Source organism: bacterium (genome assembly GCA_030697645.1).
Taxonomy (GTDB): Bacteria; Patescibacteriota; Minisyncoccia; order Phycocordibacterales; family VMGT01; genus JAUYPI01.
Window position 1 is genome coordinate 57,672 of the sequence record JAUYPI010000006.1, and the last position, 57,671, is coordinate 115,342.

A 57,671-nucleotide genomic window follows, 5' to 3' on the forward strand; every position below is an offset into this window, starting at 1 on the left:
TCGTGCGACAGCAATATGAATTCGCGCAGCGCGGATTGTTGCGGGATTCCTACGCCATCGTCGCTGACGAACAAGGGCGGAAGAAGGCAGTCCACCAAGGCGGTCGGCCGGTCGCACAGTTTGAGCCGGTCGACTATTTTTTCTCCGGCGGGATCGAGATGATTAATTTCAGTGGCGGCGCGTATATTGAAGCAGGGGTTGCGGCATCGACGGCGGGTTACCAACAGTACCGCTTCGATTTTTATTCAACGCTCGAGCTGGTACGCGCGAGCGACGGCGCTCCCGTTGGATTTATCCCGCAGATTAAGGAGGTAGTTGCTGAGGAGGTTCGTGCCGGATTTGCGCGATTTTTCGGCATTTGGCTGCCCATCGTGAGCGCGGGCTATAAGCGCCACGAGAGTCTCGTTGAGGTGCAGCGCGTGGTCTTCTACTACGGCGTCTATGTGTTGCTCTCGCGCGGTTATTCCATTACGGGCTGTGACCAGTTGCTTGACCCACATGTCGTCGCGTTGCTTGGGCCGACGGATCGTGTCACGATTGCACCGATTCGGTTGGATGATGGTTCGCCCGGACCCGGTAGTATCCAGGTTTCGAAGCGAATCAACAAAGCGGATGCCGTCGTCACCACACCTGCCGTCGCTACAAAATCCGTACCACCTGATCAAAATGCTGTTCTCGTCCGATACGGGGCCGAGATTGCGGCGCTTGATCTTCGCGTCGCGAGCCTCGAGCACACGCGCGCGCCGATCGTCACCTCCGCGGAGGAAGCCGCCGCGACCCTTGCGGTTCGCGGCGCACGGACGATCGACATCCCCGTGCCGTTTCTTGAGGGGAAGGGAGACTGTTGCGGCGCGATCCAGCTCAAACAGGTGCTGATCGCACGAGTCTTAGTCCAGGGCGGTCTCTACGAGGTGACGGGGGCGACGAGTTTTGTCTGTCCAAAGAAGGCCTCGGAGGGGTTGCGCGGGCGGTTGCTCAAAGGTCGTCTCGACGTCGTTGTTGCGGCGCTTGCGAGCGACAAGATTCCGAGTAAGCCAGTTGTCGTCCTTGAGTCAGGCGGCGGCGTGGACTCTCTACGGAATGGCCGCAGGTTAGGTACCCCCGCCCAGCATGACGCGCTCTACCAGAGCGCCGAGTGGCACGATAAAGGGGTGACATTTATCCACCTCAAACGAAAGGAGGCCGTGGCGAAACAATAAGTCGGAGCAATACGCAAGGTAATTGGTTGGTAGGGAGTTAGATCAGGAAAACAGTTTTCATGGCAAGGAGTTGGTTATGTTTAGGAAGATGTTTGTTGCGGTGGCAGTTGTGACGCTGGTGTTTGGTGTATTCGGGACGAGTGTGATCGTGTTTGCGGACGACGATTGGGACGGCCTCAACTTGTCGGACATCGTTGAGACCATCGTCGACGGGGCTGGGGGCCCAACCAGCGTTGTCATAAACACTCACTCAGAGCAGCTCGGCGAGATTTATATCCGCGAAGGCGATTTTGAGGACATCACGACCTCCAATGTCGTTTTCGGAGCCTTGCTGCTGCAGGCTCTTGATTGTGACGGTTGTCCGGAGGCCGGCTCGAGCCTAGTTTTTAACGGCTGGAGCAAGCAGAGCGCGCTCACCGTGATTGAGCACGCATCGACCGGGGCGATCGACGTCAGCAGTGTCGTGGCAGGGGCGGCAAAAATTGTTACCGTCCCAACTCCATCACCGTAACGATGGTCAAGGGCTAAGCGCGATCCTAGCGCATATGAGGCCAACCCTGCAGGGGTTGGCCTCGTTTTTTTGCCCGCGCTGTATGTGAAAAAGTTTATAAAGACACCCCGAGAACGAAACAAGTAGCGAGTCCGGTTCTTAATTGCTCGAGGTCTTTTGGGTAAGTCGGCTGCAGGTACGGGCACCCTTTGGTGGAATCAAATTTTAATGATCTGCAGCCGATGATAGAAAGACGGCGGGGAAGGCTGAGATGGTCTTTAGTAGAAAAGAGATTTAGTGTTGCATCCCCCGCCGCCGTATTTTGAAGGCCATTTTGGTGTATTCATCCTCTAGTAAAGTAGTAGGCTAGTTTCCAAAATGGCCTAAAGCGGAAAGAACTGGGCTATGGGCTAGAAGACAGCAGCAATGGATCGAGAAAAGAGGACTAGTGGACCAGTGCCCTAGAAATCATGGCTGCTGTCTCTTGTAGACATACTTGAACATATTTTTTCTTTTGTCAATTGACAAAATTCTCACTAGATGATAATAAAATCCAGCCAGGTTGTCTCGAACCTTTACAGGCCTCAACCTGCTCCCTGGCGGCAGGAAGGCACCTTTCACTATTTTGGAGGAACCGCAATGGGTGACCGAAAGATTTGGGCGCTTGGGTACGCGACAAGCCACGGGATGCGGATCATCTCAAACCAGGGAGACAAGCTCTCCCTCAAGGTCGCGCGGTACGGCAATATGTATATGCCGGACGACGATGAGTTCGAGGAGAAGTTTTTACCGCTTCTCGGCAGGGACGATATCGTACTCTCTTCGTGCAGCTCGAACACTGACTACCACTCGAGTATCTTCGCGCGGTGCCGCCTCGACTGGGTTCCGGGGAACGCGCTCACGCATGCATTCGGCACCAAGGTAGTCAGGCCGGAGCAGCTCTTAGAGCTCCATGCGAAAGATCCCGGGTGTTTCTATGAGTACTTACCGACGGATCAAGGGATAGGGGAGCTTCGCTACCTTGTTTTTGACTGGCTCAATATCGGGAAGCAAGTGGTGCGGGATGGCAATTCACTTTCGCATTCACTCCGCCGGCTCGCTCGACTCCGTCACTACTTCCGGCCGGATATTTCCGACTGGGCGAAGCGCTTCGCGAAGCTCGTGGTTCGCCGTTTCAAGCAGCGCCTCAAGACGTGGGGCGGTATTGAAATCGGACGTGAGGAAGGCAGGGTGGTGGAAGATCGTGTGATCGCAAAATCTACAGAGCTCTATGAGCGTTACTTCGGCGCTCAAGGCAAAGAGGCCAATGCCGCGCGACTCGAGTTCATCAAGGACCGTTTTGACTATTTCGGCATCCAGGATCTTTCCGACCACACCGAAGCAGAAGTTGAGCGACGCCTAAAGACGCTTCCTGAATATAAACTCTTTGACGGGCTTATCGGGGAAGCGCCGCGGACACGCGCGCTCGTGCTCACCTACTTGCGGAATCCTTTGCTGTACCCGAATGCCGCAGCGCTCGTGGGATATTCAGGGCTGGTGACTAAGAACGGGCAGGCGGTCCAACGTCGCCGTGGGGAACTCTCGCGCGGTAATCCATCCTTCCGTCAGGCGCTCGTGTTTGATTTCGCTGATAAGTACGCGAACATTGACCCTATTGGGGTATTTAAGGGGGTCTACTACGCATACAAGGCCCATCAATACAGCGCGTATTGGCCGCTCATCACCCTTACCCAGGATATATTTGCCCATTTTAATCTGGGCGGAAACTCCGATGAGGATGAGGTTGACGAGAGGGAGCAGGAGGCGGCTCTTGAAGAAGCGCTCACGGGGAGCCGTCCGAATGTGATCCGCGAGTTCAGTAACCGCCTGTGGATGATGGCGGACGACCTCCTGATGGTGCAGAAGAACCCGGCGATCCAGGACGCGCTGCTTGCGCTCATGGAAGATCCGGAGAATCCGAAACGCCTCTGGCATATTCTGGCTCGCGGAAATGTCAAGGGGTATGGGTTAGGGCTTAACCTCCAGATGCCGCGCTTGCGCGTGGAAAACCAGGCAAAGCGTATGATGGGCACCGTGCTCGTCGTAGCAGTGTACTATCGGTGGCTTAAACTCCTTGGTGCGCCATTGCCCCTGTGCAATGACCGCATCTATATGGGGCAGTATCGGTATGCGACTGGGGATCCGAAGGCGAAGCCCTCTGACTATGACCCCACGATCGTCACGCGTTTCTACAAGATGCGCGCAGAGGAAATCCGTGCTGCAAATGGTGTGGTATTTCCCCCGGACGTCGCGCTCAAGCTCGTGTTGCCGGAAGAGCGGCCCGTGTATCTTATGAAAGCGGATGATGAATTCTTCTGCGCGAGCCTCGCCGGCATTACGCCTCCGGAGCGGGGGAAAGAGTTTGACCGCCTGCTTGGAACTCATGCCAGCGTTGAGCATCTTTCTACCCGCATGGCGCGCCTTGAGGAGCGGCACGTCGAACGGCTCTTGAAAGGCGTTCCGGCAGAAACGAGAAAGGTTATGCAGGAATTACTTTTGCCCGCAGCGCGCGGTGCGCTCGCGGCGAGGTAGGTGTGAGGTGCAGGTCTGTTCTTATTAACTTCACCGTTCACTAGATCGGGGCTTCTACAGACCTGTACCTTCCCGATAGAGTGCGAAGGCGGCGCGGATACTCCTGACTATGGCATTGATTCACTACCAGCAGTTTTCTCAAACCAGAATTGGTTTTCACTAAACAGGGCGTCCGAGAAAACTGCGCGTCCGCGCGATGTGACCGAAACTACCTCGTCGATCCACTATCAGGTGACTCATGGGCACATCGCGTAGATTAAAAGACGTCCGACGTCTAAGTGGCTTAGACGTCGGACGTCTAAAACATCGCGCATACTGTTCTTTCCACATTTTTATAGTGTCGTGCGGATTGATTACTTGGTTAATTCACTAATACCCTTTTTATCCGCACGGCGCTTACCATAAGGCGGCAGCAGCTGACTAGTCATCAAATTTACTACTGTTCCAATAGCTTCTGCCGCTCTCTATAAAAGGCTTCGAGCTTACCAAGTGAGGGTTTCGCTATGGACCCACTACGCTCGAGGCCTTTTTTCTATGCCAAAAAATTTGACGCCAAGCATTTTTTGTTATAGCTTCCAAGCAGAATTCTAGGCATCTTTGACAACACAATACGTAAAGTTATTACTGAAAAACAATACAGAAAAGAGGGGATAGACCAATGTACAAAGCCACGCACCGCGATGCGCTTGAGATGGTTGCTGATTTTCCGGAAGGGCAGGAGAAGCGACGCCTTGTGCGGTACTTTGTCGAAACCGGACAGCTTACCGACGATGATCTTGCGTTCATGATGCGCCACGAGATGGAAAAACGCGTGGCCGAGTGCGCGGAAACCTTGAGCAACAATCACCTCGCGTACTTCCTGTGGGAGCGACTGCAAGCATATCCTGAACGGCTTGCCCGCGCGCTTGCGCAGTTGTTTCCGGACGTATTCTACACGTACGGGTATGCGTACCGGATGATTTTCAAGCTCCGTGCGAACCTCGGACCGGTCGTCATACCGCCGATACAGCCGAACGCCGATTACAATCCGTCGGTGTTTATGGCAGAGCTGCCGGAATCAGTGAAAGCTGATCTCCTTGAGCTCCACTGGGAATGTGTTTTCCGCGACTATCTCTACTGTATGAGCAGGGAAGAAGCAGTCGGGTTTGCGCTCCTTGATGAAGCGATCCTCTCTGCCGAAACGGACTACGATCGCGCACTCTATGAGCGTGTCAGAGACTACTGCAAAACGTTGCGCGACATGACCTTCCCTCAATGCATGAGCGAACTGAACGGCTCGCCGTTCCCGTCATTCCACGTGCGGTGGTGGATTGATTATGTAAAGGACAAACCGCGCGTGCTCAATATGAGCGACACCGGGACGCAGAAAACCGCGTTCGCCACGGTTGCGATGGATTTTTATGGCGCGCGCAAAGTGTTGGTGGTCTGCACCGCAAACGGCCGCAGGCATTGGGGCGATGAAATCGAAGGGTATTTTCGCGTTTCTAAAGATCGGGTGTTTGTGATAGAAAGCGCCCGAGACGCAGCGGATGCTCGAACAGCTGATGCGCAGTTTATAGTGGTGGCATATTCGACGCTCATCCACGAAGGCGTGGTTGCTGCGCTCACGGATATTCCGTTCGATTCGTTTATCTGGGATGAATGGACCTACGGGAAGCGCTTGACAGGCACCGCACGGGCCGAGCGCGCGCTTGCCTGCTCGCGGCTTCTCGAAGAGATTCCTCTCAAGCGCGTGATGGCGCTCTCGGCCACGCCGTTTGAGAACCATCCCCGCGAACTTGCCGTGGTCGCGTCCATGCTCCACGGTGAGACCTTCAAAACACCGGAGGAGTTTCTTGCGGCGCGTCCGGAAGATCCGCGGTTTCTCCGCGAGCTCATGGGCGATCTCGTCTTTGGCATTGAGCTCCGCGAAGTGAAAGACTTGCCGGATATCACCCCGGAGCCGTGGAAAGATCTCTTCGGCGCTACTCTGATCCCGCTCTCCCCACCGCACCGCGAGCTCTATGAATTTGTGCGCGAGGACGATACCGCGCGCCTGCGGTCCGGAAACAAAGCTGATCGGCTGCTCCAGGCAGCAGTGCATCCGCACACGCTTCGTGAGCACTATTCCTGGCCAGAGCACTTCGACGGATATTTCGAAAATCCGGAGCTTTCCACAAAGCTTCTCTGGCTTAAAGAGCGGCTAACGCGAGAGCTCGCCCTAGGCGCGAAAATCGTCGTCGGTACGGGCATTCATGTCGCGGGAATTACGAGGGAGCTTCCACTCGAGGATAGCGATATCCTGTGGGTCGGCGGCATTCTCCGCGAATGGTTTGGCGAGCGTTGTGTGCTTTGTCTTGACGGTTCTGTGCCGCTCACCGGTGCGCGTGGCAGGCAAAGCGCGCGCACCGCACTCATCGAACGCTGGCGGAGCGACCCGGACGCACGGATTCTTCTCATATCCATGCGCGCGTGCCCGGATACGATCAATCTGACCGTCCCCGCGCTTCCCGGCATCCGGAAGCTTTTTATCACCGCGCTCTCTTTCGGCTGGAAGCCGTGGAAGCAATTTCTCGGCAGATTCTTCCGGGAAGGGCAGGGTGTTCCGGTTTCCTACGAAGTACCGGTACTCGATGGTACGATTGATATGAGTCTGCTGCGGCTCCTCCGCGAAAAATGGGAAGCGCTTGAGCTTTTCCTTGCGCATGTGCCGCTCACCGAGGAGGAGCGTACGCTTTTCAGTAAAAAGGAGAGTCTGCACCGGCTGATTGAAGAAAACCGATCATCGCTTGAATATGTGAACGTGATCGGCGCGATGATGCTCGGCCGTGGTGAGACAGGAGCGCGAGCGCGGCTCACCGAGGAGTTTTTTCCCGGTATGACGAATGCCGCTCTCTATGCGCGGTCGTTTGAGGCGTCGCGCGAGTATAACACGTCCGGCCACATCACCCGATTTATCGTTGAGGTGGTCCGGAAGCTTGAAGCGGATGGTCTTGTTGAACTAGAGCGGATTCTCGATGCCGGGTGCGGGCCGCTCACCCTTGAACGCTCACTCGCCGCTCCGGTGTACGGCGTTGATCTGAACGCTGCGATGATCGAGACAGGACGGAGTGCGTCTCTTCATGCGGGGGAAAATGCCCGCGTGGGAGCGCTCTCGGAGATGCCTGCAGAGTGGACGCACCTCTTTGAGCTCACGGTTTGTTCGCTTGTGCTTGATTGGAGCAGCGTCGCAGAGCGGACGAAGATTCTCGGCGAGCTCGTGCGGGTAACGCATCCGCACGGGAGGATACTGCTCACCCTGACGCGCACTCAACTGACCGAGGCACTTCTCCATGCGTGGACCGAGGCGCTTCAGGAAATGGACTGTGTGGTTATAGAAGAGCTCACCGGTCTGGTGCGCGCTCTCGATGGCTCAAACGCCGCGAAGGAGCGGTTCCAGTTTTGGTCCATCTGCTTTTCGCCGAATGGCAGGCCATTTAGAGCGCAAAACCCCGACGCGTTCCGCCTTGCTTTTGAGGTAGAGCGGTCGAAAATACGACGTGGGGATGAGAATGGAAATAGTGGGCACCACGAAAAGGAGGTTTTAGAACATCGGGGTGTCGTGTATCGGGAGTTTGAAGTGGTGCAGCGCTCCGGCGTGGCGCTCCAAGCTGAGCGCGCAGGAGAGCTCGCGGCGGCGCATGAGGTAGGGCGCGCGATAGCAGCGCCTGATCTCGGTGGATGGAAATTCCACCGCACTCCGGCGAATCTCCACTGGCGCGTACTGCAAGAGCTTGTTGCGCGCGGCCTTGTGGACGTCGGCGGGGTGTGATACGGTGGGTGCGGATTTGCCACTGCGTGTAAAATTACTAACTATTCTGTTCACTAACCGGCGAGTGTTTTTTTCACGCAGTGGTTTGGGATTGGCCACCACATACAAAATTACTATGGGCTTGTTCCACTAAGGATGCCAGCTAATTTGCATGTGGTGGTCTTTGAGTGGTGCGCGGGTTGGACATTATTATAGTTGCGATTCGCTAGGCACGATTTGAGTCCCACATGCGCACAAGAAGAAGAGAAGAAGAGGAGTTGCGCGGAGCGGCTGACTAACCTGGCAGTCCATTATACCATGGCTTATGCCGTCTTCGCGCACCGTTCTGGAACAGCGGGTGGCTTCTATAATCATGATTCACTAAATTGCCGTTTTGCCGCCCAGTTTCGAGAACGTCACATGGGGAGCAGGAGGCAGCTGCTTAATCCAGGTCTTCACTATGTCCCCGATTTGCTGCCTCTTACTCCTTTCCCATACCGGCTGCGGGTGAATGCTACGGGTTTATTTTACTAAGTTGGGTCTCTCGCCCGCAGCCGGATTCGTTCCTTAATATTCCGGCGCTGTAAACACTTAACCAGAGTCCGAGTCCACTAATCGGCAGCTTTTGTGTTTGCAGCGTCGGATTCACTTTGAAGGGATGTCGGGATCTATGCTATTGCTCTTTTTCGCTAATGGAGAGCTTAAGCATTTCGGCATCTCTTGAAATGGCACTGCGGCGGAATTACTATAAGCTGGTTTCTCTAGATATGGCTTTTCCTCGCCGCAGTGCCTGTAAATAAAGTTTCTGTCCCAGCTCGAGGTGCGGTCAGTGGTGCTATAGGTGGAGTCCACTACTAAACGAATACTCACTGGCCGCATTTTTTGTGTTTTGTTGCAGAGGTGTGGCGGGCAATAAAATAGAGCAGATGTTCACTACATTATCGTTCTGCTGCTCGTCACACTTCTTGCGTTGGAGTGTTTTCCTGAAGGGAGGAAAGAATGTCTGAAAAGAGGATTTATTCAGTAAGTATCTTCGCACATAATACCGGTGAGGTTGCAAAAAATCTTATCGGTATGACCATGGTGGTGGGGAAGCTCGATGCCGTGATACTCGAAGCAAAGGGGTACTCGCGGAGTGATAACGAAAAGGACGGCCTGTACCGCCCGCTCCTTGACATGAATCCCGGCGAGGTTTTTATACCACCACGTCGGCGCGGTGTGAGCTTGATCCTCATTGCGACGCATGACCGCGGCAGGCCCGGCGGGTGTGTGCTCATCCGTGCAGGAGAGATTAACGGCGCGGTGTTTGACGGCCCGGGGAAGCTCTCTCGTGCGCTTGGGATTAACATGCCTGCAGAGGGAACGACTGAGTGGCTCGATGAAGACCGTTTCCGTCTTGTGCTGCGCGGCGTGACGCTTGTGCCGGAGCTCAAACCAGCGCGACACAAGAAGCGCGAACTCTCTGAGGCAAATGGCAATGGTATCGGCAAGGAAACGATCCGTAAGCATATCCAGCAAATCGCTCGGCGCTACCTCAAAGAGCGGCCCGCGGGTGTCGACTTCGCAGATTATATCAATGCGCTCTCGGCCCAGTGCATGAGCGCAAAAGAGTTCGCGTCAATGCTGCGACGGTAGGGGGGCAGACGCATGGATGCATCGGTTACCAGCCACGTTCACTAACCATTGCTTAGGGTGCATCCATGCGCTCGGACATAACGCGAAAGCATGCCCTTACTAAAAAACGGCTCCACTAAAAAGGGCATCTCGGTATGCTTTCGCTAAAGTGATGAGATGCGGCTTTACAACTACATTCGGCGTTCGCTATAAGCCTGATTTCCAAAGCCGCATCTCTTGGTTCAATACTGATTTGCGGGGGTAGCGTCACTATCGCGTCGTTTCGTTACGCTGTCGTTTAGCTCTACCCATCGCATTCGTCTCGTGGGAAGGCGGAATACTACAAGACCACTCCACTACCCTGCACGTTATCCGCTTTCCCACTGTTACTTTAGGAGGTCTCAACATGTCGGACATGTTGACGAATCAACTGTTTGAGTTGTATGGGGCATGGAAGCAACAACAGAAAACATCCAAGACGACATCCCCGCAGAGCTTCCGGTGGTATGTCATGACACACGCGCAACTGCTGTACCGACAGCTCCAGCTTGATCCACCCATTCTTGCCTCACTTCCGAAGCAAATCCAGCGCGACTGGCGCGGCGAAAGAAGGCAGACGATTGGCCCAAAAGTGCTCAAAGAGTACGGATCTCTTATTCTCCATCTCTATCTCGCGGAGAGCGAGAAGGGCACTTGCCAGGGCACGCTTGAGGACTTCGTTAACACGGTGGTCCTCGGAGAATGCGAAACGAAGGAGGACTTACAAGCCTTCCTCAAAAAGTTCTTTCTAGACAAATTTTCACCCTAACGCCGCTGTCTCTTTTCTGAGACAGCGGCGGGTTTGTATCTAAAATTGGAGTGTGTGCCATTTGCGACGACGATCTCCAGTGTAAGTAGGATTTATGCGTGTGCATATTTTTTGCCTTACCCCCAAACGTATAAGTCCTGGCCCTTACTTCCGTCATAATAACTATGCGGCCGCATGGTTATTATGACGGAGTGACGGAGGACGTTGGTTATGCCGTTAGTTTTTTAGTTTTCGTAACGTGGCACAGTACCGTGTGGTACAGTACTGTAATGGGCACAGTTACCACGCACACGACTAGGAATAATCCGTTTACTATATTACTCCACGAGGCAGGGAGGGACGATGTCGCGCTCGTCGGGGGGAAGAATGCCGCGCTCGGGGAAATGCTCAGGGCGCTTGTGCCGCACGGGATACGCGTGCCGGGCGGGTTCGTGGTCACTGTCGCTGCATACCAGCATTTTGTCGAGAGCGCGAACCTCTCGAGGGTGATCGCGCATGAGCTCGAGGGTCTTAATACGCAGAACGTTGCCGATCTCGCGGAGCGCGGAGCGAGGATCCGCGAGGCGATCCAAGGGGCGGCATTTCCGGCTGAGCTCGAGCAGGAGATTTGCGATCGCTACCGAGAGATGAAGGGCGAGTACGGAAGAGTTGTAGACGTTGCTGTACGTTCTTCCGCGACGACGGAAGACCTCCCGGGCGCATCATTCGCAGGGCAGATGGAGACTTTTCTCCACGTGGTCGGGGAGAGCGCACTGCTCTCTGCGATTAAGAACTGCTTTGCATCGCTTTTCACTGACCGCGCCATTTCATACCGCTCTGACAGAGGATTTAGACATACGGATGCTGCGCTGTCGGTCGGCGTGCAAAGAATGGTGCGCAGTGATTTGGCGACGAGCGGTGTGATGTTTACCATTGACACCGAGTCCGGCTTTGACAAGGTCGTTCTGATCAACGGGTCATACGGCCTGGGAGAGTTTATTGTGCAGGGTTCTGTTATCCCCGACGAATGGATCGTGTTTAAGCCAGCGCTTGAGAAAGGCGTATCGGGAATCATCGGCCGCAGAGTGGGCGAAAAGGCCACTAAGATGGTGTATGCGGGGGCTACGACAGAGAGCGTACCGGTAGCGGAGAGCGATCGACGCCGATTTTGTATGACGGACGAAGAGATTAGAGAGCTTGCGCTCTGGGGCGTTGCCATCGAGAAGCATTTTTCGGAGCGAGCAGGAGAGTACCAACCGATGGATATCGAGTGGGCGAAAGACGGGGAGACAGGCGAGCTCTTTATTGTGCAGGCGCGGCCGGAGACAGTGCATGCAACAAAAGAGGGAAATGTGTACGTGGAGTTTCGTTTGCTTGAGAAGAGGGGGGAGCCTGTTGTGCACGGCATTGCCGTTGGTACGCGTATTGCTACTGGTCCAGCGAGGGTAATTCCTGACGCCAAAGACATACATATGTTCAAGCGGGGCGAGGTGCTGGTGACAGGCACAACGGACCCGGACTGGGAGCCGGTGATGAAGATCGCTGCGGCTATCGTCACCGATAAGGGTGGGCGTACCAGCCATGCCGCGATTGTCTCCCGCGAGCTCAGTATACCCTGCATCGTGGGAGCGAGGGACGCGACGACGTTCCTCAAAAACGGGGAGCAGGTGACGGTTGATTGCTCTGAAGGGGACGACGGGTTTGTCTATCGTGGCGCTCTCCAGTTTGAGGAAGTCGTGCATCGTCTCGAGAGCGTGCCCGAGACGCGTACGAAGGTGATGCTTAACATTGGCTCGCCGGATGAGGCTCTTCGTCATCACCGGCTTCCGGTAAAGGGCGTCGGGCTTGGCCGTATAGAATTTATCATTGCCGGGCATATCAAGATACACCCGAATGCGTTGATTAATTACGCTCGACTTGTCGCCGATACTTCTGATACGCGCACACGTGAGATTGTACGCATGATAGACGAGCTTACCGCGAGGTATGCCGATAAAAAACAGTATTATGTCGACAAGCTTGCAGAGGGCATCGCGAAGATCGGCGCGGCATTCTGGCCGCATGAGGTTATTATTCGCTTTTCTGATTTCAAGACCAATGAATACCGCACTCTGATCGGCGGCGAGCTTTTTGAACCGCAGGAATCGAATCCAATGCTCGGCTGGCGTGGTGCCTCGCGTTACTACCATGAGAATTTTAGAGACGCGTTTGGGCTTGAGTGCGCGGCTTTGCTCAAGGTACGTTCGGAGATGGGGCTTCAGAATATAGTGCCGATGGTGCCGTTTTGCCGGACGCCGGAGGAGGGGAGGAAGGTCGTCTCTCTCATGGAGGAGTTTGGGTTGAGCAGAACGAGCGACCCGTCTCTGAAGATATATGTGATGTGTGAAATCCCCTCAAACGTGATCCAGGCGGATGCGTTTCTTGATATCTTCGACGGCATGTCTATCGGCTCCAATGATCTCACGCAGCTCACGCTCGGTCTTGACCGCGATGCGGGAGGACTCGCCTATATTGGGAACGAGAATAATGAGGCGGTGCGACAGCTCATAGAGCAGGCGATTGGGGCATGTCGTCGGCGCAACAAGTACGTTGGCATCTGCGGGCAAGCGCCGTCTGATTATCCAGACTTCGCCGCTTTTTTGGTGCGGCTCGGCATAGAGAGCATATCTTTGAATCCCGATACCGTTATTAAAACGCTTTCCGTGATCGCTCGAGCGGAGCGGGGTCGTGGGGGCAAAACGAACTCTATCTTATATCGTATGTGGAACAATCAATAAGTCAATGGGTTGCGAGAATGGTTGTGAGAAGACTCTCGATGGGGTGCGCACAACATTTCTGTTTTGAATGCCGAGGGTTCTCTGTAACATCCACATGAGGTGGCCATAAAACCTCTGGCTATCCCCTTGTCACTGCTGGTGTATTCTTTCTTGAATTAGTGCCCCTCAAAAAGATGATTGACACTACCCTCCCTGAGGTGTACCGTGCGGCCCTCTCTAACGAATCGCCGCACCGTGCATGCCTGGTAGTACACTGACACGCTGAAACGCTATTGCAGAGCGCACCTCGATGATTTCTAAAAGGGACGGGTGCGCTTTTGTGTTGGGTGGTTCTGTTCTATAATGAAGTACAACCGTTTGTTTTTATGAGCTTTAGACAAGAACTATACATTATGCGGCACAAGGTTATTATCACCACCATCAGCTTTCTGATCCTTGTTGTGGTAGTAGGACTGATTTTTGTTCTTGTTAAATCATATGCAAACCCTGTCCGGCCAGTAGAACAAACTCCTATGACTGATGGATTTGGCAAACCACAGCCTCAAACTGACGATGAGTCCAATCAACAAACGGCGCTTAATGTAGGAGCAGATGGTACTGCTAGAGTCATCGGCACCGTATTGAAAAATAATCACGCTTGTACACGTGATGGAAGTTGTTATCTACAACTACGAGTGCGTGATCAGGAAGTTTTGGTTGAGTATAGCCCAGGTAGAGGCTCTCTCTGCCCAAACATTAAAGCAAGAAGGCAAGGATTCGGTATTAAGGAAGGTCAAAAAGCTGAGGTTCATGGAGCTTACAGCGGGGGGAAGGGCAATCAACATTTTATTTCCACCTGTTCCTCTGAAGCTTTTTATATCCTTCCTCTTCCTTAATTGCTGTTATTCGCCAAAGATTGACCGTTGGCTACAGGGGTTGTGATATACTACCTCTAGGAGCGGAGAGGTATTTTTTGGCGCCGACTACCTTTAAATATGGAGGCCACACAAAGTTCAAACCTCGGTACCGTACAGTCGCACCACTATCATTTAAGTGGGAGGCAGGTCGCTATAGTTGTGGGGATTGCGGTGCTGATCGCGACAGCGGGAATTGGTGGATATGTTTTTTTAAAAAATTCATTACCGCAGCCACCCCAATTACCGATTATTCGTCTGTGGCATAACGGGGTTGTTTATGATGGCGTTGAGGGTTCCTATTGCTGGCCAACTCAAGAATCTTCCGCGGACGGGGAGTTTTTGAACCTCTGTGTTGACCGAGTATTTGGAGGCCCGGAAACGAGTATTCGTGTTCCTTCAGGAGACACTATGTCGATTGATGTTCAGGCATACGCGCCAGCCGAAAAGGTATGGGTGACTTTGTTTCAGGAGTCTGGTGAGCGGCTGAGCGATATACCTGTTACTGTCGGAGAAACAGTATCGACCTTCGTCCTTGATACATCACCAGGCACATACGTTGTTCTCGTTAGTGGCGCATGGTCTGATGACAAATTCGCCGGAGATATTAATTATTCCTTTACTGTCCAAGTTGTTGGTGGCACTAACAACGAGATCAATGTTGACACATCAGGCTGGCAAACCTACCGCAATGAGGAGTTTGAATTTGAGGTGAAGTATCCTGGAGGGTGGTTTAACACGCGCAACCTCATTGAGGATATTAGGGAAGAAAAACTTTTTGAATTTTCGAGTGAGAAAAATTTTACCGTAGACGCCATTACGTTACAGATAGTTCGTTCAGAAAGCATACAGAGTAAGAATTTATTCGTGGATCTTCAAAATTTAAAACCTGGAGAAACTTTTGAACAGGACCTTGTCGTATACACCAAAATTGAGGACCTCAATATCGGAGGATTTTTAGCCATTCGCCATACCGCAGACAGAAGTTCAATACCATACATAGCACTGCCTATACGGAGCGAAATCCTTTTGAAAAGAGACGGGACCACTTTTCTCTTTGTGTTTGTTGGTTCGCCAGAAATTTTTGAACATCAGAAAATCGTTTTCGATCAAATTCTCTCAACCTTCCGATTTCTTGAGCCGAGCAGGAAGGCTTTTCCGTTGGAGTAAGCATGACACTTATGAAAATCTACTTTGGTTCCGACCACGCCGGGTTTGAGCTCAAAAACAAGCTCGTTGTTTTTGTGCGCGACGAGCTCGGCTACAAAGTCGAGGACTGCGGCGCGCACGAGTTCAATCCCGATGATGATTATCCGGATTTTATCGCTCCGGTAGCGGAGCGTGTGAGTACCGAGCCGGAGACGACGCGCGGCATCGTGCTCGGTGGCTCGGGGCAGGGGGAGGCGATGGTAGCCAATAAGTTCCGCGGCGTGCGGGCGGTGGTGTATTACGGCGAGCCGTGCGCGGCTGCCATGAGTAAAAAAAGTATTTCTCCAGAGCATTCGATCATCACGCTCTCACGTACGCACAACGATGCGAACGTCCTCGCGCTCGGCGCGCGGTTTTTAGACGAAGCGACGACACTGGAAGCTGTGAAGGCGTGGCTCGAGACGCCGTTTGGCGGCGAGGAAAGGCACACGAGGCGGTTACTGAAAATGTCAATGATTGGAACAGAAAACACACCGACCGCCAAATAGGCGGTCGGTGTGGTGTGGTCATTATACCAAAAAGTTCGGACTTACTTCTATTGTTTCCAATTTGTCAAAAAGATTTTCGTTTCCTGTCAAAAACCCATCCGCCGGATGGGTCAAAAATCTTTTTGCTCCCGAAACCAAAGAAATCAAGGCGGTTGACGATATTTCATTTTCTGTAAACGGCCTAAAACGGTGGAAAAACGCGACAATTTGGCCATTGGGAAGGCGACAACGTCGTGTATAACCGACATCGCCGTGCGCTCTCTACCACCGCTGAGAGAAAGACGCGGAAGGTGATGATTTTCAGGCCGCGCGATCTCACGGCACAGGCGAAGGCGCGGGCAACGATTCGTCGGTACCGCGCGCTTCCTTTCGCAGCGCGACGAACGATGACCTACGACAATGGACTCGAAGCCGCCGCTCACGAGACCGTTACTGCCGCCATTGGCATGAAATTCTACTTTTACCAAAACCTACTCGTCTTGGCAGAGAGGCACCAATGAAAACAGAAACGGACTCGTGAGATTCTATCTGCCGCGCACCGTGGACCTCGATACCATATCAGGCAGGCAGATTAAACATGTCGAGAATCTGATCAATAGCCGTCCGATGAGGTGTTTGAGGTACCGGACACCGAATGAAGCGTATGAGTATGAAATGAACAAATTACGTCAACGGTCGTTGCGTCAAAACAGTAAAAATTTTTATCCACAGGTTGCACTTGTAAATTGAATACGGGATAAACTAAAATAAATCGTATGTCCTTAAAAAACGGCTTCGCACAACTTCCGATCATTATTATCATCGGCATCGTAATTCTTGGTGCGGGATTTGTGGTGGTACGCAAAAATTTTCGCATGCCTCGGCTGATACTTCCCGTAGAGAAGCCAGGCCTTCCGATTCCGCAGCCAGCTCCGCTACCTTCTCCATCTCCTTCGCCGTCGCCGACGCCCTCTCCGTCACCCAGCCCTGCACCCACCCCATCTCCGCCGCCTCCCGGTTCCCAACCACCTTCGCCATCGCCGACACCTAACCCCGTTCCCGCCGGGAGCCTTAATGCGCAAAGCGCGAAAGGAATTTTTGCGCTCGACAGCGTCAAGGGGACGTACCGCGATAATGGTATTCGAAGCTATGATTTTGTAGCCGGATATGCCTGGCGTATGGGCTGGTATAATTTTGAGTCCTCAAAGGGCGTGTACGATTTCGCAGCGCTGGATCACATTTTGGGGAAGCTTAACCCTCTCGGGAAAAAGCTTTCTCTGAATATGCTCTCTTCAAACAAAACCGAGCCGGCCTATATCACGGCAGAATCCGGGGTAACCACATGGACATTCACGGATCAAAATACCCGTCATGAGGATTATGGCAAACCCCAGGTAAAGCCGGTCCCATGGGATTCATATCTGCAATCGCGATTCAGCATATTCGCCGAAAAACTTGCGAATTACCAGTCGCCGAATCCAGCAGGAGGCACAATCGCACTTCGTGATAACCCGGCATTAGCTCAAATCATTGTAACCATTCCCGGTCTTGGCTCCATCCGCGAAGGACCGGGGGGCGCAGCAACGCCAGAACTCTCAACGATGCCTGGGTATAGCCGTCAAGTTTTCATTGACGCTATCCTTGCCGCCCTCCGGGCGATTGCTCGAAATTTCCCTCAAAAACCGATTTCAGTTCCTTTTTTTCATGTGACCGACACTACGACATCGCCGTCGCTGGATCAGACGATCCACGATGCTATTCAAGCGGAATTTGATGGAGTAAAAAATCCGAAAGTCGGATATTTCCAAGAAAACCTGTCGGCCCTAAATACGACCGGAAGCATTCTTTGTTCGCCCGACGGGTCTCGCGATCCTTTGAAGCTTGCAACAGGGAAAACGTGGCTCGCATTCCAAATGTTGCAATCGTGGGTAACTCCGTTTGCCAATCCGTCAAAAAACGCGGGTACAATACCCACAGATGCCATCAGCTGTGGAAACAGTCTCATGGGGATCACGTACTTTGAAGTGTATGTGCCGGATCTCGATAACGCCGCGTGGCACGCATCGTTTCGTGATTGGGCCGCGAAGTTAAAGTAGTTACGAATTGTTCAGTAATGGGATTTCCACGCAATCTAACATCGTTGATTTTCCACACAAGAATTGCGAGCATTTCCGTTACAGTTCCACAGAGTGCAATTGTTGCAGCATAGTCGCCCAAGCAATAATACTTCTTTGCGCTTCGCAAAGGTTTAGTAATTCTTTCAAAAATTTCTTTGGTATGCGGAACAATCGCCGCGTGCGATTCTTCAGTTGTCGCCTCCATATATCTTTCCAAAATTTGCTCGGAAAGTGCGCTTAGCGGAAGTTCAAAGAACCAATTGAATAAATCTCTATTATCGGGGCAGTAATGAAAGTTGATATGGGAATTGGCCTATTGAGTTTTCCTTCGCGCGCTAATTTTTTAGCGCGCGACCAATCCGTTGGCTTCCGAAAACTTGCAAAATTTCTCTTGGTGGAGCCAAGGTGAATCGAACCCCTCTACCCGAGAGACAGCCACGGGCTCCTCACCTTAATGTCAAGTAACATTATCCACAGGCAGACCGAGATCATTCCTGCAGTAATGCCCGTGTCGCTCGCTGACCTTGAGACAAGAGCGTCACGGGTGGTCGGGCTTGTTCACGCTGTTCAGATTGACGTGATGGACGGGTACGGTTTCGTCGTTCAAATATTTTGAACCCTTTAAAAAACGTGGTAGGTTATAGCAAGTAGCACACTCGTTACGTTCTTTGTCTTCGAATCCTGTAACCGTAAGGAGTACAGAATGGATCGGAAGTTTAAGCTCGGCTCAAACGAAGTTTTGCGCGAGCACGTACGTACTCTCCTTACGGAGAAGGGCGAGATGCGTATTGGAAGTCTCGTGGGGGGTGTCATGTCGCGAGAAGGCCACCCGATGCCCTACGAAGGGCAGCCGCGTCTCCTGCATATCATCGCTGGGATGGTTGAGAAAGGAGAAATAGCGGAGCGCTACGTCTCTAGCGAAACAAGGGGAAACAATGGGGATGAGTTTAGGCGCAGGCAACACTTGGTTCGCCTCGGCAATACCGAGATAACGGCGATCGAGCCGGCGGCGGAAACGCCCTCATCCAGTGTCGGGAAAGAAAAGAAGCAAGAGTATATCCTCCGCGCGGCTCTCGCGCGGGAAGAAATGCTCGACCCGCCTGCCGGAAAAAATCGAATCCTCACCGAGGCGATTCGGCTTGCGGGCTTGAGCATCACTCCGGGCGGCGCGTGGTACCGAGCGTTCGACGGCCTTGTTTCCGCAGGCGTATTTCACCGAGAGGCAGATAAAGAAAACGCGGATGTGGTTCGTTATTCTCTCACTGACGCTGGCCGCATAGAAGCGCGGCGTAGTGCTCCCGCGCGAGGGATCGGGCGTGGCGGTGCAGAGTCGTGTCCACCGCTCTCCCTTCCCACAACCGAAACGCCGTCGGTGTCTCCATCGGAAGTACCGACGTCAACACCGAGAGCGGCACCCGAGCAGGCCGTGACGTATCTGTCTCGTCGCGCCGAGGAGCCAGTCGCGGTCTCCGAGCTCACGGCGCTCCTCAGCCGCGTATTCGTATTTGCCGATCACCTAGGGAGCATCAGTACTGCTCTGCTTCGCGAGCACGATGAACTTCGCGCTCTTGGCGCGCATGTTAGAGAGGGTCTCAGCGCTCTCGAGGAGAAAGTGAGCGGCTGTGTCCACGCACTTGAGCGCATTGAGAAGGTCGAGGAGGCGACGGGGAGGCGCGCGACGGACGACGCGAATGCACTCGCGACTCAGCTCGACGAGCTCCGCATGAGCTTCAGTGCCGCGCGGGATACGCATCCTCGCGATCTCGAGCTCGCCCGTGTGGTGCGCGAGTTCAAAGAAGAACTTTCTCGCCGCAGCGAGATGTTTGCGAACCTCGACGCAATGCACGCACGGCTTCAAGCGTGGGTTCTGGACGGGGACGCGCCTCACGCCACGTAACTCGCCCCCATAGTACTCCACGCTTTACAATGAGGAGAGCACCATGTCTGACTTCGATATCGTGATCGAAGGGGGACAGGTCGCTGTCCCCCAATCAACCAAATCGTCCTGCGCCGAGAGTACCGCTTTGAACGCGGGCAACCCCCTCGAGCGTTTACTGCAACGATCAGAGATACGCTCTCTTATAGCGCGTATACTCCGCGGCGAGCCGGTGACGAGCGTCGAAAAGCGCGCGGCGCTCTCCGAGGGGCAGTGCGAGGATGCGCAAGCGCGCGTGGCGCTCGCTGATCTTATCTTTATCGCTCTGCGGGGCCCCGACCGACGTCCTGATACGGATCACTCCATCCGAGAGCAGCAACCCGAGCAAGTGGCGAAGCCCTTGGCAGCGCAACCTCGACGTGGTCGTGGACGGCCGCGAGCGGAGCCACTGTTGTCTTTTGATGAGGCAGTGCGTGCCCTACCGCTCTTGACCCGTCGCGAGGCACAGGTTTTCAAACTTCGCTATGGCATTGGTGGTAAGGGCCAGAAGTCTGTCTCAGAGACTGCGTCCTACTTGGGGGTTTCGACCGCGAATGTATATACAACCGAGCGCAGCGCTTATGTGAGGCTCAAACGCTCCTCTGTCGTGCCGCAACCGGGACAACAAAGCGGTACAGAATCGGCGGATCAACGCACGCCACACACGATAGAAAGGACGTTGCCAAAGAAGCCAGAACAGAACCGCGAGCGGCATTTTCCCAGGTCCGAAAGGCGGCGTGGCCCGAGGCCAAAGGCAGACAAGCCCGTCGATGATGCACTGCGTGAGTTTGAGCAGGAGCGGCTGCGTGCGCTCGTCCTTGAAGACGCTCGCGAAATGCATGGCGAGCGCGAGAGCGCGGCGAGAGCTTTGTTCACCGAAGCCCCGGAAGCCCGGTACGAGCCGGAGGCGTGGATTGGCACGATCAGCGCGTACTTTGCTGCCGCAGTGCGCCGTCCTCTTTTGTCGGCAGAGGAGACGTTGCAACTTTTCAAGAAGATTGATGCCGAGCGCAGCGAGATCGAGGCGCTCCTCAGCGCTCACCCTGCCGGCGCTCTCTCGCTTGAGGCTGCTCGACGGGAGCGCCCACCGTGGCACAACCTCGTTCGCTGGATGACGCTAAGGGAGAGAGAGAATGAACCGCACACGTCTGAGGAGAAGGACAGAGACGCTCGAGATCGAGAGTTGCTCGATATGTCGGAGACGACCACTGAAGATGAGGAGACAGACGATCCAGAAGTTGCTCCAGGTCGGGTGCTCTCGCGCGCACTCGAGATACTCGAGGGACGACTTCTGAAGGATGGGTCTACGCTCGCATGCGCGGCGCTCTCCGTGCTTCTTTCTGAAGCTACGCCACGCCTCTCTCGGCTCATGGCGCTTGAGACAGAAGCCTTCGAGCACAACATGCGTCTGGTCACCTCGATTGCCTCACGGTTTCAGGGATTAGGGCTTGAGTACCTTGATCTTGTACAGGAGGGTAATATCGGCCTCATGCGGGCGATTGAGAAGTACGACTGGCGGCGAGGAATCCACCTCTCGACGTACGCAGTGTGGTGGATTCGACAGGCGATTTTCCGAGCGGTTTGGGACAAGGGCAGCACGATCAGAATTCCGGTGCATATACGCGAGGCGACAATGAAACTACGTGCGGCTCATGCGCGCATCATGGCGCGGTCGGCAGGCGGTCGCGAACCTACGGACGAGGATCTTGCGCTCGAGCTCGATTGGGAGGTTAGCGAGGTATCCAAGGTGCGCGATACTCTCCGGCTAGACTCTACGCGCTCGCTCGATCAGCCGGTTTCGAGCCATTCGTCCGGATCCGACTCGGATGGGACGGCGCTCCTCGCGTTCATTCCTGATGCGAATGCGTCTGATGCCGGAGACCCTGTTACTGACATCGAGCGTCGAGAGGACGTAGCGCAGCTCCTTAAGACGCTCTCGCCGAGAGAGGAGAGGGTGCTGCGCCTGCATTATGGTATTGTCGAGGAGAAACCGCAGACACTCGAGCAGATTGGACGGGTTTTTGGCGTCTCGCGCGAGCGGATCCGGCAGATTGAGGTGAAAGCGTTTTCTAAATTACGACGGCGCATGCAGGCGCTCGACATCTCCTCGGAAGAGGAAATGGGAGAGAAGTTGCAATCGTTCTTTTCTCATCCGCGCGAGGACTCGCGCGAAGCACAGAGGAGAGCGTGAAGCCCCGCGACCACATGTCGCGGGGCTTAATTTTTTATAGGACTTACGCGTTTGGCGCATTTCTTTGTTGCCTTCGTCGCTCAAACCTGTCGCTCGTAGCTTCAAGTACGTCTCGCGTTTTCGCTCCTCGGCGTCTCGATACTCTGCTCAAACGCGTAAGTCCTATGTTCAATGAAGTCTGTTAAAAATGGCTCTTCGGCTGTAAGATAGATATATGCCTGCAACTCATAGTGGCGTTGAAATTATTCCCGCCATCATGCCGGACTCGCTCGCGGACCTCCTCGAGAAGGCAGGGCGCGCTGCGGGAATCGTGCCGTTTGTACAAATTGACGTGATGGACGGCAGGTTTGTGCCGAGCGTTGATTGGCCGTACACTGGCGAGAGCGCACAAAAAGAATTTGAAGAACTCGTGCGGGGCAGTAAGACCTTGCCATTCGCCGAAAAGCTCAACTACGAAGTTGACCTCATGGTCGCGGAGCCGGAGCGCTCTGTTGCGGATTGGGTGCGCGCGGGTGTGAAGCGCGTCATTGTGCATATTGAGAGCAGTACGTATATCACGGCCGCGCTGATCAGCGGTCGCGCCGCCGCAGAGGTGCGCGGTGGCGGAGTTGAATTCGCAATCGCGCTCAATACAACGACAGAGAACACCGTGCTCGGCCCTTACCTCGACCATATAGATTTCGTGCAGTTCATGGGGATTGAAAAAATCGGCTACCAAGGCCGAGCCTTTGACGAGCGCGTGCTGGGGAAAATCCGCGATTTACGAGAGAGGCGCTCGGGTGTTATCATAAGTGTTGACGGCGGCGTCAATTTCGACACCGCGCCGCGGCTCATTGAGTCGGGCGCGAATCGGCTCGTCTCCGGATCAGCCATTTTCGGAAGTGACGATATCCGAGCCGCAATTGAGAAACTACAAACTTCGGCAAAGTAAACCATGTCGGCACAATTATGAACAAGGAGCTAAAACAAGAATTTGCGCGGCTGCACATCCGTCTCGATGCCATCGAGATGGACGTTCGATCTGTTAAGTCAGACGTGTCAAACATTAAGTCCGACGTGTCTACTCTGAAGTCGGATGTATCTACACTCAAGTCCGATGTTGCTGGGTTGCAGTACAATACTGCGGTACAGTTTCGTGAAGTGCGAAATGATCTCGCGATGCTCATGAAGAACCTCGATCCGCTTGGCGATCCAAATGAAGCGGCGGATCTTTATGGTCGCGTCAAGTATCTCGAATTGAAGCTCGGCATAGAGAGTGGTAAATAAATCCATGCTGTCTTTGCTTTTTCTTATACTTATGGGTTTGACTGTTTGGTTTGGATTTCAAAAAAAGTTTGTTGCACTCGCCATAACCTCTACGCTGCTCGTTCTTCTAATCGGGTTTTGGATTTGGCTCGGAACTCAAGTGATAATCAATTAGAGAAGATGCCCCACCTCCACGAAGACAAAATAAAATTTCTAGAGAGTAAAGCGAATGAGATTCGCATTTCGCTCATTGAGTCACTTATCGCAGCTGGCTCTGGCCACACGGCAGGCCCCTTGGGCATGGCGGATATTTTCACCGCGTTTTATTTTCACATCCTTAATCACGATCCGAAAAATCCGCTCTGGGAAGAACGGGATAGACTCATCCTTTCAAATGGTCACATCACGCCGATCCGTTATGCTACCATGGCGCACGCGGGGTATTTTCCGATTGAGGATTTGAAAACATTGCGGAAATTCGGCTCGCCCCTTCAAGGGCACCCCGAGCGCGAGCGTTTGCCCGCGGTCGAGACCACGTCCGGGCCGCTCGGTTCCGGACTCGGCCAGGCGGCGGGGTACGCCTACGGCGCGCGCATGGACGGCAAGAAATTTCGCGTCTATTGCCTCATGTCCGACGGCGAGCAGCAGGCGGGGAATACCTGGGAGGCGGCGATGTTTGCGGGGAATAACAGGCTCGCGAACCTCACGGCGGTGATGGACAGAAACAATATACAAATAAACGGTCCCACAGAGGACATTATGCCCCTCGAGCCTTTGCGCGCGAAGTACGAGGCGTTCAACTGGCATGTGATCGAAGTCGGCGGTCACGATTTTGAGGAGTTCGTCGCGGCGGTCGAGGAAGCAAAAGCAGTACTTGAAAAACCGACGCTTATCCTCGCGCACGTGATCCCGGGCAAAGGCATCAAAGAGATCGAAGGCGACTACCGCTGGCACGGCTGTACCCCGGGAGGCGGGCCCGAGGACGTGTTTAAGAAAGCGGAGCAGGGGGCGAAGTTTTTGGAGGAACTGCGGGCGCTTGGAGAAATGATTAAAAACGCACACGTGTAGCTCAACGTTCCAAGTGAGAGATTTAAGGGTATGGAGCCGAAACTGATACGTGAAAAAGTCAAGCCGGACGAATTGGTAAGACTGATACGCGATGGACTTTACGATACGATGGCGAAACTTGCAGTAGATGTTGAGCGCGGGATTCTTGCAATAGGCGGCGAGTGGCATTCCGACGCAGAGGAAGTGTTGACCGCGGATGGTTCTCAAGCGAATAATGTGTGGGGCGTAAATTTTTATCCTTGGAAAGAGTCGCGGGAGCGCATTGTCTATACATCGCTCATTAACCTCAAGCCGCTCGTTCCGCATCGAAAGATGGAGATTACGGATCTGGGCATGCGAACGAAGATACATGATCTTGTCACGCGGTTATTGCTCTATGACGACGAAACCTTACCAGCCGAATAGCGAGAAGTGGCAGTCGTTTCCACGTGATGTCCAAATGCGGCATATCGCCGCAGAGCTCACGCGTGCAACGAGCGCCGGAGCGCGGGGGCAAGGAGAACTTGAGCAGGAATCGCTCGAGCGGTCGCTCATACTTGTGGACGCCTCGCTCGCGGACCCGCAATGGAATGATAAAAAAGCACTCTATCGGCTTCGCGATGCGCTTGCTGCACTGTACGCAAAACATCTCGATCCTGCATTGAGCCGCTATATTGCCGAGGTATTATTGACCACCACGTCTTAAAAACATGAACAACAAATCAGCGCCTATCTTCATCATGGTGGTCGTAGGTGTTCTTGCGATCGTCCTCCTGGGTGGAATGTATTTGTCGCGTTTTTTTTCAACGAGCAACACGGATCGTAGCGGTGCAAAAACTGCCTGCACCCAAGAAGCAAAACTCTGCCCCGACGGCACCGCCGTCGGCCGCACCGGTCCGAACTGCGAGTTTGAGGCGTGCGCAACTTCGGACAACCAACTGCCAACGACCAATGAACCGAATACGTCAGAGTGGAAAACGTATCGGAATGAAGAGTATGGGTTTGAGATGAAGTACCCGCCAACATGCCGCGTTTATTTAAATGAGGTATTCGCGAAGCCGCCTACGCCGACGTGTTTTTCCATTTTTGTGAGAGGGGAGAATAGCTTTAATCTTGAAGAGTTTCTCGAAAGTGCTAAACAAGACAATTCACTTACGGCGTTCAAAATCGGCGGTGAGGCCGCTTACCGTATTCAAGGAACCATAAAGAAAATGGATACTATAGTGGTCAAATATAATGGTTTTGTGTACACTTTTCCGGATGCCGACTTCTTATTACGGGAGGGTATTTTATCCACCGTTAAATTCACCAACTGATCGTCTCCATGATTCTTGATTCATAATTCTTACTTCATCCGTCATGTTCCTCAACCCATACGCAAAACTCATCCAAAACCCGTTTGATCTCGCCTCGCTCGAGAAAAAGCCGACACGGGACGGCTTCGGAAAGGGTACGTGTTGACATACAATTGTATAAGTATACAATAGTATATATGGCTACCATAGACTATATCACAACCAATATTCGTCTGCCGAAGGAAGATTTAAAAGTATTGAAACAGGAGGCGTTCGCGAAAGAGCAAAGTGTGGGCGCGCTTCTTCGGTCTTTGGTTCGCGAACATTTTACGGGGCGTGCGGGGGTGCACACCAAACGCGCGCGTCGTTCCGTATGGGATCTTCCGAAGCGCGCACAGAAAACCGGTGCGCGAAATCTCGCATCCAACGTTGACCGCATCGTGTATGGAATATAACCGAAAAATATTGGTTGACGCGAACGTGTTTATTGCCCTTTTGAACAAAGATGACGCACTGCATCTCCGGGCAGTCGCTCTTTGGGCCGACATGAAGCAAGAAAATCGCGAGCTCGTTACCTTGAATGTTGTCGCGTCTGAGGCGCTGACCGTTTTGAGCCAGCGAGGAAGCAAGGCGCTCGCGCTTGAATTGGCCGAGACGCTGTACGGTGATGGTAAAAATGATATAGAAATGGTATATGCCGACCGCATGCTCGAAGAGAGAGCGCTCGAGCGATTTCGGAGCATTCGCAGTAAAAATTTTAGTTTTGTTGACACTATCATTTTGGCGGCATTAGAGCGGTACGCCATACCGGCGCTCGCCTCGTTTGATCGCATCCTTGAGAGGTATGCGAGCGCCGGTACCTTACGGCAGGTGTAATCGAGCCCTGAATCTTTGGCACGCCTAGAAATCTCCATGGTATGCACAAGCGCACCACAATTGTTTCTCTGGCACTCATCATTGCCGCCGCGGGCGGGTATGTGCTGTATGCTTCAATCATTGGAGACGTGACGCAGGACAGTGGAAGTACGCAGGCGTGCACTGAGGAAGCAAAACTCTGCCCGGATGGCAGCACCGTAGGCCGCACCGGGCCGAACTGCGAGTTTGCGGCCTGTCCCAGTCCGGAAATTATTTTTGGTAAGAAAGCCGAGGAATTATGCGGGCCGCAGCCACCGGCAGAGTGTGGGCCAGGAACAGCGCTCGGATGTTACACGAAAAGCAAAAAGTGGTCTTGTTACCCAGAAATGACTGGGTTTGATACCTCGGACTGGAAAACCTACCGGAGTGAGGAGTATGGGTTTGAAGTGCGTTACCCACAACAATGGTACAAACACGAAGCGGAGCTATTTCTTTTTTTAACTCCGACGAGCCCTGAGGTTATTACCGAATCACCTGGGATTAACTTTGTTCTGAAGCCGCTCGAAGGGCGAACAATCCAGCAGTCAGAGGATACGATAAATTTTGATCGCGAGTGCCAGCCAACAATTTTTGGAGGAAGAGGTGCGACCAAATGTCATCCGGTTATTTCTTTTGCTGGAGAAAGCTTTACATTTATTCGAATGTCAGACGGCCAGTATCTTTCAATCGGTGATTATTTAACGAGCGATCTTTCTGGCCTCATTCTCTCCACCTTCAAGTTCACCAAATGAGCGCCTCCATGATTCTTGATTCATAATTCTTACTTCATCCGTCATGTCCCTCAACCCCCAAGCAAAACTCGTCCCCAACCCTTTCGACATCGCCTCGCTCGAAAAGAAGCCCACACGGGATGGGTTCGGGAAAGGCCTTGTTGAGGCCGGAGAGATAGAAATACATGATAAAATACGATTATGCATACGATAAACCAAAAAATTAAAGAGATTACGGACACAATCGTTAAAGAGTACCAACCGGAGAAAATTATTCTCTTTGGCTCGTATGCATGGGGCGAGCCGCATGAGTGGAGTGATGTTGACTTGCTTGTGGTAAAAGAAAGTACAAAGACGCAGCTCGAACGACGACGCGAATTGCGGCGCTTGCTTTTAGACGCAGACATGCCGCTTGATATTTTAGTGCACACAAAAAAGGAATTAGAGGACAACATCAACGAGAAACGCAATCTTTTTTTAGAAGACATAGTCCGTAATGGCCTTACACTTTACTCTGCTACGCAGGGCGAGATTGAGCTTACCCATACGCCCGCAACGCTTATTACATGAATGACAAAACGACACAATACGCTGGCGAGTGGTTTGAGAGAGGAGACGACGATCTCCAGGTTATGGAAGTGCTCCTGAGGAACGAGAGTATCCCCAATGTTGTTTGTTTTCATGCGGAACAGGCGGCAGAAAAATACCTGAAAGGATTCCTGGCGCATCGTGAGCGACACGCCCGCAGGGTGCACGACTTGTCCTCACTATTGCGGGTATGCTGCGAGGTGGATGCGTCATTCAAAGCGCTACAACATGACGTAGAATTTCTTGGCGATTTGTACTTTTCGTCACGTTACCCGGACAATTACACCGTGTATCAAAAGAAGGACGCCGAGGAAGCACAGGCAGCTGCGATGCGTGTCAGGGCATTCGTCCTGGGGCGAGTAAAAGGAAACAGCGCAGATGGTGAGCCCGGCTTTGGCACCGTCGGTCTCATTGTTGGCGTTGTCGCGCTCGCGGTGTTCGTTGCTCTCGGCGCGGTCGTTTTGCGCAGCCGAGAGGGAGCGGAGGACGGCGTTGCCGCCTGCACCGAAGAAGCAAAACTCTGCCCCGACGGCACCACCGCCCTCCGCACCGGGCCGAACTGCGAGTTTGCGGAGTGTCCGCTGGTCTCCACACAAGAGGCCGGACATTTAAATGTTCAGACCGACCCCGAAATGGTTATGAGGGAGGTCGCACGACTGTTGCTTACTGCTGATAGTATTGATGCTGTGTTACCGTATTTTGACGATGGTTCTCAGTCGGTGCTCAAGCGGCGTTTTTCAGAGACAGCCCTCATGCGCTCGTTGGGTACGACTTATCAATCGGCAAAGCTTGTGGAACGAACCGATACTATTGCTACATTTGGAGTAACGGTTGCAGCGCAAGACACGGTTTATCACGGCACGATAGTACTTTATAAGTTTGAGGATGGTAGCTGGAGGATAACTTCGCCTTGAATTGTATGATTTACAGAGACGCGCATCTCGTCGAAAACCCTTTCGACCTCACCGCGCTCGAGAAAAAGCCGACGCGCGATGGGTTTGGAAAAGGCCTCGTTGAGGCTGGGGAGAAAGACCCCCGCGTGGTGGTGCTGTGCGCTGACCTTGCGGATTCCACGCGCGCGCAGTGGTTTCGGGATAAGTTTCCGGATCGCTACATCGAGCTTGGAGTTGCGGAGCAGAACATGGCGACGGTTGCAAGCGGGCTTGCGAACTACGGGAAGATTCCCTTCATGGCCTCATACGCGGCATTCAATCCGGGGCGCAACAATGAGCAAATCAGGACGACGATCGCGCTCAATAATGTGCCGGTGAAAATCGTGGGCTCGCATGGCGGTATCAGCGTCGCGCAGGACGGTGCCACGCACCAGGCGCTCGAAGATGTGGGACTTATGCGTATGCAGCCGAACATGGTGGTCATTGTGCCAGTGGATGCCGAAGAGGCGCGGAAGGCAACGTATGCTGCGGCGTTCAACGGGGCTCCGACATATCTCCGCTACACGCGTGACAACCGGCCGGTGTTCACCACCGCCGACTCTCCGTTTGAGATAGGGAGGGCGAATTTGCTCTGGGACGGTAATCCCGAGGGAGACCTCGACGTCGCTGTCATCGGCTGCTCCCCGGTCCTGCACAATGCGCTCATGGCGGTTAAAGAGCTCGCCGAAGAGCGCGGACTTAAGATTGCGGTGCTGAATTGCCACACAATAAAACCGCTCGACCGCGATGCGATTGTCGGCATTGCAAAGCGAGCCGGAGCCGTTGTCACCGCCGAGGAACACCAAATCGCTGGCGGCATGGGCTCGGCAATCGCAGAACTACTTGTCCAAGAACATCCAGTACCGATTGAATTCGTCGGCGTCCACGATCGCTTCGGCCAGTCAGGAACCGTCGAGGAACTTTTCAAGGAATACGGCCTCGATGCGTCGCACATCAAGGAGGCGATCGTGCGGGTGCATGGACGAAAACAAGCCCTTAACTAATTACTAATCAATATCTAAACGATCTGAATTATGGGGCTAGAATTATGAATCATGGGGGTTTTGAATGGTGAAAATTCAAACAAGTATACGCGACCATAATTCATGATTCCTACTTCTTAATTCACCGTGACCAATCGTGCAAAAAATCATCGTTGCCTCAAAAAATCCGGTGAAGATACATGCGGCGGAGGATGGATTTCGGCTCATGTTTCCCGAGGGAGCATTTGAGATCGAGGGCGTCACGGTACCTTCCGGCGTCCCTGACCAACCGATGTCGGACGCGGAAACTTTTGCGGGCGCATGGAACCGCGCCACGGGTGCGAGCGGGGTGGCGGCAGACGCGCATTTTTATGTCGGCATCGAGGGCGGGATTGAGGAGCGAGACGGCGAACTTGCTGCTCTCGCGTGGGTGGTTGTGCGCTCAAGCGACGGCAGGTTCGGGAAGGGAAGGAGTGGGACATTCTTTCTACCGGAGCGTCTTGCGGTGCTTGTACGCGCTGGCCGCGAGCTCGGCGATGCGAGCGACGAAGTCTTTAACGAGAAGAATTCTAAACAAGGCCTCGGCACCGTGGGGTTCCTCTCTGGCGGTGTTATGGATCGGACACAATATTATGTGAGTGCTGTCACCCTCGCGCTATTTCCGTTCCGGAACGCGCATTTGTATTCAAACCGCATAGCTACCGCATTTCTGCGGTCGCAAAAATGACGTGGAAGGGTTTGCAGTAGATGATGACGGAGTCGTATCGGCTTATATCCGTGCCCGCAGGGACGGGATAGTTTTGGTTCCCGCGGTTGCCTTTGAGTGCAGCGAGCTCGATGCTCTGCGCTGGGTCGCTGCCGCGCGCAAGAAGCACGCGTAAATCCGGCCCGTTCGTGACAGAGAAGTTTTCAAGGCGAAGAACTGACGAACCGTCGGCAAGCCGGTAGAGCGTTGCGCCTCCTGACGCCTGGTGGAAGCTGTCACGGCCGGTGAAGGTTCCGGAGCCGAGGGCGGTAGGCCCTGCAGGTTCTTGAGGTACCTCTGTAGAGTTACCGCTCATACCACTCTCGTCGCCCATCATTCCCTCATTGTTCATCATGGGCATCGGCTCACTCATCATACTGTCCGGCATCGTGGCCGCGGCGTCCATGATGTCTTCACGCATCATCTCGAGCTGCTCCGGCGGCATACCCTCCATGAGCGAGGGATCATGCGCGAGCATGTCAGCAGTCGGGAACGCTTCGTTAATCTCACGATTCAGGAAGAGCGGCGAGCCAAGATACCAGGCTGCGACACCGAGAGCAATGACGGTCATGGCGTAAATATATTTTTTCATATTTTATCACCACGCTTGCGGGGGCGACGCTTGTGCTCAATACTATAGTAATACGGTATGGTCCGCAACGAACAGAAAAACGAATCGAAACTTGATGCGGGTATATTCGACGATGCCAAACGCTCTCTTACTCCCGAACAATACGCCGTGACACAGCAAAAGACGACCGAACGGCCGTTCGAGAACAAGTATTGGGACAATAAAGCGCACGGGAAGTATCGGTGCGTGGTTTGCGGTGCGCCACTTTTTTCTTCAGAGGAAAAGTTTGACTCCGGCACGGGCTGGCCGAGTTTTACGGCACCGACATCCGAGAGTGCGCTCGCCATGGCTGAAGATACGACGCAAGCCAGCGAACGCACCGAGGCGCTCTGCGCGCGCTGTGGTGCGCACTTAGGGCACGTCTTTGACGACGGGCCGCGCGAGCGCGGCGGCAAGCGCTACTGTATCAATTCGGCGTCGCTCGATTTTACGCCGCAGAACGCAAGCGAGGTAGCTCCCAGAGTTCGAGACCCCATTGCGAACGATATTTCGGACGCGCTCACGGCGAACACAACACCAGAACACGCGCCGACCGAGACCGCCACATTTGCGGCTGGTTGTTTTTGGGGTGTGGAGGCTGGGTTCCGAGAACTGGCAGGCGTCGTTACTGTTACAGTGGGATATTCAGGCGGGCAGACAAAAAACCCCTCGTACGCCGAGGTCTGCGGCGGCACGACGGGCCACGCTGAGGCAGTGAGTGTCGAGTACGACTCACGGAAGATTTCGTACGACGAGCTGCTTGCGGCGTTTTGGGCGATGCACGATCCGACCGAGCGCAATCGCCAAGGGCCGGACGTCGGCAGTCAGTACCGCTCGATCATTTTTTATCATACACAGGAACAGGAGCGTTCTGCCCGCGCCTCAAAAGAGGCGTTCGAGAGGGAGGGGAAGTACGGAGCGAAGACGATCGTGACCGAGATCATCCCCGCGACACCGTTCTACCGAGCAGAGGAGTACCACCAGCAGTATTTTGCAAAACAGCGGTAACTGATTTTGTACTAAAAACTCTTGCTTTTTTTAAATAGATATGGTATCCTTTTGTTGGATAGTTGGATAGTTGGATAGTTGGATAGGCGGGGTAAACCGCCGCACATTGACTTTCGAGAGAGGAGTGAGGTCATGGCAGAAGATCAAGAACCGCGGATGAAGGCGTTAGCGCGGCTTAATGAGATGGAGCTTTCTCCAACAAACCCTCATGTGCGTGCTGCCGCAAAGCGACTCCGTTTTAAACCTGAAACCCTCGTTAAGCGGACAGAGGAGGCGTTCCCGTCAAAATTTGAACAGCGAGTTTATGTCATCATAAGCCGCATATGGAAGCGAGCCGCGCACCCGGAAACCATCTCCGCATGTTTCCGCTATTTTAATAGCGGACAAGATCTCTACCCAGCCGATTTCGGTGCGAAGGGTAAAGGCAACAGGGTGCTTGAGAATACTGCGCAGACTCTCTTACTAATGAGCCGAGGGTTTGTCAGTAAGGACGTGGCAATGCGCTTTGTGGAGCGGTTTGGGGATCGGGCAGAAGAAGTGTACAACCTGATCGGGGATAATCTCCAGACCCTTATGCGCAAGCTTGGTATGCGCACCTTTTCATCGCAAGCGATGATGGGGATTCTCTACGCAGTTGCGTATTCAGACAGTGAACACCCGGAAGTGCTAGATCTCGATATTGTCACCGTTGACGATGTTGAAATGGTTCTTGGCCATTTTACGGAATGGCCTGATGATAACCAGAAAGACATCGTAGCCCTGGGGCGCGTAGAAGAAGACGCATATGAAGAAAGGGGTGATGAATAATGGACTGGGGGAGTGAAATCCTGGATGAATTGGAGGGCAAGAAGAAAATACCGGCGAATGTCCTTGCATTGATCAGGCCGTCAGTCGCACTTCTGGACCTTGGCCTCCCGGTGGATGTTCTCTATGAACATACACGGTGGAGCATCCGAGATCTATTGAGACGGGTGCATCCTGACCAACGACAAGGCGAGATGGTTGCAGGGTTGAAGACACTTTCTGACGCCTTTGATTTTATCAAAGACCAGGAAGTGTTTGCTGACGCATTGACTAAGGCGCGAGATGACCGTTCGTATGAGCGTCTTGGAGAACGTTCACTTCGGGCACGAATTCAGAGCTTACAGGATGATATTGCAAATCTGCGCGCGCGGCTTCATCATCAAGAACAGGCCCATCCGGAAGATATAGCGCAGTTAAAAGTGCAACATCAAGCTGACCTGCGTGCGCTCAGAGAGGCGCAGGAAAGACGTGAAGCGTTCTTTCAGGCACAGGAATCTAAAATCCGGTTCGGCGAATGGTTTCAGAGTTACCTTGCGGGGCGGATGATGGGCTTTGCTTCAAAGAGTGGAAGTGTCAGGCCGATCACCGGACATATGCAGATCATCGTCGCCTCGTTCGCTTTTTCTTTTTCCGCTCCTCCTGACGAGAAACGAAAATCCGAAATGTACGCGAGGTACACCGAAGCGGTGGAGAAATTAGCGCGTGGCAGAAAAGTACTGCCCAAAGAGAAATCCGATCCTCTGCGCGATTTCATCGCAAGCCACAACCTTGCTGCGGTCCCGGCCATCGAGTTGTTCGAGCGAGCGAAATCCTCCGGACTCAATGCGCCAGAGATCAGATGGAGTTTCCGACATGCACGGCGCGAACTGGATCTGACTCGCATGGGAGGTGCAGATCCAGGAGGGGTTGTACAAGAAACATCGCTGGAAGGATGGACGAGCGCGTTAGAAAACAGATACCAAGAGGCTCTCGAATACCTTGCTCGCGGGTTGAGTGTGCTGTACATAGATCGAGCTGCTGTTATGCCCCAGAGGATTACTATTGATCATCAAGTATTCGAAGGGGATGCGGTAAGTAAGGCCCGACTGTATCTACTTGGCACCGTGGATCCTGCAATAGCGTTTGAACACCATTATATTCCACCCGCGGAATATACATCTCCTCGCCTGCAGCTCACCGACGCGATTGTTCCGCACGTTGAGCCGTTTCTATGCCCTGGACGGGGGATCGTTGGACTTTCTGGCGCTCAACCGTTTACCTTGACACCGATATATCCCAATACCGAATGGGAACAACTCATGGAACGAAAGGAGACGATGACGAAAAGTAAAAGTACTTTATTTTTTTCTCACATCGTTCTTGGTGTGGAATAGTTACTCTATATCACCCCAATGCTCACTGTTTGTGCGCATTGGGGTGATTTTTATAGTCGTCATTTGGGGTCTGATCCTCACCCTTCGGTAGCATTTTTTATGGTCTATAACGTGAGTTTTGTGTTGCCGTAAAGATGCGGTAGGATATATGAATGGAACATCGAATGTCATACACAATCCGCGGGTTTTTTGATTTTGTGCGCGAGCAGGGCGTGGTCGGCTTTGCGGTCGGCTTCATGGTCGGCGGAGCGGCAACACGGCTTGTCGGTTCGCTCGTCGGGGACGTCATTAATCCGCTTCTCGGCCTTGCGCTTGGTGCCGCTGGCGATTTAAGTGAGGAGTCGCTTAGAGTAGGATCCGCTGTGGTGAAATGGGGGAACCTCGTCAAAACGGCCATCGACTTCATTATCGTTGCGGCCGTCGTCTATGTTGGGGTGCGGATGCTGGGACTCGACAAGGTTGATAAGAAGAAGCAATGACGTATTGAACACGGGCACAAAAAACACGCCACGCAAAACTGTCACGCGGCGGGTTTGATGTTGTACGGAAATAGTAGACGCTATACCGGAGATACCTGTTGTTCAATCATGCGGTGACAGTCAGCGACTGAAATCAGGGGCTCTCCCGGATGCTTTTCGTCCATATGCGCCTTGATGCCGGCCTCATTCATCATGCTCTTAAATTTCGCGACTGCCTCGTCTCTGGTCGCGGCTTCTACGGTCATCGTATCGCCGCACGGGCATGTCATTTTATATGAAGTCATAATTTTTTCTGTATATTGCTAAACTCTCGACCAGTATACATGGTAGCACGGTATAGATTTTCTTACGATGCTGTGGCCGTGCGGGTGTTTCTTTTTTCTGCTACAATGAGGCTGTTTTTGCGGCCGTAGCTTAGCCTGGAAAAGCGCTGCCCTGTCACGGCAGAGATCGAGGGTTCAAATCCCTTCGGCCGCGCAAAGCTAAAAAGACCCTTGTTTAGCGGTCCTTTTTAGTTGCCCGAATCTGAGTAAAGTATTTTCCAATCAAGATAGGGCCCTGAAATAGAACAGTCGATCCGTGAGGCGTCAAATCTGGTGCGAACTTGTCATCCGAGAGTAACGGGTGTGTGCTATACTCTCCCTGATGCCGAGCGTCGCGCTTTATAGAAAATATCGTCCAACGAGTTTCGCCGAGGTTGCGGGTCAGCCGCAGGTGACGAGGGCGCTTGAGGGTGCTCTTAAGGGTGGCTCGATTGCGCACGCCTATCTCTTTGCTGGTTCGCGGGGCACGGGCAAGACCTCGGTTGCGCGCATTTTTGCGCGCGCGGCAGGCGTCGGCGAGAGCGATCTTTACGAAATAGACGCGGCGTCAAACCGCGGCATTGACGATGTGCGCGCGCTCCGCGAGCAGGTACATACGCTACCCTTCGGCTCGCCGTACAAATGCTACATTATCGACGAATGTCATAGCCTGACAAAGGACGCGTATAACGCGCTCCTCAAAACCCTCGAGGAGCCGCCGCCGCACGCGCTCTTCATCCTCGCAACGACCGAACTCGAGAAAGTGCCGGAGACCGTTGTCTCGCGCTGCGAGCTCCACCGATTCCGCAAACCCGCGCTCCGCGAGCTCGGCGAGTGTGCGCTCTCGGTCGCGGAGGCGGAGGGCTACACGCTTGAGCCGCAGGCTGCGGAGCTTGTTGCCCTCATCGGCGATGGGTCGTTTCGTGACACGCTCGGAGCGCTTCAGAAAGTGTTGAGCGCGGGCGGCGCTGATGCACTGGCCGACAAAAAAATAAAACGCTCGCTCATCTCTGCTGATGCCGCCGCGACAATACTCGGCGCACCATCCGCCGCACTCATCCGCGATTTTGTCGGTGCACTTGCGGAGCGCAATCTCCCCGCTGCGCTCGCCCTCGTGGGCACTGCGGCAGGGCAGGGAGGAGACCTTCGGCTTTTCGCCGAACTTTTACTGAGGCGATTGCGTTTTATCCTCCTGCTCCGCTACGCGCCGGACATGGCGGATTTTATTCGCGGCGAGCTCTCGGACGAAGACTTTGCGACGGCAAGAGAACTTGCACGCCGCTCCGATACCCCCATCAACTCCGCCACGCTCGCCGTCTTTCTCGCCGCCGCTGCGGAGATCCCCCGCGCTGCAATCCCCGAACTCCCCCTCGAGCTTGCACTGGTAGATTCACTCGATCCCTCAAATGATAAGATTGTATATGCGATGGTTGAAGGAGGCACTCTGCATTCCAAAAAGAGATATCGTATGTGAAATTTATATTCACGAAACAGCTGATTGTGTGAGGGTGATCAATTTTTGGGCGGATATAATTTCTTTCAACAAAGAAGATTTTACAAGAATTTATTTCAAAAAACATAAGATAGCAACTGTCCGTAAAAACACCGGACAGTCTTACAATGGATCATTGAGAGTGCGTATCAGAAGAAGTTCTCGTCTTAATCGAAAGGTGTCTGGATGGATAGGCGGATTAGCAAATAATTGCGGGGTCGTCTAATGGCAGGACACGGGACTTTGGATCCCGTTATGAAGGTCCGAATCCTTCCCCCGCAGCCAGCGTGGAGACAAGGCGGTGAGAGCCGCTTTTTGGCTTGCCGTTGAGCCATCGGGGTCTTTTCTCTTCAAAAAATTGACGCCCACCTTCCTTTGACCTATACTCCTCAAAGCACCATGCAAGGTCGATGCGCATATAGGCGCTTAATTTTAACAAATATATCTTAATCTTATGAAAAAAATAACAAAAATACTTTGGATTAAAGTTGGAGTGTTGTCTCTTTTGGCCGTTTTTTCTCTGTTTCTCTTGAATACTGCACGGGTTATCTTTGCGCAGGGAACGCCAAAAACGGAAATCTGCAATGGCATAGACGACAACGGCGACGGAGTTATAGATGAGGGTGTCAATTGCGATCACTATTTAAGTTATCTCGTAAATAAACCCATCAATCCGGTGAACATTGTTCTGGACGATCAGTTCATTAACCCTACGGATTTCGTGGTTTTCTCAATTGAAAGATTGCTGAATCCGGTTAGGAAAATTCATCAGGGGCTATTGTTTGATCCCAAAAGACCGGATCTTCATTATGTGGCGTACGGAATTCAAAGCCCCGCCCCATTTGCGCCGCGTTCCGTATTCATAGAAAATCAGTTTGAACGACGGACAATCTCGGCGCTGAAGCCCCGCTATCTGCTGACGCCTGCCGGTAAGAGAAAGATCGGTATTCCTATTGATACCGTATTGTCCACAGCGCCAGACTCTCTGGTAGGTAGGCTAGTGGCGGCAATCGTTCCGTCTATCCCCAAGAATGCCGACCACTATCTCTGCTATGACGTAGAACCCTACACTCTTACCGATGGCGTATTGCTCGGGGATCAATTCCAAAAAAATACGTTTGAACTGATCCGTGCGCGCTATCTCTGTAACCCCGTAGAAAAGACCCATGACGGAAGGATCAATGAAATTATTGACGAAAGGAATCACTTGATGTGCTACGAGGTCATCCCGCATAATTCTCTAAATCGCCCGGTTCTCACCAATGACCAATTCGGAGTCAAGGCACTCAAGGCCGTGCGAACAGAAGAAGTCTGTGTTCCAACAGTTAAAACACACCTGCCTATAGATGTCTGTGTCCGACCAGATGTTGATGGAACGGCGGTGCTTTTAGATTCTGACACACTATATCAAAACACTGGCGGGCAACTGACGATTGTACCGCTCTCGCCGGTGGGGACAGGACTTACGGCAGACGTTATGCTCCAGAGCGGCCCCGATACGGTTATTACGCGCGGTGGCAGTCCGGAATTAGGAGAAACATATCTTTTCGAAACCGAGATGCTGCAGTTGTCACTCTCGGGAGGCGGCCGTGTCTTGCATATGCCTGTAGGCGGGAAGATTACGACTAGCCCACGAGAGCCGGGAGAGCCGGTGCAATCGTTTGATACGGATATGTTCGAGCTGCAGGGGCAGTTGCCTCCTGGGGATCCTGATTTTGATTTACTTCGCATTACCGCCGGAAGTGGTTATGGCTTACCAAGTCCCGGTCACACCATGCTAACTGCACAGCCGGACGGGAGTTGGGCCGTGGACAGTTTCTTCGACATCACCTACCGCATCGACTTTGTCGGAGCGCCGGGGGGGCCTCTCGCAGGCCAGAGCGGATCAAACGTCGGCACGCTTCGATTACAGAATCAGAATACTTGTACGCTTGTACGCCCCGAATAAACCCGCGATGCGTTGACAGAATTATCAGAACGACCAAACGCCTCCCCGTGCGATATCGGGGAGGTGTTTGGGGGGTTTCTGTGCAACAATTTTTGCTAGAATCAGTTCAATTGTCGCTATGAGCAAAGATGTCGGGCGACCCCCGCCGTGCGAAAGCTCCAAGCTTCAAAAAACAAGCTCCAGTTCATGTAAATTCCAAGCTCCAACCAACAATTTCAAAACAAACTTCAAATTCCAATGCATCAAATCTCAAACACGTACGTCGTGTTTGGAAATTGGATTTTGAATATTGAGATTTGTTTGGAAATTGTTGGTTGGAAATTGGAGCTTCGTCGTGGTGTGACATTGGGTGTGTGTCTCCGTCGGCAATTTCGTTATTCAAAGTCTGTAAGTATGTACACTGCGCGAGAAGTACACATTGTGGTAGGAATTGACGAAGCAGGGCGAGGACCACTCGCCGGGCCTTTGGCTCTCGGGGCTGTCGCCCTCGGTAATATTCAACACTCGGTGTTGAACAAGTTATCCACAGGTTTGGGGCCTCTGCGCGATTCAAAACGGCTTACCGCAGAGCAGCGAGAGCAGTGGTTTGCCGCCCTCGTGAGTGTGCAGAAGAGAGGCGAACTTCGCTTTGTGGTAACTTTCGTCCGTGCATCGGTGATTGACGCGCGGGGTATCAGCGCCGCGGCGCGGCTCGCCGTGGCGCGCGTACTCCGAAAACTCACGCTGGTGCCTCGGCTCTCGAGTGTGCTTCTCGACGGACTGCTCATCGCGCCGAAGCGCTTCAGAGAGCAGCGCACGATCATCCGCGGCGATGAGACAGAGCCGCTTATTTCGCTTGCATCAATTGTCGCGAAGGTGCTGCGGGATCGCCACATGGTGCGTATGGCCCGTCGCTTTCCGAACTACGGCTTCGAGCGCCACAAAGGCTACGGCACGAGTGCCCATTATGCCGCGCTCGAGCGGTACGGGCCCTGCGCGATCCACCGCAGAAGCTTTTTGCGCGGTGTGATTTGAATCTCTACGTTCCAGTGCTGCTGTCAAGCCACAGCCGAGAGAGTTGTCATGGCCTCGCGGCATGATACAATGTGCATACGCATTTCCGCTCGGCAATTCTGCAATTTGAAATCCGAAGTGAGCAGTTGAAATTGTGTAAACCATGTTTGAAAACAACGCCATCTTTTGGGTCGAAGTTGACAAGATCAGGCCGAACCCGTACCAGCCGCGCCGCGAGTTTGACGACGCGCGGCTACGCGACCTTGCGGACTCCATTCGCCAGTACGGGGTGCTGCAGCCGATCGTGGTCTCGCGCATCGAGGTGCCGAAAGAGGACGGCGGGCTTGCGGTCGAGTACGAACTCATCGCCGGAGAGCGGCGGGTGCGGGCCTCGAAGCTCGCTGGCATTGCGCAGATACCAGTCATCATTCGTGGCGGGCCTGAGAATGACCGCACGAAGCTCGAGCTTGCAATAATCGAGAATCTCCAGCGGGAGGACTTGAGCCCCATCGATCGTGCCCGCGCATTCGCGCGGCTTGCGGGCGAGTTCGGTTTTTCTCACAGCGAGATCGGACGCAGGATAGGGAAGAGCCGCGTGTCGGTGACAAACACGATCAGGATCTTGGGCTTGCCCGAGGAGATACTCGCTGCGCTTGCCGAGAAGAAAATAACCGAGGGACACACGCGGCCGCTCCTCATGCTCACAACGAGGGCCGAGGAGCAGCTGACGCTCTTTCGCGAGATTGTGTTGCGACAGATGCCCGTGCGCGAGGCCGAGGGCATCGCGCGACGTATCGCCGTCGAGCGAGCGCGGAAGAGGATAAATGACGACCCGGATATTCTCGCGCTCGAGCGCTCGCTCTCGGAGCGCTTCGGCACGCGCGTACAGATTGAGCGGCGTGGGGATGTCGGCGGCAAAGTGGTCATTGACTATTTCTCGCCGGACGACCTCAACAATATTGTTGCTCTGCTTCAGGCGCGCCAGAGTGCCGCCGCAGCGCTCGAGGCGCTTGAGCGACCTGTCGCTTCGGCGGAGGACATGGGATTAGAAGCTACTGGCGACGCTGAGACGCTCGTTGTTCCCGAAATACCTCGTGGTGAAGATGTGCCGACTCCCGCGCCACAACCTCTCGAAGAGCAAGACGACGCCGACCTCTACACAGTCAAAAATTTTACGATTTGACAAATTTATAAGCTCGTGTACGCTTTTATAAGCGTTTGTTCTGTATTGTGAGGGATATCGAGATATTTCAAGAAATTTTTGACAAGTCACAGCCAAAATCAGCAAATTTCAGGCCGGAATGAAGATAGTGGATAGGCTCTAACACCATAAGTCATTCAGTGAGGTAGCATACGCGTCCGTACGCTATATCTTTGCGTAATACGCTTTGGAGCATATACTTGAAGCATGCAACCGGACGTCGAGGACAGTTATTTGGTGAAAACGGTCGGTTTTGAAGGACCGCTCGACCTCCTGCTTACTTTAATCGAGGATCGAAAACTTTCGATCAGCGAGGTTGCCTTGGCTTCCGTGGCGGATGCATACACGGCACATGTACGGGCCCTAGAGCGTGTACCGGTGGGCGAGACCGCGCAGTTCGTGCTCACCGCTGCAACACTCCTCCTCATAAAGTCGCGCTCGCTCTTGCCGACGCTCGATTTCACGAGCGAGGAAGAAGGCGACATTCGCGATCTCGAAGAGCGGCTGCGGCGGCTCGCTGTCCTGCGCGAGTCGGCGCGAGAGCTCGCTCGTTTGGCGGCAGGTCCGGCGCTCTATGCGCGTCGTGCTCGCGTTGAGCCGATTCCGATTTTTGCGCCCGGAAGTCGGCTCACCATGGCGGTTATTGTCGAGACTGTCCAGGGCATCGTGAGTTCGGTGTCGTCCGAGGCGTCTCGTATCCCGGAGACTCTTGTACGCCGGACGGTACACCTAGAAGAAGTGGTGCGCACGCTCGCCGAGCGGATCGAGCGTGCGTTTGCAGTGAGTTTTTCCGACATCAGAGCGGCATCACGGGACCGGCTTGATCTTATAGTAAGCTTCCTCGCGTTGCTTGAACTCGTGAGGCGCGGCGGGGTAGCTGCCGCGCAGGAAGCGCCGTTTGCGGACATTACCATTGAAGGCGATCACGTGGGCGTGCCAAGGTACGACTAACGAATTTCAAATTTTCAAGTGACCAATTTCCAACAGGGCGTCACGATCTTGCTTGTTACCTACGCCCTGCGTGTGCTTGCTATCGCCTTTATATTCTCCTTGCCATCGTTGCCGCAAAGTACGGCTGGCGGTTCGCGTGCGGTTTTGGAAGGCATAACTGACCTGCCGCACTTTTAAGAGTCAAGGCAGGTTTACCGAGCGAGCGGTCTGTGCTTTTTTATCTAGCGTACACACGCCCTCTCTTGCGGGAGAGGGCGTGTGTTGCTTGCTGCACTGCCGCATGTTGCGTGTTGTCCGTTGCTACCCCTTGTCCTCGAGGATGTTGTCCACGTCGAGCCTGAACGTGGCGCTTTTTTCTCCCGCGCGCACGGTGTAGGTGCCAGCCGGGAGCGCGAAGACGTCGAGCACAGCCGTTTCCTCAAACGGGGTGAGTACCTGTGCACAGAACGCCCCCGCGGGCCGCATGGTGCGGACGTCGAGCATAAATGTTTTGCCTGCGCGCGATTGATTTACCGAGGCGACTCGCGTACAGGCGTCCGAGAGCGAGCCCGTTACCCGCGCGTGCACCTGAACAGGGAACGACTCGAGCACTTTAAGTTCGAGCGATTCGATATACGCACGGCCACCTACTTCTGTATTCGTATTCGGCCTCTCCGGCGCCTCGGCGCTCTTGCCGCGGAAGAAAAAAAACCCGCCGACGAATATAAGGATGATGCCGCCTATCGCAAGCCCCATTTTCATACTTTTTAGTATACCGCCTTTTCCCGCGTGCGCAATCCCTGTATGTATTGCGGAACGGTCAGTCGCAATAGCGAAACCCACCTCCTCAAAGACGGGGAGGTGGGCGTAGGAAGTTTGCACCCGGCTCTCTCTCAAGATTGAGCCCGTTTGAGAGTAATTTCGCCGGTAAGGCCATGGGGCGGAGTTAAGAGGAGGACGCCCTCTATAGAAAAAGTGCTGTCATTGGCGTATGGCGCATAAGCGAGGCGCCACTTATCAGACGGTTGCGTGGCAGTGATAGCGATGATGCGACCAAGGTGTCCACCACACGGGCTTCCGTCTGGAATGATAAGGGTGGCATCGTCTTCGGCCAGAACGATCTTTCCATGCGTATCGCGATGACCGCGTATTTTAGCCACGCCGATACTCTGAACTCCACTGATCGTGCCACTGATAACGTGGTGCTCCCACCCTGCCTCCACTTTTGAGTCATGAGTAAAATTGAATCCCCAACCCACCAATTCTTGCGACGTTTCCACTTTTGCGCCCGCATTCTCGAGCAGGTCAAACATCCATTGATTTGCCGACCTAGAATTTTCCACGAGCGTGCCCTTCCTGTGTTTCTTTGCCGTTTCGATTGTGACTCCGGCTGAAATTCTATAGCCTTAAGGCGACAAAGTCAAATTGCCCTTCTCGCCGTTGGTTACGTGAGTGAGTTGTAGGGAAGATTGCTTGGCATTGGAATATCCGGCCGGAAGGTTTTTTGTTACGATGCACGTATGCACTTCATTGTCGACTTTCATACGCACTCGCACTACTCGCGGGCGACGTCGCCCGAGATGAATGTCTCGGGGCTCACGCGCTGGGCGCAGCTGAAGGGCACGACGCTGATCGGCACCGGCGACTTCACACATCCGCTCTGGTTTGCCGAGATGCGCGAGACGCTTGAGCCGGCAGAGAGCGGGCTTTTCAAGCTCTCCAGCGCAGAGGAGCGCGAAATCGCGCGTGAGGTGCCCGAGCGCTGCCGCGCCGCAATGCGCTTTCTCCTCACCGTCGAGGTGAGTACGATCTATAAGCGCGCCGGGCGTGTGCGCAAGGTCCACAGTCTGATTCTCGCGCCGTCGTTTAAGGTCGCAGCGAAGGTTAATGACACACTGCGGCGCATTGGCAACATTTCATCGGACGGCAGGCCGATCCTCGGTCTCGATACCGAGGAGCTCCTTAAAATCGTGCTTGATGCGTCCGAGGAGTGCATGCTGATCCCTGCCCACGCATGGACGCCGCACTTTGCCGTGTTCGGATCGGCGTCGGGCTTTGATTCCCTTGAGGAGGCGTTTGGCGAGAGCGCGAAATATATCCATGCGATTGAGACGGGGCTCAGCTCTGACCCCGCGATGAACTGGCGGCTCTCCGCGCTCGACAGGCTTGCGCTCGTTTCAAACTCCGACGCGCATTCGCCGCGCAAGCTCGGTCGCGAGGCGAATGTTTTTAATACCAACCTTTCCTATGCCGCGATCACCGGGGCGCTCAAGCGCAATGACCCAGAGGCTTTCGAGAGCACGATCGAGTTTTATCCGGAGGAGGGGAAGTACCACCTCGACGGTCACAGGCTTTGCAAGACGCGCCTCAAGCCCGAGGAAACCCGCGCGCGAGGCGGGCTTTGTCCCGCGTGTGGAAAGCCCGTAACTGTCGGCGTTATGCATCGCGTTGCTTCACTTGCAGATCGTGGGCCAGGCGCGCGAGTGGCCGGCGGGCGGCCATTCCGGAGCATCGTGCCGCTTCCCGAGATCATCGCCGAGGCGCTCGAAGTCGGGCCGCAGAGCAAGCGCGTGGACGAGCGATACTTTGCGCTCCTTGCTGCGCTCGGAAACGAATTTTATATTCTCCTCGATGCGCCGATTGAGGATATCGCGCGCGCTTCGACCTCGCTCATCGCGGAGGCAGTCCGCCGCATGAGGGCGGGTGAGGTACATATCGCCCCAGGCTACGATGGGGAGTACGGAACCGTCAAAATTTTCGACGATGGAGAACGTATAGCGCTCGCCACGAGAGCGGCGAGCGCGCAGACGAAGCTGTTTTGACGAGGAGTTTGCCGGTGGGGGGGGGATTGACTCCAGTAAGCTCCACTTACTCACTGCCCGTGAACTCAGCCGTGCGTTTGAACGTGCGATTTTTTGACTCGCAGAAATTTTTCTCGTCTGGTGTCGTCAAAACAGCCTCGCCTGCGGCGTGGTTGTTCTCTTTTGCGGCGGACGGAGGAAGATCCGCTCGCAAAGATTCTCGGGAAGGGACGCAAGAAAACGCGAGGGGGCGGGGAAGTACGTTTTTCCAAAAAGCGTTCGTTTTGCTGCCTGAGAAAGATACAGTCGCTCTTTCGCGCGTGTCATCGCGACGTAGAGGAGGCGGCGTTCTTCGGCGATGCGTTCGTCATTGCGCACTTCGTCCGGCCGCAGGTAGGGAAACAGCCCCTCCTCAACTCCAGCGACGAACACGACCGGAAATTCAAGGCCCTTTGCGGCGTGCGCGCTGAGGAGCATCACGGCCTCGCCCGACACTAGGGTATCTTCTGGCCGTGCGAGCGTCGCGCGCGCAAGGAGCGCGCGGCGCGCCTCGGCTAGCTCGAGGTGGTCGAACTGCGTTGCGATACCAACAAGTTCGAGAATGCGGTCAGAGAGTGTGTTGCGGCGTGGTGTCACTCTCCGGTCATGCTGTTTAGCATTGCTTTGCGTCGCGATGGCATTTACAGCTTGCGAGAGCGTCGAAAACTTTAGGTCGTTTGCTGCGATAGGGATTTCCGCGTTTGCATGGTAGTCGGCGTCGTGATCGGGAAGATCGAGCGTCTCGAGCTTTTCGAGCACATTGCGGACCTCGGGCTGCTCGAAAAACCCGACACCGCCGATCGTACGGAAGGGAATACCGACGTGGTTAAGCGCGCTCTCAAACTCGCGGGCGAGCGCGTGCAGGCGATAGATCACCGCGAAATCACCGAACGAGAAATTACCTGCGCCAGCGCGCAAAAGGTCGGCGCCCCCAATCTCCCGCTCAATCGTGCGGACGATCCAGAGCGCCTCGGCTCGGTCGGAGGCTGCATGTATGATGTGCGGCCGTGTGCTTTTTTGTTCCTGCTGTGCGACATCCGATGTTGCACAAGACCCGATGCACGAGCCGGCCACTGCGAGAATCGAGGGAGTAGAACGGTAATTTCGGATGAGGCGCAGCACGCGGGCGTCAGGATAGCGCTCGGTGAACGAGGAGAAATGCCGAGGATCCGCGGCGCGAAACGAGTAGATCGACTGGTTTGGATCGCCGATGACGCAGAGGTTGCGGTGCCCCGCGGCGAGGAGATCGAGAAGCGTGCTCTGGAGCGCGTTTGCGTCTTGGTACTCGTCGGCGAGTATAAAATTGAAGCGACTGCGGTAGTGCGCGAGCACGTCCTCGTGCGTGCGGAGGAGCTCGAGCGCGCGCGAGAGGAGTGCGTCGAAGTCGAGCGCTGTGTCGTTTGTGCCCGCCCGCTTTCCGCGCGGTTTCTCACCGACGCGAAAGTTAGGAGGCACGCCAACAAGCTCTCCGTACTCGCGGAGCATCGTATGTGCGAGGGCGTGGAAGGTGGCGACTACGGGAGAGCGGAAGGTGGCGAGTGCTTGCCCGTCGAAGCCGGAGCTAAGGCGGGGAGAGTGGATTGGCGCTTGATGCGTGAGCGTGGTCGGTGCAACGGCCGCTCGAATGCGCTCCCGTATCTCGTCCACCGCCTTGTTCGTGAAAGTAATGGCGAGGATCTGCTCCGGCGGCACGCCGCGCTCACATATCAAGCGGCTCACGCGCTCGACGAGAACGCGCGTCTTGCCGCTTCCGGGGCCAGCAACAATCACCACCGGACCATCAAGCGCGGATACGGCCGTGTCTTGATCCGCGTCAAGTTCATCAGATAACAGCATATTTTTGTGTGGACGGGGACAAAAAAATCTGTTCGCCTGAACAGATTTTTTTGAGTGGACCCGGCGGGATTTGCACCCGCTACTCTACTTACCAAAGGTAGCATTTTACTCCATAAAACTACGGGCCCGGGTCCACCGAGTGAAGTATACCGTAAACAAAAAACGCCCACAATGTGGGCGTTTTTTGCTGGTAAGTAGATGAAGTCCGTAGTCTTTTACGAAGCTTGCTACCTTGTAGAACATTATAGATGAGTGCTGGTTATAAAGTCAAGCGGGAATACAGCGTCGCCCAACCATGCAGTGCAGATTGGGCGACTATTGCTATTTTTACGAACGGTCATGGAAACTTTATGACCGTATGACCGATTGGCCTACTATATTCCGACGATACCCCATATGGTTTCGTGCGTGATCGTTTCGGCTATCTCGACCAAAATCGGCCATCCGACATGCTCGAGGAGAGCATCCTCTCCGCATAGCGGAAATGCTTTGCCGTATTTGACTATGTTGTGAACATAGAGGGTCCCGGAAGCGTCTATGCCGAGAAGTTGCTTCTCTTGACTGTAGAGATCCGGAAATCCAGGGTGAGGGTCAGGCGTCGAGCACGTAAGGGTACGAGAAATCTTTACTTCTTTTCTCCGCCCTCGAAAAGCAGCCGAAAACGCGCGAAACTCTTCTGACGCGATAAACTGCTCGTACCAATTCCAAACGATGCCCGCCGCTTCGCGTGCCTTTGGTTCATGCTCCCGCACCCACACCGCCCGAGTTTTTTGCGCCGCGGTGAATTTTGCTTTCGCCTTGCGTCGCTCGCGTAACCGACTACGCTCCTCTTGTTGTTCGTCGAGAACTCGTTCCTTGATCTGCTCGCGTAATCTTTGAAGGTGCTGACTTCTATCCACATCTACTCCCCTTAAGCCGGGTTATTGCTACGGCGTCTTTTCCGCGTCACATATGTTGGTTGGCGTTCGTGAATCCCGCTGCGGCGGTTCATGTCTCGTGCCAGCGCAAACATAAGGCACGCCAACTGGTCCATGTAGAATGCCACGATGGTGGGGTTGTCGAGATAGCCCACAGTTTTCCGCTCAACCGCCCGTGCCTGAGTTCGCACGCAATGGAGCACGCATGAGCCCGTCGTGCCTTCGGGAATGAGAAAGTGGTCAAGCGGTTCTAACGTAGACTCAATACCATACGTTTCCTTTTGCAAGTCGAACACGCGTTCTTTCTGCAGAGCCGGTGTGCTATTGGGGCACACCACTCCTGCTTGCAAGACAAATAGATCATTTTGGATAGCAGTGAAGAGTTTTACATCTTTTCTCCTTTTCATCAACGACTTTGCCAGGCCGACCAACGAATTCAGGTGGTCGAGTTCTCCCAAAAGCTCGTTCTTTTCTTCGTCCAGATTGAGGTTGGTCACCGGCACCCTCCGTAATCACAAACGAAAAACACCCTCCCATGAGGGCGTTTTTCTTTGTGATTTGTAATAAAAATCAACAACAGAATAAATATCTGTCCCGTATGGGTTAGGTGAGCACCTTGTCGGATGGCAGGTTGCTGGAGCGTCATCGGGCCTATTCCCTCGGCTCACTCTTGATACTTATTCTGTTATAAATGTACCTGATACAAATGTACCAAAACGTATATCGCGCCGGCAATGTTTAGTAGTTTTAGGAAACAATAAAATCAAACTGTCAATGTTGATGGTCCTCGTCTCCACCGCAGCCGTCGGAGAGGTTCCAGAGTTCGGTCAATTGTTCTCCGGTAAACCCGTGATTTTGAATGAGGTATTTTCCGAGTCCCCCGTAGACGAACCATCGCCAGCACCTGCAGCAACACGGGCCTTTTTCGTTTGAGTATAGCATGGCGTAGTCGTACGCCTGTTGCTCTTCTGCGGTAAGTTCAAGATCGTAGTACGCAATGAGGCGTTCCGCCAATTGTGCATCAATATCATACGGGTCGTCGGGAATTTCTGCGATGTTTTGCCCGCCTACAGCTTTGAATTTTTTGAGGCCTTCAATTTGCTCGCTGTAGCGGTGGACTTCCATCGGAGTGCAGCACGATCCCCTGATACGCTCCCCGTCCGGCATATCGGCAATGGAATTTTTGAATTCTCCCGAGCAGGAAGAATTGCCGCCCTCGGAGAGTGCTTCGAACTGCGCCGCGAGCGCCGTGGGGACAGTGTGATGGTTGTCGTCCTCAGACGCTGGCCGCCTCGCCGACTCACCAAGCACCAGTGCGCCACCGACGAGAAGCGCAGTGATTCCCAGCGCGGATGAGATTTGTTTCCTCGAGGGGCTCATGGCGTTTGTGGGGGAGTACAGATCAATGGCGAAGCGATTTTTTTTGCGATGATGACGAGTGAGAAGACGAGGAGTACCACGCCGAGGATACCGAATTCTCCGCCGTGGAGCGGCAAGATCGCAAGGGCACCAGCGGCGCCGACTGCAGAGAGTACGGTGCTCAAGAGGAAAGAGCCACAGGCGGCGCAGCCGATGCCGAGCGCGCCGCTTGCGACGCCGAGAGTTCCTGCCGCAATTTCCTGCCCTTGCAGGCGACGGCGGGTGCGCTTGAGAAAGTAGACAATCATCGTGACGTTCGCACCAAAGAGCATGGCAATTGCGATGGTGTAGCCGGCGGAGAATAGAGTGAAGTTCGTGAAAATACTGCCGAGCAGACTCAGGGCGATGGTGAGTTTGCGAGAGAGCGGCGCGTGTGAGGAGATGAAGATATCGGCAATCAGACCGATATTCGGGAGCCACACCGCAAGAAGGAAAGCGAGTATAGTGAGCGCAACCGCTAGCACAGCGTACGAAGCTCTGCCAAACACCTCGCCCGTCGCCCGTCGTAGGTTTCTGAGGTCCCCTACTATTATCATGGCTGTTCTTCTTCTTTGAGCGCAAGATCAATCAGCTGTTTTACTGACGCATACGGCAGCCCGCCCGAGAGCGGATATTTTTTACCGCTCTCCGTTATGATGATACTCCAGGGCGTACCGTTGCCTCCTGTTGCGATCGCATCGTCGAGATCGTCTTGGACATGCGCATCATAGTTGCCCGCCGTGAGGCAGAAGTTGAATTTACTTACGTCGAGTCCGATTTCCGATGCTATTTGCGGCAGGACTTTTTTGATATCTGTTTGGTCGTTCGATGGGGTCAATTCATAGAAGCGGTCAAGATACGCCCAAAACGCAGTGTTTCCGCCGCTCTCCGCGGCGCACTCGCTCGCGATAGCCTCGGCCCTCGCCTTTGAATGAAGTGTGTCGAGCGGAAAATGTCGATATATCCACGCAACGGTTCCATCTTTGCCGTATTCGTCCATCACCTGCTTTAGTGTGGGGTGGAATCGCTTGCAGAACGGACATTCCATGTCCGAATATTCGACTATTTTTAGCGGCGCGTTCGGATTGCCACGAATGTGATCACGCTCGCTGATAGGCCGCATATTGTCTAGACTCTGCGAGTCTTGCGCTGCTGCGATTGCTGCGGGCTCTGGCGCCCTCGCGATACTTCCTCCGCGATCAGAGAAATACACCGCGGCCGCAACAAGCGCGCCCGCGAAGATAATCGAGAGCGATACTGCAGCGGTGTGCGACGTCGAAGATCCTACGCCAGCCTCTTTTTGTATAGTGTCGTTTTCCATCGAGTATAATTATTAGGTTTGCGAATGTTTTTTGGTATATAATCACGGCGCTCGCGGAAAATGAAAAGGCCTCTTTTCGCTTTCCGCTCGCTTGTGATTATAGCACATATATACCACGGGGGCGTGGAGAGCTGCAACGGTGCATGTCGATTGAGAGGAGTGCACGTCCGAGTACTAAAACATTCGGGCGTTTTTTGTCAGCCGTTACGCCACCTCGAACACCTTATTTTTTGCCGAAGCCCCTGAGACCAAACGGATGCGTGACGGGCTGACGCCAAAGTACGCGGCGATCGCGTGCGCGACACCCGCGTTTGCCTTGCCGCGGCGTGCTGGCGCTTGGACGGAAACGACAAAATGCGATTCGTCAATCTTCTCGACCGCCTCTCGTCGCGCGTTCGGCTTCGCTTTGATAAAGACTTTCATGATGAGGCCCCATCCATAAATAATTTCGGATCACACGCAAAAGCACTGGTAGTCCGTCATTACGAGCGAACGTAGCCGAAGCCGCGATGCGCGGGCGCGGCGGGAAGCAACCCAGAGTATAGTCACCGTATGTCAGAGTCGAGAGAATTGTAGGTCATCCCCCTGGATTGCTTCGCTCCGCTCGCAAAGACCTACGCCGCCGGCCTCCTTACCGGTGCTTTTGCGTGTGATCCATAATTTCCCCATCTCGCACTCACTGCACGCCCTTATGCGGCTCGTGCTCAATCGCGAAATCCCTTTCGTTCCCGATCGGGTCTCGGATTCGCTCATTCCGCGTCAAGCTGCATCAGGCCATGCTATTCAGCACAATATGAGTGAACTTATGTATGGACGCACGATAACGTGATAACGCGTGCGGTGCGTTTATGGTACCATCCCCTCCATGGAACCGCTTGCTTCACGGTTGCGGCCACGAACGCTTGAGGGATTTATCGGGCAGGAGCATCTCGTCGGGGAGGGGATGCCGCTCCGGAGCGCGATCGAGCGTCGGCACCGATTTTCATTCATTCTCTGGGGGCCGCCCGGGGTGGGGAAGACGACGCTGGCGCGCATCTACGCGCAAGCGCTTGAAGCGAAGCTCTACGAGCTCTCGGCGGTGTCGGCGGGGAAAGACGACGTGCGTGCGGTGCTTGCGGACGAGAGTGCCGACTCGCCGAAGGTGCTCTTTCTCGACGAGATTCACCGCTTCAACAAAGCGCAGCAGGACTTTCTCCTGCCCTTTGTCGAGCGCGGTGAGATTACACTCATCGGCGCGACGACCGAGAACCCGAGTTTTGAAGTGATCGCGCCGCTCTTATCGCGCTGCCGTGTGTTCGTGCTCCGCGAACTCTCGGAGGATGAGATCGGGATGATCATTGCAAAGAGCGGCATATCGCTCGATGATGAGGCGCGTACGCGCCTTGCCGCTATCTCAAACGGAGACGCACGTCAGGCGCTCACCATTCTTGAAGTCGCCTCCGAGCTCTATGGGGCGGTCACGATTGAGACGCTCGAGCGCGCACTCCAGTCACAGCACCTGCGCTACGACCGCGCCGGGGAGGAGCACTACAATACGATCAGCGCGTTCATCAAAAGCATGCGTGCCGGGCAGCCGGACGCAGCGATTTACTACCTCGCGCGGATGGTCGAGGCCGGGGAAGACCCGCTTTTTATCGCGCGGCGGATGGTGATATTCGCGAGCGAAGACATCGGTCTCGCGCAGCCGACTGCGCTTGTTGTGGCAAACGCCGTTTTTCGCGCCTGCGAGACCATCGGGTACCCCGAGTGCGCGATCAACCTCGCGCACGGGGTCGCGTACCTTGCGCAGAGCCGCAAAGATCGTCGCGCGTATGATGCGCTGCGAGGAGCGCAGGCGGACGTGAAGCGCCTCGGCAATCTTCCGGTCCCGCTCAAAATTAGAAACGCCCCAACCAAGCTCATGAAAGAGCTCGGCTACGGCAGCGGATATGAGAAGTATACGAAAGAAGATTTACTCCCCGACGAGATCAAGGGGAAGAAGTATCTCGAGTAATTGATGCAGTTTTGTACTCCGCCTACAATTTGACAGGCATATAAATTTAGCGCTAGTATGAGCACGGAAGTTGGCACCCTTTGCGTGTGGACCGGGTAACTCGAAGCAGAAAAATTGGTCAGGCCATTTTTCAGTCCTTGGATTATGTCAGCGAGGAAAGGAGTGATCCTGTGAATGACAAACCATTGTTTCTAGATGGACGCACACAGCGACGCGATCTGCCGCCAGATTACGAAGAGTTAGATCGCATCAACGAGAGGCTGCTGGAGCAAGCACACACGAGGGTCCAGTCGATCGCGAATCGCTTTGCAGAGGCGAGTGGCCTCTCGTCGAGCGATGCCGAAAAACAGGAGTGGACGGAACGCGTGCTCCGTGTACTCGGTGGCGTAGCGCAGTCGATTCGCGCAACGATGCCGCGTGTGCTGCGAAGACAGGGGAGCGCACGTTATGTAGTGGAGCAAACGTCGATGGGTGTACAGGGACGGTGGGAAGCTGGAGGTGCTTCCATCAACATGGAATCCCTTATCAGAGAGGAGGCCGAGTTCGGAGAATTTGATCCCGAGAAATGCGACGTGTTTAGCCGACTCGTATGCAGTGATCTGCTGCAAGGAGGGAATTTCATACCTGGTTTTGAGGTTGACGAGAAGGGTCAAACCTATGTACGTCTCGCCTGGCATCGGCAATCTATCCCTTCCGAAATAGCGTGAAATGGGGTCAGCCCTTTTTTTTATCAACCCGACACTCTTCTAAGAGTGCCGGGTTGATCTTTGACCTCGACGGAGCGCAGGTACCGTTTTGCTCACAGCGCTTTCACCGCCTCCGCGATCATGCTCACCGTACCGTTGCGGTTTGACATGCGGCCCTTGATCGCGATGCAGCGCTCGGGTTCGAGGTGCTCGCGGCATTCGGTGAGCGTTCGGGGGAAAAAGACAACCTCGATCGAACCCGAGAGATCGGCAATGGTGGCAAAGAGCATTTTTTCGCCGTTCTTCGTGAACACTTGTTTCGTGTTCTCGACGAGTCCGGCAGCAACCGCGAGCATACCCTCGCGGAGCTCCGTCTTCATGCGACGGATGTCAGTGCCACGACGCTCGAGTCGCTCGCGGTAGCGATCAAGCGGATGCCCCGAGACATAGAGGCCGAGGAGCTCTTTTTCCCAGCGCAGGCGCTCGTCGGGAGCTGCGCTCGGCGCGTCCACGAGCCGCAGCTGCGGCACCGATGAGATGTCCTTCATGAGTGAAAATAGTGATCCCTGCGAGGTGCTCGCGCGCTCATGGTCGCGATTGTAGGTGAGCAGGTGCTCGATATTGGCACGCATCACGCCACGCTCGCCGAGCGCATCCATCGCCCCGCAGCAGATCAGGGCTTCGAGCGATTTATGATTGAGCGTTCGGTCACGCACGCGCTCGAGGAAGTCTTGGAGTGTTTTGTACCCGCCGCCGCGCTCTCGCGCGGCGATGATCGAGTCGGCGATCCCCTCGCCAAAGTTTTTAATCGTATAGAGGCCAAAGCGGATTTTACCTCTCTCAAGCGATGGATCGACGATCGTAAAACCGCCAAAGCTCTCATTGACATCCGGCGGCAGCACCGCGATCCCCATACGTTTGCACTCGGCAATGATCTCGGCGACCTTTTCAACGTCGCCGGATTCTGCGGTGAGCACCGCGCTCATGTACTCGACAGGAAAGTTCGCTTTCATGTAGGCGGTCTGGTAGGCGACTTTCCCGTAACTTGCCGCATGGGCGCGATTAAATCCGTATCCCTGGAACGGCTCGAAGAGCTTCCACAGGCCTTCGGCACTCTCTCGCGTCATTTCGGAGTGCTTCATGCAACCCTCGACGAATATCACATGCTGCTTCGCCATTTCCTCCGGAATTTTTTTACCGACCGCTTTTCGAAATCGGTCGACAGACTCCCAATTGTAGCCAGCAAGTTCGATCGCGGTAAACAGGAGGTCCTCTTGGTAGACGAGAATGCCGAGTGAGCGTTCAAGAAAGGTTTGCATTTTTGGGTGGTAGTACGTAACCGGCTTTTTCCCGCGCTTGCGGGCTATGTATTCCGGAATGTTCGCCATCGGACCCGGGCGATAGAGCGCGACCATGGCGTTGATGTCATGGATTGTCGAGGGTTTGAGGTCTATAAGATAGTGGGTCATGGCTTCTCCGGAGAGTTGGAAGAGGCCCACGGTTTCTCCACGTGCGAGCATACGGTAAGTTTTTGCGTCATCAAGTGGCAGGTTTTCTATATCGATGGCGGCGCCATTCATTTTTTTTGTCTGGTCGACGGAGTCAGCAAGTATCGAGAGATTTCTAATGCCGAGAAAGTCAAACTTCGGAAGGCCCGCATCCTCGACCGCATACATGTCGTATTGCGTAATGATTTTGCCTCCCTTAGGATCACGCTGGAGGGGGACATAATCGGTTAACGGTGTCGGAGAGATGACGACACCGGCAGCATGAACACTCACATGCCGCACACAGCCCTCGAGTTTTTTCCCGAGATCAATGACTTCCCGTGCCTCCGCGTCGTCCGTGTACATTTTTTTGAGATCCGGCTCCATCTCAAACGCTCGATCAATCGTCATGGGAAAGCCCTGCGAGCCCATGGGGACTGCTCGCGCGATCTTGTCGCCCAAGGCATAGGGTTTGCCGAGCGCGCGCGCAACGTCGCGAACGACTCCACGCGCGAGCATGGTGCCGAAGGTGCCGATTTGTGCCACCTGTGTCTCGCCGTACTTTTTCCTGGCGTAGTCGATGACTTCGTCGCGGCGGTTGTCGGCGAAATCCATGTCAATATCCGGCGGTGATGGCCGCTGTGGGTTGAGGAATCGTTCAAAGGGGAGTTGCAAGGCGATCGGATCGACGTTCGTGATGCCGGTGAGGAACCCGACCATAGATCCGGCCGCCGACCCGCGCGTTGTGGTGAGGATGCCGTTTTGATGAGCGAAGCGAAGCAGATCGGCAACAACGAGAATGTAGGAGGTGTAGCCCTTGGTGTCAATGATGTTTAGTTCGTATTCGATACGCTCGAGGGCCTCGCGGTTCAGATCGAGATTACGCTCGTGCAGTCCTTTGATGGTCATGGCACGAAGTGCGGCGTACGGGGCCATGTTTCCCTCTGGTGTAAAGGATGGAAATGAGAGCTTGCCGAGCTCAAGTTCGATGGCACACCGCTCGGCAATTCTCGATGTGTTCTCCACCGCCTCAGGCAGAGCAGCGAACGCGCGATACGCGTCTTCGGTACTTATGAACGAAAAGTCCTCCTCGCCGCGGAAGAGGTCGCTTTCGCCGACATCGTTCTGCGTTTGGACGGCAAGCAGCGTCTGGTGCGCACGTTTGTCGTCGCGGTCGAGGTAGTGGGAGTCCTGGGTTAGGACGAGCGGGATCTCGAGCTTATGCGCAAGGGAGACGAGTTCCTGTGTCAACTTCTGCTGTCCTGCAACTCCGGGATGGTGCATGATTTCGATGAAGTAATTTTCTGGCCCGAAAATGTCGCGGTACTCGCGCGCAACCCGCTCCGCATCCTCTACTCCGCGGTTCGTGAGGGTACGTGCGAGCTCGCCCGCCATGCACCCTGAGAGCGTGATGAGTCCATCGCGGTGCGTGGCAAGAAGCTCTTTGTCCACGCGCGGTTTGTAGTAAAGCCCCTCGAGATTCGCTTTCGTAACGAGCAGGAGGAGATTTTTGTAACCAGCGATATTTTTTGCGAGAAGCGTGAGGTGAAAACGGTGGTTGTCAATGCGCGGCTCTTTATCAGTGCGGCTGCGCGCGGCCACATATGCCTCGACGCCGATAATCGGATTGATGTCGTGTTGCTTGCATTCTTTATAAAATTCGATTGCGCCATACAGATTGCCATGGTCAGTAAGCGCGAGCGCGGGCATTTTGTAGCGTGCTGCGCGTGCTACAAGGTCGGGGATTTTCGATAGTCCATCGAGGAGCGAGTAGTGACTGTGGGTGTGGAGGTGGATAAAAGGAGCGGGCATGGTGAGGGTAGTATACTACACTTTGATAATAGACCTCTCACAACACAAAACACAAACAAAGCACAAATCCAAAAGCCACAAAACACAAACACGTAGTGCAACCGTTTTGGTTTTGGAATTTGTGTTTTGATGTTTTGTTTGTGCTTTGTAATTTTGGCTTTGGGCTTTCGTTTGTTTTGTTTCGAATTTCGCTATTCAAATTTGTGCTTTTTACAAGCTAACAGCCATAAGCTACGAGCTCGCATGGTGCCCCAGCGCCGCGCGGATTTTGCGCTTGGCGAGGCCGGTTTTCACAAAGGCGAGCCACTTCCGCGTCGGCCGGGCGAATTCTCGGGTCTCGATCTCGACGATGTCGCCGTTGTGAAGTGCGGTGTCAAGTGAGACAAGCTTACCATTTACTTTGACGCCCGAGGCGTGGTCTCCGATTTCAGAGTGAATTGCATAGGCGAAGTCAAGGGGCCCGGCGCCAAGCGGCAGATCAACCACGTCGCCCTGCGGCGTGAAGACGAACACGCGGTGACTGAAGAAATCGGCTCGGAGGTGCTCGAGAAATTCTTTCGGGTCGCTGACGTCGGCTTGCGCCTCCGCGAGCTCGCGGAGCCACTCAGGGGTCGCGGGGCTCGCTACGGCGAGCGACGGTTCGTTCGCGCGCGCGTTTTGGAACCAGTAGCGGTATGAGAGGCGCTGTCCGATCCACGCGAGATGCGTGAGAAGCGAGCGGCTGTCGCCGCCTTCCTTGTAGAGAAAGTGCGAGGCGATCCCGTATTCCGCTCTCCGATGCATCTCCTCGGTGCGGATTTGAATCTCGACAACGCCGCCGCCCCCTGTGAAGATCGTGGTGTGGAGTGAGCGATAGCCGTTCGGCTTCGGGAACGCGATGTAGTCTTTGATGCGCCCCGGGAGCGGCCGCCATGTTTTGTGGACAATCCCGAGCGCGCGGTAGCAGTCCTCAACCGTGGGTACGATGATCCGGAGCGCTGAGATGTCGTACACTTTGTTGATATCCATGTCTTTGCGCTCGAGCTTGCGAAAGAGGGAATAGAGCCCCTTCAGCCGGAATGACGTCTGTGCCTCGCGGATGCCATCGAGCGCGAGATTTTTTTGGAGCGTCCGATGCACCCCTCTGAGGTGTGCTGCGGTTTCGGCGTCTTTTTCCTTGAGCAGCGCCGTTACGTGCTCGTACTCTTTCGGGTAGACGAAGGGAAAGGCGAGGTCCTCGAGGTCGCGGTTCAGCGCCCGCATGCCGAGGCGGTAAGCGAGCGGCGCGTAGATCTCGAGCGTCTCCTCGGCGATGCGTCGGCGTTTGTGTGCCGGCACATGCTCGAGCGTTTGCATGTTGTGCAGGCGATCCGCGAACTTGATGATGAGGACGCGGATATCGCGCGCGACCGCGACAAAGAGCTTGCGCAGGCTCTCGACGTGGCGCGTCAGGCCGCGGTATTTGAGGGTCCCGAGCTTCGTGACCCCTTCAACGAGCGAGAGTATCTCGTCGCCAAATTCCGCGCGTACATCCTCAGCGGTCGCCGGCGTGTCCTCGATCACGTCGTGGAGGAGCCCCGCGGCGATCGTCTTCGCGCCCATGCCGAACTCGGCGAGTGTCTTTGCCACGGCAAAGACATGCGTGAAGTACGGCTCGCCAGAGAAACGCAGATGTCCCTCATGCGAGCGCTCCGCAAACCCGTAGGCCTTCTCAATGAGCGCGACGTCGTCTTTCGACGGTTCGCGTATGAGGGAAGTTATGTCCTTGACAGATGGCATAGGGGCAGCACACTCATGTAACAT

At 54.3% G+C, this 57,671-nt stretch carries 54 protein-coding genes, 3 tRNA genes and 1 riboswitch (1 of these 58 only partly in view); of the genes, 43 read left to right on the plus strand and 14 right to left on the minus strand.

The annotated features are described in order from the left end of the window. The 29 genes from Q8R39_01580 to yjjX all read left to right on the plus strand — a co-directional run. On the plus strand, positions 1-1,199 hold the 3' portion of the coding sequence (locus Q8R39_01580; protein ID MDP3735100.1) for a hypothetical protein. The gene continues 385 nt to the left of window position 1, outside the view; the window shows 1,199 of its 1,584 coding nt (coding positions 386-1,584); its start codon lies beyond the left edge, outside the window; it ends in the stop codon at positions 1,197-1,199. 76 nt (positions 1,200-1,275) lie between these two features. After that, on the plus strand, positions 1,276-1,710 hold the full coding sequence (locus tag Q8R39_01585; GenBank protein MDP3735101.1) for a hypothetical protein: 435 nt from the start codon (positions 1,276-1,278) through the stop codon (positions 1,708-1,710). A gap of 618 nt (positions 1,711-2,328) precedes the next feature. After that, positions 2,329-4,260 carry a hypothetical protein gene (locus Q8R39_01590; protein ID MDP3735102.1) on the plus strand — a complete coding sequence of 644 codons (1,932 nt, stop codon included), beginning with the start codon at positions 2,329-2,331 and terminating at the stop codon, positions 4,258-4,260. A gap of 658 nt (positions 4,261-4,918) precedes the next feature. Beyond that, positions 4,919-8,050, plus strand: coding sequence for a methyltransferase domain-containing protein (locus Q8R39_01595; protein MDP3735103.1), 3,132 nt, complete (start codon positions 4,919-4,921; stop codon positions 8,048-8,050). A 978-nt stretch (positions 8,051-9,028) separates the two neighbouring features. After that, the gene (locus tag Q8R39_01600; GenBank protein MDP3735104.1) at positions 9,029-9,664 is read left to right on the plus strand and encodes a DNA-3-methyladenine glycosylase; all 636 of its coding nucleotides are present in this window, start codon (positions 9,029-9,031) and stop codon (positions 9,662-9,664) included. A gap of 394 nt (positions 9,665-10,058) precedes the next feature. Next, positions 10,059-10,451, plus strand: a complete 393-nt coding sequence (locus tag Q8R39_01605) for a hypothetical protein (protein ID MDP3735105.1) — start codon at positions 10,059-10,061, stop codon at positions 10,449-10,451. Between the two features lie 269 nt (positions 10,452-10,720). Continuing rightward, the gene (gene ppsA, locus Q8R39_01610; protein ID MDP3735106.1) at positions 10,721-13,207 is read left to right on the plus strand and encodes a phosphoenolpyruvate synthase; all 2,487 of its coding nucleotides are present in this window, start codon (positions 10,721-10,723) and stop codon (positions 13,205-13,207) included. Positions 13,208-13,533: 326 nt separating this feature from the next. Further along, on the plus strand, positions 13,534-14,082 hold the full coding sequence (locus tag Q8R39_01615) for a hypothetical protein (protein MDP3735107.1): 549 nt from the start codon (positions 13,534-13,536) through the stop codon (positions 14,080-14,082). Between the two features lie 99 nt (positions 14,083-14,181). After that, the gene (locus Q8R39_01620; GenBank protein ID MDP3735108.1) at positions 14,182-15,270 is read left to right on the plus strand and encodes a hypothetical protein; all 1,089 of its coding nucleotides are present in this window, start codon (positions 14,182-14,184) and stop codon (positions 15,268-15,270) included. Positions 15,271-15,281: 11 nt separating this feature from the next. After that, positions 15,282-15,797: an RpiB/LacA/LacB family sugar-phosphate isomerase gene (locus Q8R39_01625; protein ID MDP3735109.1), complete on the plus strand. Its 516-nt coding sequence runs from the start codon at positions 15,282-15,284 to the stop codon at positions 15,795-15,797. A 233-nt stretch (positions 15,798-16,030) separates the two neighbouring features. Then, positions 16,031-16,297: a hypothetical protein gene (locus tag Q8R39_01630; protein MDP3735110.1), complete on the plus strand. Its 267-nt coding sequence runs from the start codon at positions 16,031-16,033 to the stop codon at positions 16,295-16,297. A 255-nt stretch (positions 16,298-16,552) separates the two neighbouring features. Next, complete coding sequence (locus Q8R39_01635; GenBank protein ID MDP3735111.1) at positions 16,553-17,872, plus strand: hypothetical protein; 1,320 nt, start codon at positions 16,553-16,555, stop codon at positions 17,870-17,872. 475 nt (positions 17,873-18,347) lie between these two features. Further along, positions 18,348-18,509 carry a hypothetical protein gene (locus Q8R39_01640; GenBank protein MDP3735112.1) on the plus strand — a complete coding sequence of 54 codons (162 nt, stop codon included), beginning with the start codon at positions 18,348-18,350 and terminating at the stop codon, positions 18,507-18,509. An 87-nt stretch (positions 18,510-18,596) separates the two neighbouring features. After that, positions 18,597-19,790, plus strand: coding sequence for a hypothetical protein (locus Q8R39_01645; protein MDP3735113.1), 1,194 nt, complete (start codon positions 18,597-18,599; stop codon positions 19,788-19,790). A gap of 43 nt (positions 19,791-19,833) precedes the next feature. Then, on the plus strand, positions 19,834-21,999 hold the full coding sequence (locus Q8R39_01650; GenBank protein ID MDP3735114.1) for a sigma-70 family RNA polymerase sigma factor: 2,166 nt from the start codon (positions 19,834-19,836) through the stop codon (positions 21,997-21,999). Between the two features lie 214 nt (positions 22,000-22,213). Further along, complete coding sequence (locus Q8R39_01655; GenBank protein MDP3735115.1) at positions 22,214-22,930, plus strand: hypothetical protein; 717 nt, start codon at positions 22,214-22,216, stop codon at positions 22,928-22,930. Between the two features lie 17 nt (positions 22,931-22,947). Continuing rightward, positions 22,948-23,265, plus strand: a complete 318-nt coding sequence (locus Q8R39_01660; protein ID MDP3735116.1) for a hypothetical protein — start codon at positions 22,948-22,950, stop codon at positions 23,263-23,265. 159 nt (positions 23,266-23,424) lie between these two features. Then, complete coding sequence (locus Q8R39_01665; GenBank protein MDP3735117.1) at positions 23,425-24,312, plus strand: transketolase; 888 nt, start codon at positions 23,425-23,427, stop codon at positions 24,310-24,312. A gap of 30 nt (positions 24,313-24,342) precedes the next feature. After that, positions 24,343-24,717 (plus strand): DUF5674 family protein, encoded by a 375-nt coding sequence (locus Q8R39_01670; GenBank protein ID MDP3735118.1) that lies wholly within the window; start codon positions 24,343-24,345, stop codon positions 24,715-24,717. Further along, positions 24,689-24,997 (plus strand): hypothetical protein, encoded by a 309-nt coding sequence (locus Q8R39_01675; GenBank protein ID MDP3735119.1) that lies wholly within the window; start codon positions 24,689-24,691, stop codon positions 24,995-24,997. Before Q8R39_01670 ends, Q8R39_01675 begins: the two co-directional genes overlap by 29 nt. Positions 24,998-25,001: 4 nt before the next feature. Next, positions 25,002-25,607: a hypothetical protein gene (locus Q8R39_01680; protein ID MDP3735120.1), complete on the plus strand. Its 606-nt coding sequence runs from the start codon at positions 25,002-25,004 to the stop codon at positions 25,605-25,607. 176 nt (positions 25,608-25,783) lie between these two features. After that, the gene (locus Q8R39_01685) at positions 25,784-26,041 is read left to right on the plus strand and encodes a hypothetical protein (protein MDP3735121.1); all 258 of its coding nucleotides are present in this window, start codon (positions 25,784-25,786) and stop codon (positions 26,039-26,041) included. Further along, positions 26,031-26,462, plus strand: a complete 432-nt coding sequence (locus tag Q8R39_01690; protein ID MDP3735122.1) for a PIN domain-containing protein — start codon at positions 26,031-26,033, stop codon at positions 26,460-26,462. Before Q8R39_01685 ends, Q8R39_01690 begins: the two co-directional genes overlap by 11 nt. Positions 26,463-26,503: 41 nt before the next feature. Then, the gene (locus tag Q8R39_01695) at positions 26,504-27,232 is read left to right on the plus strand and encodes a hypothetical protein (protein ID MDP3735123.1); all 729 of its coding nucleotides are present in this window, start codon (positions 26,504-26,506) and stop codon (positions 27,230-27,232) included. A gap of 43 nt (positions 27,233-27,275) precedes the next feature. After that, positions 27,276-27,425: a hypothetical protein gene (locus Q8R39_01700; GenBank protein ID MDP3735124.1), complete on the plus strand. Its 150-nt coding sequence runs from the start codon at positions 27,276-27,278 to the stop codon at positions 27,423-27,425. Continuing rightward, positions 27,413-27,781, plus strand: coding sequence for a nucleotidyltransferase domain-containing protein (locus Q8R39_01705; GenBank protein MDP3735125.1), 369 nt, complete (start codon positions 27,413-27,415; stop codon positions 27,779-27,781). Before Q8R39_01700 ends, Q8R39_01705 begins: the two co-directional genes overlap by 13 nt. Continuing rightward, positions 27,778-28,713 (plus strand): HEPN domain-containing protein, encoded by a 936-nt coding sequence (locus Q8R39_01710; GenBank protein ID MDP3735126.1) that lies wholly within the window; start codon positions 27,778-27,780, stop codon positions 28,711-28,713. Before Q8R39_01705 ends, Q8R39_01710 begins: the two co-directional genes overlap by 4 nt. Positions 28,714-28,718: 5 nt before the next feature. Then, entirely contained in the window at positions 28,719-29,735 is a 1,017-nt protein-coding gene (locus tag Q8R39_01715; GenBank protein ID MDP3735127.1) for a transketolase C-terminal domain-containing protein, read from the plus strand. A 136-nt stretch (positions 29,736-29,871) separates the two neighbouring features. Next, positions 29,872-30,441 (plus strand): inosine/xanthosine triphosphatase, encoded by a 570-nt coding sequence (yjjX, locus tag Q8R39_01720; GenBank protein ID MDP3735128.1) that lies wholly within the window; start codon positions 29,872-29,874, stop codon positions 30,439-30,441. Here yjjX and Q8R39_01725 read toward each other — a convergent pair. Then, on the minus strand, positions 30,413-31,051 hold the full coding sequence (locus Q8R39_01725) for a DM13 domain-containing protein (protein ID MDP3735129.1): 639 nt from the start codon (positions 31,049-31,051) through the stop codon (positions 30,413-30,415). The genes yjjX and Q8R39_01725 overlap by 29 nt on opposite strands. 57 nt (positions 31,052-31,108) lie before the next feature. Here Q8R39_01725 and Q8R39_01730 point away from each other — a divergent pair, with 57 nt between their 5' ends. The 4 genes from Q8R39_01730 to Q8R39_01745 all read left to right on the plus strand — a co-directional run bounded on the left by Q8R39_01730 (position 31,109) and on the right by Q8R39_01745 (position 34,733). Continuing rightward, positions 31,109-32,077: a bifunctional methionine sulfoxide reductase B/A protein gene (locus Q8R39_01730; protein ID MDP3735130.1), complete on the plus strand. Its 969-nt coding sequence runs from the start codon at positions 31,109-31,111 to the stop codon at positions 32,075-32,077. Between the two features lie 132 nt (positions 32,078-32,209). Next, complete coding sequence (locus Q8R39_01735) at positions 32,210-32,884, plus strand: hypothetical protein (GenBank protein MDP3735131.1); 675 nt, start codon at positions 32,210-32,212, stop codon at positions 32,882-32,884. Beyond that, positions 32,884-34,254: a hypothetical protein gene (locus Q8R39_01740; GenBank protein ID MDP3735132.1), complete on the plus strand. Its 1,371-nt coding sequence runs from the start codon at positions 32,884-32,886 to the stop codon at positions 34,252-34,254. The genes Q8R39_01735 and Q8R39_01740 overlap by 1 nt, the downstream gene beginning before the upstream one ends. Before the next feature lie 152 nt (positions 34,255-34,406). Continuing rightward, positions 34,407-34,733 carry an MscL family protein gene (locus Q8R39_01745; protein MDP3735133.1) on the plus strand — a complete coding sequence of 109 codons (327 nt, stop codon included), beginning with the start codon at positions 34,407-34,409 and terminating at the stop codon, positions 34,731-34,733. A gap of 80 nt (positions 34,734-34,813) precedes the next feature. Here Q8R39_01745 and Q8R39_01750 read toward each other — a convergent pair whose 3' ends face one another. Continuing rightward, on the minus strand, positions 34,814-35,017 hold the full coding sequence (locus Q8R39_01750) for a hypothetical protein (GenBank protein MDP3735134.1): 204 nt from the start codon (positions 35,015-35,017) through the stop codon (positions 34,814-34,816). A 119-nt stretch (positions 35,018-35,136) separates the two neighbouring features. Between Q8R39_01750 and Q8R39_01755 the strand changes: the two genes are divergently transcribed. From Q8R39_01755 to Q8R39_01785, 7 genes are all read left to right on the plus strand, one after another. After that, positions 35,137-35,210 (plus strand) — tRNA-Asp (locus Q8R39_01755). A 168-nt stretch (positions 35,211-35,378) separates the two neighbouring features. Next, positions 35,379-36,509 (plus strand): AAA family ATPase, encoded by a 1,131-nt coding sequence (locus tag Q8R39_01760; protein ID MDP3735135.1) that lies wholly within the window; start codon positions 35,379-35,381, stop codon positions 36,507-36,509. Between the two features lie 229 nt (positions 36,510-36,738). After that, positions 36,739-36,812, plus strand: a tRNA-Gln gene (locus Q8R39_01765). Between the two features lie 169 nt (positions 36,813-36,981). Further along, complete coding sequence (locus Q8R39_01770; protein ID MDP3735136.1) at positions 36,982-38,475, plus strand: hypothetical protein; 1,494 nt, start codon at positions 36,982-36,984, stop codon at positions 38,473-38,475. Positions 38,476-38,868: 393 nt separating this feature from the next. Beyond that, positions 38,869-39,489, plus strand: a complete 621-nt coding sequence (locus tag Q8R39_01775; protein MDP3735137.1) for a ribonuclease HII — start codon at positions 38,869-38,871, stop codon at positions 39,487-39,489. Positions 39,490-39,631: 142 nt separating this feature from the next. Continuing rightward, the gene (locus tag Q8R39_01780; GenBank protein ID MDP3735138.1) at positions 39,632-40,651 is read left to right on the plus strand and encodes a ParB/RepB/Spo0J family partition protein; all 1,020 of its coding nucleotides are present in this window, start codon (positions 39,632-39,634) and stop codon (positions 40,649-40,651) included. A gap of 225 nt (positions 40,652-40,876) precedes the next feature. After that, positions 40,877-41,620: a ScpA family protein gene (locus Q8R39_01785; protein MDP3735139.1), complete on the plus strand. Its 744-nt coding sequence runs from the start codon at positions 40,877-40,879 to the stop codon at positions 41,618-41,620. Between the two features lie 300 nt (positions 41,621-41,920). Here Q8R39_01785 and Q8R39_01790 read toward each other — a convergent pair whose 3' ends face one another. Both Q8R39_01790 and Q8R39_01795 read right to left on the minus strand, forming a co-directional pair. After that, the gene (locus Q8R39_01790) at positions 41,921-42,361 is read right to left on the minus strand and encodes a hypothetical protein (protein MDP3735140.1); all 441 of its coding nucleotides are present in this window, start codon (positions 42,359-42,361) and stop codon (positions 41,921-41,923) included. Positions 42,362-42,492: 131 nt separating this feature from the next. Then, on the minus strand, positions 42,493-42,912 hold the full coding sequence (locus Q8R39_01795) for a hypothetical protein (protein MDP3735141.1): 420 nt from the start codon (positions 42,910-42,912) through the stop codon (positions 42,493-42,495). A gap of 207 nt (positions 42,913-43,119) precedes the next feature. Between Q8R39_01795 and Q8R39_01800 the strand changes: the two genes are divergently transcribed. Further along, the gene (locus tag Q8R39_01800; protein ID MDP3735142.1) at positions 43,120-44,421 is read left to right on the plus strand and encodes an endonuclease Q family protein; all 1,302 of its coding nucleotides are present in this window, start codon (positions 43,120-43,122) and stop codon (positions 44,419-44,421) included. Between the two features lie 126 nt (positions 44,422-44,547). Here Q8R39_01800 and Q8R39_01805 read toward each other — a convergent pair whose 3' ends face one another. The 8 genes from Q8R39_01805 to Q8R39_01840 all read right to left on the minus strand — a co-directional run bounded on the left by Q8R39_01805 (position 44,548) and on the right by Q8R39_01840 (position 50,334). Further along, positions 44,548-46,275 (minus strand): ATP-dependent helicase, encoded by a 1,728-nt coding sequence (locus tag Q8R39_01805; protein MDP3735143.1) that lies wholly within the window; start codon positions 46,273-46,275, stop codon positions 44,548-44,550. Between the two features lie 55 nt (positions 46,276-46,330). Further along, positions 46,331-46,403 (minus strand) — tRNA-Thr (locus Q8R39_01810). Positions 46,404-46,649: 246 nt separating this feature from the next. Then, positions 46,650-47,174, minus strand: coding sequence for a hypothetical protein (locus Q8R39_01815; GenBank protein ID MDP3735144.1), 525 nt, complete (start codon positions 47,172-47,174; stop codon positions 46,650-46,652). An 11-nt stretch (positions 47,175-47,185) separates the two neighbouring features. Next, positions 47,186-47,695, minus strand: a complete 510-nt coding sequence (locus tag Q8R39_01820) for a hypothetical protein (GenBank protein MDP3735145.1) — start codon at positions 47,693-47,695, stop codon at positions 47,186-47,188. 79 nt (positions 47,696-47,774) lie between these two features. Beyond that, positions 47,775-47,872: riboswitch (SAM riboswitch) on the minus strand. A 91-nt stretch (positions 47,873-47,963) separates the two neighbouring features. After that, the gene (locus Q8R39_01825) at positions 47,964-48,572 is read right to left on the minus strand and encodes a hypothetical protein (GenBank protein MDP3735146.1); all 609 of its coding nucleotides are present in this window, start codon (positions 48,570-48,572) and stop codon (positions 47,964-47,966) included. Further along, positions 48,569-49,147 (minus strand): hypothetical protein, encoded by a 579-nt coding sequence (locus Q8R39_01830; GenBank protein MDP3735147.1) that lies wholly within the window; start codon positions 49,145-49,147, stop codon positions 48,569-48,571. Before Q8R39_01830 ends, Q8R39_01825 begins: the two co-directional genes overlap by 4 nt. Next, complete coding sequence (locus Q8R39_01835) at positions 49,144-49,911, minus strand: thioredoxin domain-containing protein (GenBank protein ID MDP3735148.1); 768 nt, start codon at positions 49,909-49,911, stop codon at positions 49,144-49,146. Before Q8R39_01835 ends, Q8R39_01830 begins: the two co-directional genes overlap by 4 nt. 204 nt (positions 49,912-50,115) lie before the next feature. Beyond that, positions 50,116-50,334 (minus strand): DUF167 domain-containing protein, encoded by a 219-nt coding sequence (locus tag Q8R39_01840; GenBank protein ID MDP3735149.1) that lies wholly within the window; start codon positions 50,332-50,334, stop codon positions 50,116-50,118. A 442-nt stretch (positions 50,335-50,776) separates the two neighbouring features. Here Q8R39_01840 and Q8R39_01845 point away from each other — a divergent pair, with 442 nt between their 5' ends. Further along, the gene (locus Q8R39_01845) at positions 50,777-51,904 is read left to right on the plus strand and encodes a replication-associated recombination protein A (protein MDP3735150.1); all 1,128 of its coding nucleotides are present in this window, start codon (positions 50,777-50,779) and stop codon (positions 51,902-51,904) included. A gap of 170 nt (positions 51,905-52,074) precedes the next feature. Beyond that, complete coding sequence (locus Q8R39_01850; GenBank protein MDP3735151.1) at positions 52,075-52,611, plus strand: hypothetical protein; 537 nt, start codon at positions 52,075-52,077, stop codon at positions 52,609-52,611. Between the two features lie 92 nt (positions 52,612-52,703). On the opposite strand, the gene dnaE is transcribed toward Q8R39_01850, so the two are convergent. Continuing rightward, on the minus strand, positions 52,704-55,889 hold the full coding sequence (dnaE, locus tag Q8R39_01855) for a DNA polymerase III subunit alpha (GenBank protein ID MDP3735152.1): 3,186 nt from the start codon (positions 55,887-55,889) through the stop codon (positions 52,704-52,706). Between the two features lie 231 nt (positions 55,890-56,120). After that, entirely contained in the window at positions 56,121-57,647 is a 1,527-nt protein-coding gene (locus Q8R39_01860) for an HD domain-containing protein (GenBank protein ID MDP3735153.1), read from the minus strand. Positions 57,648-57,671 lie beyond the last annotated feature (24 nt).

Excerpts from the sequence above, each read along its gene's own strand:
- Q8R39_01700 (MDP3735124.1), top strand. The coding sequence starts at position 27,276 with ATGTCCCTCAACCCCCAAGCAAAACTCGTCCCCAACCCTTTCGACATC.
- Q8R39_01735 (MDP3735131.1), top strand. The coding sequence starts at position 32,210 with ATGGCAGAAGATCAAGAACCGCGGATGAAGGCGTTAGCGCGGCTTAAT.
- dnaE (MDP3735152.1), bottom strand. The coding sequence starts at position 55,889 with ATGCCCGCTCCTTTTATCCACCTCCACACCCACAGTCACTACTCGCTC.
- Q8R39_01710 (MDP3735126.1), top strand. The coding sequence starts at position 27,778 with ATGAATGACAAAACGACACAATACGCTGGCGAGTGGTTTGAGAGAGGA.
- Q8R39_01650 (MDP3735114.1), top strand. The coding sequence starts at position 19,834 with ATGTCTGACTTCGATATCGTGATCGAAGGGGGACAGGTCGCTGTCCCC.
- Q8R39_01795 (MDP3735141.1), bottom strand. The coding sequence starts at position 42,912 with ATGTTTGACCTGCTCGAGAATGCGGGCGCAAAAGTGGAAACGTCGCAA.
- Q8R39_01655 (MDP3735115.1), top strand. The coding sequence starts at position 22,214 with ATGCCTGCAACTCATAGTGGCGTTGAAATTATTCCCGCCATCATGCCG.
- Q8R39_01770 (MDP3735136.1), top strand. The coding sequence starts at position 36,982 with ATGAAAAAAATAACAAAAATACTTTGGATTAAAGTTGGAGTGTTGTCT.
- ppsA (MDP3735106.1), top strand. The coding sequence starts at position 10,721 with ATGGGCACAGTTACCACGCACACGACTAGGAATAATCCGTTTACTATA.
- Q8R39_01780 (MDP3735138.1), top strand. The coding sequence starts at position 39,632 with ATGTTTGAAAACAACGCCATCTTTTGGGTCGAAGTTGACAAGATCAGG.
- Q8R39_01625 (MDP3735109.1), top strand. The coding sequence starts at position 15,282 with ATGAAAATCTACTTTGGTTCCGACCACGCCGGGTTTGAGCTCAAAAAC.
- Q8R39_01690 (MDP3735122.1), top strand. The coding sequence starts at position 26,031 with ATGGAATATAACCGAAAAATATTGGTTGACGCGAACGTGTTTATTGCC.
- Q8R39_01835 (MDP3735148.1), bottom strand. The coding sequence starts at position 49,911 with ATGGAAAACGACACTATACAAAAAGAGGCTGGCGTAGGATCTTCGACG.
- Q8R39_01675 (MDP3735119.1), top strand. The coding sequence starts at position 24,689 with ATGACGACGAAACCTTACCAGCCGAATAGCGAGAAGTGGCAGTCGTTT.
- Q8R39_01670 (MDP3735118.1), top strand. The coding sequence starts at position 24,343 with ATGGAGCCGAAACTGATACGTGAAAAAGTCAAGCCGGACGAATTGGTA.
- Q8R39_01730 (MDP3735130.1), top strand. The coding sequence starts at position 31,109 with ATGGTCCGCAACGAACAGAAAAACGAATCGAAACTTGATGCGGGTATA.
- Q8R39_01660 (MDP3735116.1), top strand. The coding sequence starts at position 22,948 with ATGAACAAGGAGCTAAAACAAGAATTTGCGCGGCTGCACATCCGTCTC.
- Q8R39_01645 (MDP3735113.1), top strand. The coding sequence starts at position 18,597 with ATGGATCGGAAGTTTAAGCTCGGCTCAAACGAAGTTTTGCGCGAGCAC.
- Q8R39_01680 (MDP3735120.1), top strand. The coding sequence starts at position 25,002 with ATGAACAACAAATCAGCGCCTATCTTCATCATGGTGGTCGTAGGTGTT.
- Q8R39_01620 (MDP3735108.1), top strand. The coding sequence starts at position 14,182 with ATGGAGGCCACACAAAGTTCAAACCTCGGTACCGTACAGTCGCACCAC.
- Q8R39_01800 (MDP3735142.1), top strand. The coding sequence starts at position 43,120 with ATGCACTTCATTGTCGACTTTCATACGCACTCGCACTACTCGCGGGCG.
- Q8R39_01725 (MDP3735129.1), bottom strand. The coding sequence starts at position 31,051 with ATGAAAAAATATATTTACGCCATGACCGTCATTGCTCTCGGTGTCGCA.
- Q8R39_01775 (MDP3735137.1), top strand. The coding sequence starts at position 38,869 with ATGTACACTGCGCGAGAAGTACACATTGTGGTAGGAATTGACGAAGCA.
- Q8R39_01600 (MDP3735104.1), top strand. The coding sequence starts at position 9,029 with ATGTCTGAAAAGAGGATTTATTCAGTAAGTATCTTCGCACATAATACC.
- Q8R39_01830 (MDP3735147.1), bottom strand. The coding sequence starts at position 49,147 with ATGATAATAGTAGGGGACCTCAGAAACCTACGACGGGCGACGGGCGAG.
- Q8R39_01750 (MDP3735134.1), bottom strand. The coding sequence starts at position 35,017 with ATGACTTCATATAAAATGACATGCCCGTGCGGCGATACGATGACCGTA.
- Q8R39_01790 (MDP3735140.1), bottom strand. The coding sequence starts at position 42,361 with ATGAAAATGGGGCTTGCGATAGGCGGCATCATCCTTATATTCGTCGGC.
- Q8R39_01695 (MDP3735123.1), top strand. The coding sequence starts at position 26,504 with ATGCACAAGCGCACCACAATTGTTTCTCTGGCACTCATCATTGCCGCC.
- Q8R39_01590 (MDP3735102.1), top strand. The coding sequence starts at position 2,329 with ATGGGTGACCGAAAGATTTGGGCGCTTGGGTACGCGACAAGCCACGGG.
- Q8R39_01605 (MDP3735105.1), top strand. The coding sequence starts at position 10,059 with ATGTTGACGAATCAACTGTTTGAGTTGTATGGGGCATGGAAGCAACAA.
- Q8R39_01595 (MDP3735103.1), top strand. The coding sequence starts at position 4,919 with ATGTACAAAGCCACGCACCGCGATGCGCTTGAGATGGTTGCTGATTTT.
- Q8R39_01860 (MDP3735153.1), bottom strand. The coding sequence starts at position 57,647 with ATGCCATCTGTCAAGGACATAACTTCCCTCATACGCGAACCGTCGAAA.
- Q8R39_01705 (MDP3735125.1), top strand. The coding sequence starts at position 27,413 with ATGCATACGATAAACCAAAAAATTAAAGAGATTACGGACACAATCGTT.
- Q8R39_01635 (MDP3735111.1), top strand. The coding sequence starts at position 16,553 with ATGTCCTTAAAAAACGGCTTCGCACAACTTCCGATCATTATTATCATC.
- Q8R39_01685 (MDP3735121.1), top strand. The coding sequence starts at position 25,784 with ATGGCTACCATAGACTATATCACAACCAATATTCGTCTGCCGAAGGAA.
- Q8R39_01760 (MDP3735135.1), top strand. The coding sequence starts at position 35,379 with ATGCCGAGCGTCGCGCTTTATAGAAAATATCGTCCAACGAGTTTCGCC.
- Q8R39_01740 (MDP3735132.1), top strand. The coding sequence starts at position 32,884 with ATGGACTGGGGGAGTGAAATCCTGGATGAATTGGAGGGCAAGAAGAAA.
- Q8R39_01745 (MDP3735133.1), top strand. The coding sequence starts at position 34,407 with ATGGAACATCGAATGTCATACACAATCCGCGGGTTTTTTGATTTTGTG.
- Q8R39_01585 (MDP3735101.1), top strand. The coding sequence starts at position 1,276 with ATGTTTAGGAAGATGTTTGTTGCGGTGGCAGTTGTGACGCTGGTGTTT.
- Q8R39_01640 (MDP3735112.1), top strand. The coding sequence starts at position 18,348 with ATGTCAAGTAACATTATCCACAGGCAGACCGAGATCATTCCTGCAGTA.
- Q8R39_01845 (MDP3735150.1), top strand. The coding sequence starts at position 50,777 with ATGGAACCGCTTGCTTCACGGTTGCGGCCACGAACGCTTGAGGGATTT.
- Q8R39_01785 (MDP3735139.1), top strand. The coding sequence starts at position 40,877 with ATGCAACCGGACGTCGAGGACAGTTATTTGGTGAAAACGGTCGGTTTT.
- Q8R39_01825 (MDP3735146.1), bottom strand. The coding sequence starts at position 48,572 with ATGAGCCCCTCGAGGAAACAAATCTCATCCGCGCTGGGAATCACTGCG.
- Q8R39_01840 (MDP3735149.1), bottom strand. The coding sequence starts at position 50,334 with ATGAAAGTCTTTATCAAAGCGAAGCCGAACGCGCGACGAGAGGCGGTC.
- Q8R39_01715 (MDP3735127.1), top strand. The coding sequence starts at position 28,719 with ATGATTTACAGAGACGCGCATCTCGTCGAAAACCCTTTCGACCTCACC.
- Q8R39_01805 (MDP3735143.1), bottom strand. The coding sequence starts at position 46,275 with ATGCTGTTATCTGATGAACTTGACGCGGATCAAGACACGGCCGTATCC.
- Q8R39_01665 (MDP3735117.1), top strand. The coding sequence starts at position 23,425 with ATGCCCCACCTCCACGAAGACAAAATAAAATTTCTAGAGAGTAAAGCG.